The sequence below is a fragment of the Pseudomonas sp. NPDC088444 genome (assembly GCF_044900175.1).
GTDB lineage: Bacteria > Pseudomonadota > Gammaproteobacteria > Pseudomonadales > Pseudomonadaceae > Aquipseudomonas.
The window spans coordinates 111,324-162,933 of record NZ_JBJDNK010000013.1; the positions used below are offsets into that span (position 1 = coordinate 111,324).

Here is a 51,610-nt window from a genome sequence, read left to right on the forward strand (position 1 = left end):
CGCAGTGCCATGGCGTACTGAGACCGCCGGTCGTCTTGTTCGAGGAAATGTTGCCTGAGCTGGCATTGAATATGCTGTGTGAAGAGATGGCGAAAGGCTTTGATGCTGTGCTCAGCATTGGAACCACCGCCAGCTTCCCGTATATTCACGAGCCGATGCTGCGCACGCGGGTCACGGGAGGCTTTACTGCCGAGATCAATCCGTCGCCGACCGATCACTCCAGGCATATGGACGCATTTATGAAATGCCGAGCCTTAGATGTCATGGAGTCACTGGTAAGTCACATTTGTGTCGATTGAATTTGCAAATGATGACGATAGAGGGCATAGTCTCGGCTTCTTTACACATTAGCCACGGTCGTGCCCATGCTAAATCGCTTCGCACCCCTCGTGCCTCTCGCACTCGTTACCCTGCTGTTCGGCTGTGCGGCCCAGATGCCAGCGTCGCAACAACAGGCGCAGAATCCACAGTTCAAGGACTCTGCCACTGCACAATCCGCTAACCGTGCCGGTTATTCGACTTCCGTTCTGGACGACGAAATCGCCACCGAAGACGAACTTTCCCAGTTCGCTGACAACAAGCCTTACCAGTTGCCAGTGCTGGCTGACAGCATTCTGGAACGTGGCAAGTCGTTGATCGGCACTCGCTATCGTTTCGGCGGCACCTCCACCACGTCCGGTTTCGATTGCAGTGGCTTCATCGGCTACCTGTTCCGTGAAGAAGCGGGCATGAGCCTGCCGCGTTCTTCTCGCGAGATGATCAATATCGATGCCCCGCTGGTCAAGCGTAATGATCTCAAGCCGGGCGATCTGCTGTTCTTCAGCACGGCGGGCCGTGGTCGTGTGAGTCACGCCGGCATCTATTTGGGTGATGACCAGTTCATCCATTCCAGCAGCCGTCGCAGTGGTGGCGTGCGCGTCGACAGTCTCGATGACGCTTACTGGGCCCGTACCTTCATCGAAGCCAAGCGCGCGTTGGCCATGGCACCTTCCAAGGTCCCGGAAACGACGACTGCTATGACCTCGACTACACTCAAGCGCCAACATCGTAAGTAACCGTTTTTACCGGGGGTGCAACCGGGGAAACCCCGATTGCACCCAGCCCCGGCTCCCGGCAGAGTAAGCCGCATCCTAAAAAGGTTGTTGTGTTTATGTCGTACACGGTTCGCCTGGCTGTTGCTTCACTGGCTGCATTGCTGGCCGCTTGTTCCAGCAATCCTCCGCCATCCCCGCCCAAGGTCGTTTCCAGGCCTGTCATTTCCGCTCCCCCTCAATTTTCTTCGCCTGTCGCCGATGACGTGCTGTTGCGTGCCATCGGGCTGGTGGGTACGCCTTATCGGTGGGGTGGCAACACGCCGGATTCCGGATTCGATTGCAGTGGCCTGATTGGCTACGTTTACCGCGATGCTGCAGGCATCACGCTGCCGCGCTCGACCCGCGAAATGATCACCTTGCGCGGTCCGGACATCGACCGCAGCCAGTTGCAGACTGGTGATCTGGTGTTCTTCGCCACGGGTGGCGGTTCGAATGTCAGCCATGCCGGGATCTACGTCGGCGAAGGACGTTTCGTTCATGCGCCTGCCACCGGTGGCACGGTCAAGTTGGACAGCCTCGATAAACCGTATTGGCAGAAAGCCTGGTTGAACGCCAAGCGAGTGATTCAGCCTTCCAATCTGGCGCGCAGTAACTGACTTCTTAAGAGCGTTTTGTCTGTTTGCTGTTTCCCGGCCAGCAGCCAATGACCCACGTCTCTTAGATTGACGCTCGCCAGTCAACCCTCTAACCTTCGCCGATTGTTTCAGGTGCCCGCAAAGGGTGAAACAGGGAAGCCGGTGCGAACGCGTTGCGATCCATCCCGGCACTGCCTCCGCAACGGTAAATGAGCCAAGGCCCGCACGATGCCACTGTGTTCGATGAACATGGGAAGGCGCGCGGCTTTTCATGAGTCCGGAGACCGGCCTGATCCATCCAACAGCATCACGGAGGGCGATGCTCTGCGCAGGCTCGACGTGTTTCGATGCCTGCTGTCAGTCCTTGTCTGCGCCCTCCGTTTGCCACACCTGCCCTCAAGCGGAGAGCTGAGATGAGCGAATCCCTCGAACGTGACGAACGCCACCTGGCGCGCATGCAGCGCAAAAAGGCGGTGATGGACGAACGCATTGCCAGCGCCCCCAATGAGTGCGGCCTGGTACTCGTACTGACCGGTAACGGTAAAGGCAAAAGCAGCTCGGCATTTGGCATGCTGGCGCGGGCCATGGGCCATGGCATGCAGTGCGGCGTGGTGCAATTCATCAAAGGCCGCAACGCCACGGGCGAAGAGCTGTTCTTCCGCCGTTTCCCCGAGCAAGTGCGTTACCACGTCATGGGCGAAGGCTTTACCTGGGAAACTCAGGACCGCCAGCGCGACATCGCCGCCGCGCAGGCCGCCTGGGCGGTGACTCAGGAACTGCTGCGTGATTCTTCGATTGGCCTGGTGATCCTCGACGAACTGAACATCGCCCTCAAGCACGGCTACCTTGATCTGGACCAGGTGCTCAGCGACTTGCAAGGCCGTCCACCGATGCAGCATGTGGTCATTACCGGGCGTGGCGCCAAACAGGAATTGATCGACCTGTCCGACACCGTCTCCGAGATCGGTGTGGTCAAGCACGCGTTTCAGGCCGGTATCAAGGCGCAGAAGGGCATCGAGCTGTGAGCTGCACCTATGAATGAAGCCGCTCGCCAATGCCCCGCCGTCCTGATCGCCGCACCTGCGTCGGGTCAGGGCAAGACCACTGTCACCGCCGCCCTCGCACGTTTGCATCGCAATCAGGGGCGTAACGTGCGCGTGTTCAAATGCGGGCCGGATTTTCTCGACCCGATGATTCTCGAACGCGCCAGTGGCAACCCGGTGTACCAACTGGACATGTGGATGGTCGGCGAGGCGGAAAGTCGTCGTTTGCTGTGGGAAGCGGCGGCTGAAGCCGATCTGATTTTGATCGAAGGTGTGATGGGCCTGTTCGATGGCACGCCATCCAGTGCCGATCTGGCCCGGCGTTTCGGTGTGCCGGTGCTGGGGGTGATTGATGGCACGGCCATGGCGCAAACCTTCGGCGCTCTGGCGCTGGGTCTTGCACGTTATCAGCCGGATTTGCCGTTCGCAGGCGTGCTGGCCAACCGAGTGGGCACGGTGCGTCATGCGCAATTACTCGAAGGCAGCCTGACCGAAGGGTTGCGCTGGTACGGGGCGCTCTCGCGGGAGACCGGCATCGAATTGCCGAGCCGTCATCTGGGACTGGTACAAGCCAGTGAGTTGAACGATCTGGACGCGCGTCTCGATGCTGCCGCTGAAGCGTTGGCCAGTACCTGCGATTCTGCGCTGCCTCCCGCTGTGACGTTCGAAGCGCCCGACATCGTGGCAGCCGAACCTTTGTTGGCGGGCGTGCGCATTGCCGTCGCCCGCGACGAGGCCTTTGCGTTCACCTACGGCGCCAGCCTCGATCTGCTGCGTGCAATGGGCGCTGAATTGCTGTTTTTCTCCCCGATCCGCGATAGCGCGTTGCCGCAAGCCGATAGCCTCTACCTGCCCGGTGGCTACCCCGAGTTGCATCATCTGGCTTTGGGGCAGAACCATTCGATGGTCCAGGCCATTCGTACTCACCACGCGGCGGGCAAGCCGCTGCTGGCCGAGTGCGGCGGCATGCTCTATCTGTTGAACGCCTTGACGGATGTAGACGGTCGGCGCGCCGAACTGGTGGGTTTGCTCGACGGTGAGGCCGTCATGCAAAAGCGCCTCGCTGCATTGGCGTTGCAGTCAGTGGCGTTGCCGGAAGGCACGTTGCGCGGGCACACCTATCATCATTCGCTGACCAGCACCGGCCTGACCCCGATCGCCCGTGGCATCAGCCCCAATGGCGGGCGTGGCGCCGAAGCGGTGTATCGCGACGGGCGAATGACTGCTTCGTACGTGCATTTCTACTTCCCGTCAAACCCACAGGCGATGGCGGCGCTGTTTTTGCCATGAATAGCCTTTCACCCGCCGCTCCTGGAATCATGGCTCACTTCCGTTGTTGGAACACATTCCCTTGTGGGAGCGCAAGAAGTGACTCCGCAGGTGCGCTATGACTGACCACGCCTTCAGCGACGAGGAGCGCGCCGCCGTTTACCGGGCCATTGCCGAACGCCGGGACATGCGGCACTTCAGCGGTGGTTCGGTTGCCCCGGAGCTTCTTGCACGCTTGCTGGAAGCGGCCCACCACGCGCCGAGTGTCGGCCTGATGCAGCCTTGGCGGTTCATTCGCATCAGCGATCGCTCGGTGCGCGAGCAGATTCAGGCGCAGGTCGAAGAAGAGCGCATCCGCACCGCCGAAGCGCTGGGCGAGCGCTCCGATGATTTCATGAAGCTGAAGGTCGAAGGCATCAATGACTGTGCTGAGGTGCTGGTCGCGGCGTTGATGGACGATCGCGAAAAACACATTTTTGGCCGTCGCACCTTGCCGGAAATGGACATGGCCTCGCTGTCCTGCGCGATCCAGAACCTGTGGCTCGCCGCCCGCGCCGAAGGGCTGGGCATGGGCTGGGTGTCGCTGTTCGATCCTCAGGCGCTGGCCGATTTGCTGAAGATGCCAAGCGGTTCAAAACCCTTGGCGATCCTGTGCCTGGGACCGGTCAAGGAATTCTACCCAGCGCCGATGCTGGTATTGGAAGGCTGGGCGCAGGCGCGTCCGCTGCAAGAGTTGGTCTTTGATAACACATGGGGAGTGAAGTCATGAGCGTGGCGTTATTGAGCGTCGCCGGGGTTGCGCTGGATGCGCTGCTGGGTGAGCCAAAACAAAACCACCCGCTGGTCGCGTTTGGCCGGTGTGCCGAGCGCATCGAACAGCGCTTCAACTCGGGCGGTCGCGGTTGGCGCAGCCATGGCGTCACCGCTTGGTTCATCGCGGTTATTCCTCTGACGTTGTTGGCCACTTTCCTCAGTTGGTTGCCGTATGTTGGCTGGCTGGTGGAGGTGCTCGCCCTGTATTGCGCCCTGGGTTTGCGCAGTCTGGGCGAGCACGTCGAACCGGTGGCGCAGGCGTTGCGCGGGGATAACATCGAAGAAGCGCGCCGTCGCGTGGGGTATCTCGTCAGCCGTCAGACCTCGGCGCTGGACGCCACTGAAGTCGCCCGCGCGGCCACCGAGTCGGTGCTGGAAAACGGCAGCGATGCGGTGTTTGCCGCGATCTTCTGGTTCGCCGTGCTCGGCGCGCCGGGCGTGGTGCTCTATCGCTTGAGCAATACGCTGGACGCCATGTGGGGCTACCGCAATGAACGTTTCGAGCGCTTCGGCTGGGCCGCAGCGAAAATCGACGACTTGCTCAACTACATTCCTGCGCGTCTAGTGGCACTGACCTACGCGCTGCTGGGCAAGACCCGGCTCGCGCTTCGCTGTTGGCGGACACAGGCGCCGAAATGGGACAGCCCGAATGCCGGGCCTGTCATGGCCTCTGGAGCGGGGGCGCTGGGTGTTGAACTGGGCGGCGCAGCGATTTATCACGGCGAGCTGCATCAGCGGCCGCAACTGGGCGACGGCGCTCCCGCCGACGCGAATTCCATCGATCGGGGTTGGCAACTGGTGCAGCGCGGGGTCTGGCTGTGGTTGCTGATTCTCTGTCTGGGGACTGAAATCTATGCTTGAGCACGGCGGGCGCTTGCGCGGGGCGGTGGCGAAGTACGGCATCGAACAGGCGGACTGGCTCGACCTGTCCAGCGGCATTTCGCCTTGGTCCTGGCCGATCCCGCCGATCCCCGAAGCGGCTTGGGCGCGTTTGCCGGAAACCGACGATGGGCTGGAGAACGCCGCCCGGGTTTATTACGGCGCCCCGGACGTGCTGCCAGTGGCCGGTTCTCAGGCCGCTATTCAAGCGCTGCCGCGTCTGCGGCAAACAGGCAAGGTGGGCGTGCTGTCGCCGTGTTATGCCGAGCACGCCGAGGCATGGCGCAGCAACGGCTTTCTGGTGCGTGAGGTGCTGGAGCATGAAATCGACCGCTTCATCGACGTCCTCGACGTATTGGTGGTGGTCAATCCGAACAACCCCACGGGGCTGAGCCTGACCCCGGCGCGCCTGCTGGAATGGCACGCACGGCTGGCACAGCGTGGCGGCTGGCTGGTTGTGGACGAAGCGTTCATGGACAACACGCCGCCGTTGAGTCTGGCCGCCGAAACCCAACGCCCCGGCCTGATCGTCTTGCGCTCGTTTGGCAAGTTCTTCGGTCTTGCGGGGGTTCGTTTGGGTTTCGTACTGGCCGAGTCGCGTTTTCTCAAAGTGCTCGCCAGACAGATTGGCCCTTGGTCAGTGAGTGGTCCTACGCGGATCCTCGGCCAAGTCTGTCTTGAGGATGTCGAAGGCCATCGATTGCAGCGCGAGCGTACGGAAAAAGCGTCGCGGCGGCTGGTGGACCTCTTGAGTCGTTTCGGTTTTGCCCCGCAAGGGGGCTGCGCGCTGTTTCAGTGGCTGATCACGCCGCTGGCCGCCGAGCTGTACGAATTCTGCGCACAACGGGGAATCCTCCTGCGCATCTTCTTGAACGAAGGATCGCATAACAGCAGCCTGCGCTTTGGTCTGCCCCGTGATAACGCCGACTGGCTGCGTCTGGAACAAGCGTTAAAAGCCTTTTCCGAGGAGCGTGCATGAACCCGCCAGAGCTGGGCAATACCCTGAGGGAGCAAGGCGCGACTCTGATGGTGCAAGGCACTACCTCGGACGCTGGCAAGAGCACGCTGGTGACCGCGCTGTGCCGTTGGTTGACTCGGCAAGGCGTGCGTACGGTGCCCTTCAAACCGCAGAACATGGCGCTCAACAGTGCCGTGACCACTGACGGTGGCGAGATTGGCCGAGCGCAAGCCGTGCAGGCTCAGGCGTGCGGCCTTGAGCCCCACACCGACATGAACCCGGTGCTGCTCAAACCCAACAGCGACACCGGCGCGCAGGTGATCATCCACGGCCGTGCCGTCACCACCATGAACGCCGTCGCCTATCACGATTACAAGGCCATTGCCATGCAGGCGGTGCTCGCCTCCCATCAGCGGTTGAGGGCGGGTTGGTCGGTGGTGATGGTGGAAGGCGCGGGGTCGCCTGCGGAAATCAACTTGCGTGCGGGTGACATCGCCAACATGGGGTTTGCCGAAGCGGTCGATTGCCCGGTGTTGTTGGTGGCGGACATCAATCGCGGCGGTGTCTTCGCGCATTTGGTGGGTACTCTGGAATTGCTGTCACCCAGCGAGCAGGCGCGGGTGAAGGGCTTCATCATCAATCGTTTTCGCGGCGATATCGCCTTGCTGCAACCGGGCCTCGACTGGCTGGAACAGCGCACCCACAAGCCGGTGGTCGGCGTCCTGCCTTACGTGATGGACCTGCATCTGGAGGCTGAAGACGGCCTCGATCAGCGTCAGATCGACAAGACCGAGCAGGTCATCAACGTCGTGGTGCCGGTGCTACCGCGCATCAGCAACCACACCGATTTCGACCCGTTGCGCCTGCATCCGCAGGTCAATCTGCAATTTGTTGGGCCGGGTCAGCCGATTCCCCCCGCCGACCTGATCATCCTGCCAGGCTCCAAGAGCGTGCGCAGCGACCTGACCTACCTGCGTAACAACGGTTGGGACACCGCGATCACCCGCCATCTGCGCTACGGCGGCAAAGTGCTGGGGATTTGTGGAGGGTTGCAGATGCTGGGCGAGGCGTTGCACGACCCGCTGGGCCTGGAGGGGGCTGCTGGATCGAGTTCTGGTCTGGGTTTGCTGGCCATGAGCACAGTGCTGGAGAACGAAAAACAGCTGCGTAACGTCAGTGGGCGTCTGACCCTCGAAGGCGCTGACGTGATCGGCTACGAGATTCACGCGGGCGTGACCAGCGGCCCGGCGCTGGACCGCCCGTTGGTGCAGCTCAGCGATGGCCGTTGCGACGGCGCCATGAGTGAGGACGGCCAAGTGCTCGGCACGTATTTGCATGGGCTGTTCGAGCATCCGGCGTCGAGCAGTGCCTTGCTGCGCTGGGCCGGTTTGCAGGATGTTCAACAAGTCGACTACCACGGGCTGCGCGAGCGCGACATTGAGCGTTTGGCGGATCTGGTGGAGACGCATCTGGACGGCAAGCTGCTGCGCGAACTCTGCGGCCTGGAGGCTGTTTGATGCTGCAATTGATTTTGGGTGGCACCCGTTCCGGCAAAAGCCGACTGGCGGAAAAACTCGCCAGGGACAGCGGGCGCGACGTTGTCTACATTGCCACCAGCCAGCCGCTGGACGGCGAAATGAATGAGCGGGTGATGCTGCACCGTCAGCGTCGTCCGGAGAATTGGGGGCTGGTCGAGGAACCGCTCGAACTGGCCCGTGTAATAAAGGAAAACGCAGGGCAAGGGCGCTGCCTGTTGGTGGACTGCCTGACCCTGTGGCTGACCAACCTGCTGATGCTGGACGATCCGCAGCGACTGGCGCAGGAACGCGAAGCGTTACTCGATGGCCTGGCCGATGTGCCCGGTGACATCATTTTCGTCAGCAACGAAACCGGGCTGGGCGTGGTGCCCCTCGGCGAGCTGACCCGTCGTTATGTCGATGAAGCCGGGTGGCTGCATCAGGCGCTGGCCGAGCGGTGCCAGCGCGTGGTATTCACCGTCGCCGGGCTGCCCATGACCCTGAAAGGATCCGCACTATGAGTAATGCCTGGTGGCATGCCCCCGCCCGTGAAATCAATCAGGACAGCCGTGAGCAAGCGCTGGCCCGACAGCAGCAATTGACCAAGCCTGCCGGGTCATTGGGCCAACTTGAAGTCGTCGCGGTGCAACTCGCCGGTTTGCAGGGCTGGGTCAAACCGGCGCTCGACAAGGTCTGGATCAGCATTTTTGCCGGGGATCACGGCGTTGTGGCCGAAGGCGTTTCGGCGTACCCGCAAGAAGTGACCGGGCAAATGCTGCACAACTTCATCATGGGCGGCGCCGCGATCAGCGTGCTGGCCAAACAGCTGTCGGCGCAGCTGGATGTGGTGGACTTGGGCACTGTGTCCTCGTTGAATCTGCCAGGCGTGCGGCATTTGAACCTCGGTGCGGGTACGGCCAACTTCGCCAAGGGTGAGGCGATGACTCAGGCGCAACTGGAAGGCGCGCTTGAAGGCGGCCGCGAAAGCGTGCTGCGCGCCAAATCGGCGGGCGCCGAGCTGTTTATCGGCGGCGAGATGGGCATTGGCAACACCACGGCAGCGAGTGCGGTGGCGTGCTCGTTGCTGAACTGCCCGGCGTCGTTGCTGGTGGGGCCGGGGACGGGGCTGGACGCCCAGGGCGTCAACCACAAGGCACAGGTCATCGAGCGTGCGTTACAACTGCACGCCGCTGAATCGGGCAATGCGTTGGGCAGCCTGCGTGCGATGGGGGGCTTTGAAGTGGCGGCGCTGGTCGGCGCCTACCTGGCCTGCGCGCAGGAAGGCGTTGCAGTGCTGGTGGACGGCTTTATTTGTACCGTCGCGGCACTGGTGGCCGTGCGTCTGAACCCGTCGTGCCGGGAATGGTTGTTCTTCGGTCATTGTGGCGCTGAGCCAGGCCATCGTCACGTGCTCGAAACCTTGCAAGCCGAACCGCTGCTGGAACTGGGCCTGCGTCTGGGCGAGGGCAGCGGCGCTGCGTTGGCGGTGCCGTTGCTGCGTCTGGCGTGCGAACTGCACAACGGCATGGCGACCTTTGCCGAAGCGGCCGTGGCGGATCGCCCGGCATGACCTTGCGTCTGGACCTGTTGCGCCACGGCGAAACCGAGCACGGTGGTGGTTTGCGCGGGAGTCTGGACGATGCATTGACCCCGCTGGGCTGGCAGCAAATGCGCGATGCAGTGGCCACGCCTCAGGCTTGGGATCGCATCGTCAGTTCACCATTGCAGCGCTGCGCACGTTTCGCGGAAGAATTGGCGATGCGTTTAAGCCTGCCGATGCATCTGGAGCCGGGCGTGCAAGAGCTGCATTTCGGTGACTGGGAGGGCGTCAACACAGCCCTGTTGATGGAGACCGACGCCGAAGGGCTTGGGAGGTTTTGGGAAAACCCTTACACCTTCACGCCACCGAATGGTGAGCCGGTGGTGGCTTTTTCCGAACGCGTTCTAGATGCTGTCCGACGTCTTCAAGCGGCGCATGAGGGCGAACGGGTGTTGCTTGTCTGCCACGGCGGGGTGATGCGTCTGCTGCTGGCACAGGCGCGGGGGCTGCCTCGGGAGCAATTGCTGCAAGTGGTCGTCGGTCATGGTGAACGCTTTTCTATTAACGTTGACGCTCATGGCGTGCTGACGGAGGCCTGAATGCTGCCGTTCTGGATCGCCCTGCAATTCCTCAGCAGCCTGCCGATTCGTTTGCCGGGCATGCCAACGCCGCAACAACTGGGACGCTCACTCCTGTTCTATCCCTTGGTGGGGGTGCTGTTCGGTTCGATCCTGATAGGGCTGAACGCGCTGTTGAGCGGCTCGCCCGTGTTTCTGCATGCCGCGTTGCTGCTGGCGGCATGGGTGCTGCTCAGCGGCGGGCTGCATCTGGATGGTCTGGCCGACAGTGCCGATGCCTGGCTCGGTGGGTTTGGTGATCGCGAGCGCACCCTGACGATCATGAAAGACCCTCGCAGCGGGCCGATTGCGGTGGTCACACTGGTGGTGGTGCTGCTGTTGAAGTTCACGGCGATTCTGGCGTTGGTCGACAGCCGTCATGAATCCGGCTTGTTACTGGCGGCAGTGATTGGCCGCGCCGCAATGCTTGGGCTGTTTCTCAATACACCTTATGTTCGCTCAGGCGGGTTGGGGCAGGCGTTAGCGGATCATTTGCCGCGTACGCTGGGCGTTCAGGTCTTGATCGCCACGGTGATCGGCTGCGTGTTAGTGGCAGGCGGAGCGGCGGTGGTTGCCATTCTCATCACCACCGCCGGGTTCTTCAGTTTGCGACGGCTAATGATACGGCGTTTGGGCGGCACCACCGGGGACACGGCCGGGGCGATGCTGGAGCTGCTGGAAGTGCTGGTGCTGGTCGCATTGGCGCTGGGTTGATTCCTGTGGCATCGATTGACACCCTTCGACCCCCGGCGTAGCTTCGCTGACGCAAATATGTCGGTTTACATCTAACTCTGTCCCCATGGCCACAGGAGAACAATAATGACATCGGTCTGGCGTACCAGCGGCTGGGTTCTATTGGGTAGCGCGCTGATTCTGGCCTTGTCGCTGGGGACGCGACACGGCTTCGGGTTGTTTCTGCCACCGATGAGCGCGCAATTTGGCTGGGGGCGGGAGGTATTTGCCTTCGCCATTGCCTTGCAGAACCTGATCTGGGGGCTTGCGCAACCCTTTACCGGTGCATTGGCAGACCGCTTCGGGGCCGCAAAAGTGGTGTTCGTTGGCGGCATTCTCTACGCTGCGGGTCTGGCTCTGATGAGCACGGCCGATTCGCCCGCCACGCTGTCCTTGAGCGCCGGTCTTTTGATTGGCATTGGGCTTTCCGGCACCACGTTCTCGATCATTCTGGGCGCGGTTGGGCGCGCACTGCCGCCCGAAAAGCGCAGCATGGGCATGGGGCTGGCCAGTGCGGCGGGGTCGTTCGGTCAGTTCGCCATGTTGCCAGGCACGCTGGGGCTGATTGGCTGGCTGGGCTGGTCCATGGCGCTGGTCGCACTCGGCTTTCTGGTGGCGTTCATCCTGCCCCTGGTGGCGATGCTCAAGGACAAGCCGGTCCCAGTGGCTGCCGGGGAGCAGACGTTGCGTGAAGCGCTGCATGAGGCATGCAGCCACTCAGGATTCTGGCTGCTGGCGTTCGGCTTTTTTGTCTGTGGTTTTCAGGTGGTGTTCATCGGCGTTCACCTTCCCGCGTATCTGGTGGACCAGCATCTGCCCGCGACCGTTGGCACGACTGTTCTGGCGCTGATCGGTTTGTTCAACGTGTTTGGCACCTACATCGCCGGCTGGCTCGGTGGACGAATGTCCAAGCCGCGTCTGCTGACGGGCCTCTATTTATTGCGGGCCGCGGTGATTGTGCTGTTCCTCTGGGTGCCGCTGACGCAGACTACGGCTTATCTGTTCGGTATTTCCATGGGCCTGCTCTGGCTGTCGACGGTGCCATTGACCAACGGCACCGTCGCCACGCTGTTTGGCGTGCGCAATTTGTCGATGCTGGGCGGCATCGTCTTCCTTTTTCACCAGTTGGGTGCCTTCCTCGGCGGCTGGCTGGGCGGTGTGGTCTATGACCACACCGGCAGTTACGACATGATCTGGCACGTTTCGATTGCCTTGAGCTTTATGGCGGCAGCGCTGAACTGGCCGGTGCGGGAACGACCGGTGGTGCGCCTGCGAGTGCTACCGGTGGCGCTGTGACACGGTTGATGCCCTGGGTGGCAGGCGTCGTCATCGTGACGGTGCTGCTGGCATTGACCTGGTGGGGCTGGCAGAGCGTCGGCCTGGGTGCCTTGCAGCTCGGCATGACCTGCTGAAGCGTTGTTGACCCTTAACGAAAAACCCCGCATCCATCGCTGGCTGCGGGGTTTTCTGTATGGCGGACCGGTGATGGCCGGTCCCGCCCACTGCATCAGAAGCGGTAGGTCAGGCCCAGGCCGAAACCGTTGGCGCTGTTGTCGTATTTGGACGAGTAGCGCTGGCCCAGAGCGTTGGAGCGGTTCACCTTGACGGTTTCTTCATCCAGATAGGAGTAGGCGACGTCGATGGTGATGTCGTCAGTCGGGCTGTAACCAGCGCCGATGCTGAAGATGGTGCGGTCGCCGGTCGGGATGCGTGGCGAACGATCAGTGTTGTTGGTTGGCGACTGGTCGAACGTCAGACCGGTGCGCAGTACCCACTGCTTGTTCAACTGGTAAGAGGTGCCGATGGCGTAAGCCCAGGTGTCATGCCAGTTCTGCTCTTCGGTGATGGTGCCGACCAGTGCCGGAGACAGCGCGCCGCCTGCTGCTGCGGTGACGCCAGAGTTTTGCACGGTAATGTCTTGCAGGCGGCTCCAGCGCGTCCAGGTGGCACCCGCATAGAGTTTCCAGTCGTCAGTCAGCTTTTGAGTGGCAGAGAAGTCAACGGACTCTGGCAGGTCCAGATCCAGCTTGGCGTCGTAGCGAGCGCTGCGCAGAAGAGTCGGCGGGTTGCCTGCGCCGGCGCGCACCTCGGTGTGCCCGTCGAGTTTGTACGTAACCTTGGAATGGTAAGTCAGACCGAGGCTGGTGGTGTCTGTGGCCTGAACCAGCAAGCCGACGTTGAAGCCATAACCGACGTCATCCCCTTTGACTTGAACGCGACCGTTGCCGGTACCAGGAATTGGTGTGTTCAGCGTCGATTCCAGCGCGCCGGAAATGCGGTTGATGGTTGGACCGAAGCCGATCGAAACCTTGTCATTGAAGGCGTAGCTGACGGTCGGCTGGAAGGTCACGACCTTCACGATACTCTTGCTGCCGAAGTTCTGGCCCTGAAAGCTGCTTTCATAGTCGGTGATCAGACCATAAGGCGCATAAACACCCAGACCGAAGGCCCAGTGGTCATCGACGGGGTTGACGTAGAAGCCCATCGGAACGGCAGTGAATGGAACCATGTCGCCTTTGTTGGTACCGGTGCGGCTACCGCTGGCGTCAGAGATGTCAGTCTTGGCATCGATCGCGGCCACGCCCACAGTCACTTGTTGGCGTTTGAGGCGCGACATGCCAGCCGGGTTGCCATAAACGGTACTTGCATCATCGGCAGAGGAGGAACGGCCCGCAAAACCGGTTCCCATCCCGCTGATGCTTTGTTCGTTCAGAGCAAAGCCGGATGCAAAAAGTTGGGTGGAGGCAAGTGTAACGGCGAGACTGAGGCTGGATCTGATCATTGTTTTTTTCATTGTTAGAACTCCTTGTTGATCACCGCGCGGAAATTACCAACATTTTTCATAACGCGCTATAGGCTGGATCACCCGATTTAGAGCAGTTTTTGTAGGACAATCTTGCGAAAATTGTTGTGATCTTCATCGAAACCGATGAGTCACGAAATGGCTGGTTCGGCCTGAAACAGGGGGCGAACCGAGGTTTGCCAGGCTGTCTCGAAATCCTGCAGGCGGCCATGAGGTTGAAATATCCTGCGCCAAATGCGCGCCATGCCCATGACGTCCTCTTCGGCGGGCAGGGCGAATCGGCTGGCTTCGACCATCATCCAGGCAATGGCCGTGGCATAGCGCAGGTTCACGGTCAGTTCCAGATCCGGCCCCGTGAGAAACGCATGTTGGCTGGCCAGCCCTCTGACCAGACTGGCAAGGTCAGGGTCCTTTGCCAGATAGCCATCCCAGAGTTTGTAGTGCAACGTGTCGGAAATCCCGTAAAGCCCGTGCCCGCGCTGGCTGTCGAGTTCGAAGCCCAGCGCCGACTGGCTGGCGGCGACCGCGAGGAGAAACGACTCCGCGCAGGGTTGGTGGCGACCGAGGTAGATCAGCGTGGGGCGGATCACGTATCGGCGCAGTTCACTGGCAGCGATTCCCATAACACCCTCGGGAAGTGAATGAGCCGGTGGACCCCGACGCTTGGCAGCGGAATGGAATCCGGGTCCACCGGAAGCGGCTCAGACCGCTTGAGTTGAAGCGTAGTCTCATATTTGCTGCGTAAAGGGCTGTTTTTAAAATATTTCCCGCTTTGCAGGCGCGCGCATATTGCGTCTGGCGATTAGCGTGAAGAATTTTTCATATGAAAAACAGGCACAAAAAAGCCCCACCGTTTGAGGGTGGGGCTGGGCAAACGAATATTTTTACCGACGAACGGTATCAGGCTGCCAGTGCCAGACGGGTGCGATTGATGACAGCTTGCAGCGGCTCAGGGCTGGAATACTGGTCGGGGTACAGACGTTCGCTGTGTCGGGCAATGCCGTGTTCGTTGACGAGGGTGAAGCTGAAGCAGCCTTTGCGGGCAGCCATGATCAGGCAGTCCATGGGTGCGAAGGCATGGGTGAGGGTACGGATGGCTTCCTGAGCCTGGATATGAGTAGTCATGTTAAAGGTGTTTCCTGAATCGACACGCTATCAGAAGCGTGCAAACTAAAAACGTTCCAGTAAACGCGAGCCGATGCTCGAAAGCGAGTCAGGGCAGGGCGCAGAACCTGTCTGGAACAGGGCAGCCAGATGAAGCGCGGTTATCGTTTGGCGCCGGGCTGACTGGTAGGTACTTCGGAGGGCAGGCGACACAACAGGAGCAAAGGTTCGATGCTCGGGGTGAAGATCCTGATCAATTTGCAGGTTGGTTCGGTCAGGTCATGAAGGCTTCATCGCGTCTGCAAACAGTCGGCAGATCGGACATTCATGACGGATAAACCATCGAGGCGATCGGTCCCTTACTCAGCTTCTGACGCGTTTGGCAAATCAGAATCAAGGGCTAAAGCCGATCGGAATTGATTTTCAGCTTGGTACTAACGGCGCGAAGAATACCTGACGTTCGGCCCACATGCAAGCGCTCGATAGAATTGCGGGAGAAATACGCGGTTCAGCCTGCGCAGCGCACATTAACAGCGCGGGTGACCGCTTTGAGATAGGAGATGGCCGTTTTTTCCTGCATTAAGTACGTTGTGACGCTTTACAAACGGCGGCTTATAGCGATTGGAAATTGACTTGTGCACATTAAAACGGTTAGCTGCCATCTCACTGTCACATTCCCTCCTAACAGTTTGATTTCAGTTGGCGAATTATTAAGTCAATGAAAATCTTCGCTTTTTTTCGTTGGTGAAAAAATCGTCAGTTTGAACGCAGGCCCCATTCTGCCTGCGTTTGCGGGGGATGGAGGGGTGTTGTCCACTGAGTTATCCACAGGATCTGTGGATTGTCCCGCGCGCTTGCTCTAGCGCGCACCTTTGCCAGATTGCACTACGCTTTCCATCTTCCTGTTTTCAGTGCTCATCGGAATCTGACGTCGGCGCAGCTTCTGCGCATAATGCCGCCAGCACGATTGTGGAGTTGGGAAATGTTTATGGCTTTTGACCTCACCAGCCTGTTGCTGGGATTGGGGGCGGCGGCATTGCCGTTGCTGGCGCTGGCGTGGCAGTTGCAGCGCAAGGTGGCGCAACGTGAGGCGGATTCACTGCTGGCGGATGAGCGTTTGATCAATGCCCAGATGGCGCAGGATGGCTTGAGCGCGCAGCTCGATGCCAGCCGCGATGAGATCAGCGATCTAAGCCAGGCCAATGCTATCAAACAGGCCGATCTGGCTGCGCTGCGCCGAGAAGTCGAACTGCTGCGTCAGCAACACGATACGGCGCGCCAGGCGCAGGAGGACTGGGCGCAAGAGCGTAATGACAAGGAAAGTGAACTGCGTCGTCTGAGCGCGCAATGCGCATCGCTCAGTGCAGAACTCAAGGAGCAGCAGGACAGCCATCAGCAGCGTTTGAATGACCTGCAAGGTTCACGGGACGAATTGCGCGCGCAGTTTGCCGAGCTGGCCGGGAAGATTTTCGATGAGCGCGAGCAGCGCTTTGCCGAGACCAGCCAGCAACAACTGGGGCAACTGCTCAATCCGTTGAAGGAGCGCATTCAGTCGTTCGAAAAGCGCGTCGAAGAAAGCTATCAGCAGGAGGCGCGTGAACGGTTCTCGCTGGGCAAGGAACTGGAGCGGCTGCAACAGCTCAACCAGCGACTGAGTGACGAGGCCACCAACCTGACCCGTGCGTTGAAGGGGCAGAAGACGCAAGGCAATTGGGGCGAGTTGATCCTGGAGCGGGTGCTGGAACATGCCGGGCTGGAGAAGGGGCGTGAGTATCAGACTCAGGTGAGCCTCAAAGGCCCGGACGGCGAGCGTTTTCAGCCTGACGTCTTGATCATGCTGCCCGGTGACAAGCAGGTCGTGGTCGACGCCAAGGTCAGTCTCACGGCCTATCAGCAATTCGTTTCGGCCGAGGATCAGGTGATCGCACAGGTGGCGTTGAAGCAGCATGTGCAGTCGTTGCGCAACCACGTTAAGGGGCTGTCAGGTAAGGATTACAAGCGCCTCGAAGGTCTTCATAGCCTGGATTTCGTGTTGCTTTTCGTGCCGATCGAGGCGGCTTTTTCGGCGGCGTTGCAAGCCGAACCCACCCTGTTCCAGGACGCGTTCGATCGCAATATCGTGATCGTCAGCCCGACAACGTTGTTGGCCACGTTGCGCGTCATCGACAGCCTATGGAAGCAGGAGCGTCAAAGCCAGAACGCCCGGGAAATCGCCGAGCGGGCGGGGTGGCTGTACGACAAATTCGTGTTGTTCATTCAGGATCTGGACGAAGTGGGCAACCGCCTGCAACAACTCGACAAGGCCTATGGCGCGGCGCGCAACAAGCTGGTGGAAGGGCGGGGCAATCTGGTCAGCCGCAGTGAGCAGCTCAAATTGCTGGGCGCCAGAGCGAGCAAGAATCTGCCTGCCGACCTGCTGGAACGTGCGCTGACCGATGAAGACGGGCTGGTGCAATTGCCGGAGTAATGCCGTTGACGTTCTAGCAGCACGGCTTGCCGACGTTGGCGTATGCGGTATCGCTGCAGTCGGCAAGCCGGACTGCTACCGGGTCTTCTAACAATTTCATGTAAATGTGTATACATAAAATCTTCTTGATCCCGAGCTTGCCGGAAATGCACCTCGATCATGCATCGCTGCACCGTCAGTGGGCGTATAGGCTGATAAGGCGACTCACCCGCTGCAGCTTCCGCCTCGCCATGAACCTCTTGTAACACCGCTGTTCAGCGCACATTTGTCGACTTGAAAATAACGATGGCACGCATTCTGCCTGTCACTTCGTATACAACAAACGCTCGCTCCCGTACGCAGTGTGTTCAGCCGGTATGCTTCGGGAGCCTGTTCGTCCTTTCAGGGAGACATGCGATGACCGAGCCAATGCCCAAGGGCTATAGCCCACGCCTCTATAACCAGGACCTGGGGCCACTGCCGCAGAAGTGGACCTGGTACAACATTTTTGCGTTCTGGATGAGTGATGTGCACAGCGTTGGTGGCTATGTGTTCGCGGCCAGCCTGTTCGCACTGGGCCTGGCGAGCTGGCAGGTGCTGATCGCGCTGCTGGTGGGGATTTGCATCATCCAGGTGATCGCCAACTTGCTGGCCAAACCCAGTCAGCAAGCGGCTGTGCCCTATCCTGTGATCTGCCGCCTTGCTTTCGGTGTGTTCGGTGCGAATATTCCGGCGGTCATTCGTGGGTTGATCGCGGTCGCGTGGTACGGCGTGCAGACCTATCTGGCGTCCAGTGCGCTGATCATCGTGGTGCTGCGCTTCTTCCCACAGATGTCGGTCTATGCGGAGCCTCATTTTGCAGGTTTGTCCTACCTGGGCTGGTTTGGCTTCCTGGTGCTCTGGTTGGTGCAGGCCGCTGTGTTCTGGACCGGCATGGATTCGATTCGTCGCTTTATCGACTGGGCTGGACCGGTCGTGTATGCGGTGATGTTTTTGCTGGCGGGCTGGATCGTCTGGAAAGCCGGTTGGGCGAATATCAGCTTTACCCTGTCGGAAAAGTCTCTGAGCGGTTGGGAAGCGGTGTCTCAAGTGATCATGGCGACAGCGCTGGTGGTGTCGTACTTCTCCGGTCCTACGCTCAACTTCGGTGACTTCAGCCGCTATTGCCGGAGCATGTCCGAAGTACGCCGTGGCAATTTCTGGGGCTTGCCGGTCAACTTTCTGGCCTTTTCGCTGGTGACCGTGGTCATCGTCTCGGGAACCCTGCCCGTGTTTGGCGAAATGCTCCACGACCCGATCGCCACCGTGGCGCGCATCGACAATGATGTGGCGGTGCTGCTGGGGGCGTTCGCATTCGTGACCGCCACCATCGGCATCAACATCGTCGCCAACTTCGTGTCTCCGGCGTTCGATTTCGCCAACGTCGCACCGAGCAAAATCAGCTGGCGAGTGGGCGGGATGATCGCCGCTGTGGCGTCGATCTTCATCACGCCGTGGAACCTGTTCAACAACCCGCAGGTGATCCACTACACCCTGGATGTGCTGGCGGCGTTCATCGGGCCGCTGTTCGGTATCCTGCTGGTGGACTACTACGTGATCAAGAAGCAGCAAATCGATGTCGATGCGCTGTTCAATGACGGTCCGACAGGCCGTTACTGGTACAGCGGCGGGGTGAACTACACGGCGGTCAAGGCGCTGATTCTGGCGACCCTGGCGGGCATCGCGATCACCTTCGTCCCTGCGTTGCAGCCGATGGCCAACTTCGCATGGTTTACAGGATGTTTCCTTGGCGGCGCGCTGTTTTTCCTCTTCGCGCGCCGTAGCCAAGCCCATGAAAGCGCAACGTTGGCCCCAGCTACTGCGGGTTAGAGCCAAGCGATCAGTGGCGTTGCCGCTGGTCGTCTGAAATTCAGGGTTTGTCGGATGACGACGTTAAAACGTAAAGGTAGGGAAAATTTCCTGCCGCGACACTCCGTAGCAGGCGTAAAGTGTGACAAGGCACTATGATCTGCCTTATGCGGACCAGGGTTTTACGAAAAGTTAGCTGCCGGCATTCCCTAAGGGGGGCGTAATATGAACAGCAAATTGCAAGAGTGGCTTCACGATGTGGGTGTTGCATTGGGCCTGATCGAGCGCCCGAAACTGCAACCCATTCCCGTTCGGACTGACGATGACGAGCGCCGTCGCCCACGCCGTTAAGTCCTGTTCAATCATCTCGGTGACCATGACAGCGGCGCTATCGCCTGATAGCCCGCTTCGTGCGTTAAATACCGTTTGACGCGCCTGGCGCCCGCCAGATGACGCGCGTACTTCCTTCCCTCAGCTAGCGTGTGACTGGAAATCGAACGCATCTGCGTTCAATCAATGGGATTTTCTGCCCTTCATCTGCACCAGGATCAAATCCACCAGTCCTTGCAGCGTCAGTTGGCGGTAAGGGGAGTGTTCCGGCAGATGAGAGATTTGCGATTTGACCTTGCCCGGCATCACGATGCCGAATTCGGCCTGGAGATGGCTGAAGAACTCGGCGAAGTCTTCTTCGTCCAGTTCCAGATCGGCGAGCAGGGCGTCGTCCTGGATCGGGTCTTTGTCGACCAGAATGATCCCGAGTGTATCGAAAACATGCTGCTGGATTTCGCGACGGTCCATGGAGAGCCTCTGCGTTGACGTGCTCGAAAATCACCCCGACTTCACAACAGAGGGTTGTCGCCGGACAGCCGAATATCGCTTCGCTCCTTGAAATCACACCGTTCCGACGCGCTGTCACGATTAAGGCTAGTCCAAGTTTTGTGTGTCGGATCGTCCTGCTCTTGATGAATTTTTGTAACCGCGCATAAAAAAGGACGCCCGAAGGCGCCCTTGATCTGTTTCAGCGCTGTTACGCCTGTATCAGGCTGCGCTCGTCATCGCGACGCGGCGTGGCGACACCAGGCTGACCACCACGAAACTCACCAGCCCCACGGCCAGGCTGTAGTAAATCGGGGTGTTGGCGTCCAGGCCGTCCTTGAACATGAACGCCAGAGCGGTGATGAAGCCCAGGCTCATGCTGGTGATGGCCGCTGCGGTGGTCGCGCGTTTCCAGTAGATCGCACCGATCAGCGGAATCAGCATGCCACCTACCAGAAGGTTGTACGCCAGCGTCAGTGCGCTGATTACGTCGTTCACCACCAATGCAATCCCCAGCACCACCAGCCCGGTCAGGGCGGTGAACAGGCGGTTGATGCCCAGGCTCGATTGCTTGCCGCCGCGCAGTTTTGGCAGAAGGTCTTCAGTCACGGTGGTGGAGGCGGCCAGCAGGCCCGCACTGGCCGTGGACATCATGGCTGCCAACGCGGCGGCGATCACCAGCCCGCGAATGCCGTCCGGCAGCGAGGCTTTGACGATGGCAGCGAAGGCGGTGTTGACGTTGGCCAGATCCGGCAGCAACACGTGAGCGGCCATGCCGATCAGGGCACATGCCAGGCCATAAAGGATGCAGTAAACGCCTGCGATCGAACCTGCGTACTGGGCCACTTTTTCGGTGCGCGCGGTGAACACGCGTTGCCAGATGTCCTGGCCGATCAGGATGCCGAAGAAGTAGATCAGGAAGTAGGTGATGATGGTGTCCCAGCCAATGGTGGTCCAGCTAAAGCTCGATGCAGGCAGCTTGGCTACCAGATCGTCCCAGCCGCCGACGCGGTACAGGCAGATTGGCAACAGGATGAACATCAGGCCGACGGTCTTGATGATGAACTGCACGATGTCGGTCAGGGTCAGCGACCACATGCCGCCGATGGTCGAGTACACCACGACCACGCCACCGCCCAAGACCACCGAAACCCAGAACGGCAGGTCGAACAGCACTTGCATGACGGTGCCGATGGCCAGGATCGAGGTCACGCCGATCATCAGCGCGTAGGCGAGCATGATCACCGCGCTGGCCTGACGGGCCATGGGGTTGTAGCGTTTTTCGAGGATCTGGGTAACGGTGAAGATGCGCAGCTTGAGCAACGGTTTGGCGAGGAACAGGTTCAGCGCAATGATGCCCACGCCCAGCGCGGCGCAGAGCCAGAAACCGGAAATGCCGTGCACGTAGCCCAGCCGCACGGTGCCGACGGTCGATGCGCCACCCAGCACGGTGGCCGCCATCGTGCCCATGTACAGGCTCGGCCCGAGGTTGCGTCCGGCGACGAGGTAGTCTTCGTGGGTCTTGGCCTTGCGCATGCCGTACCAGCCCAGCACCAGCATCCCGGCTGCGTAGATCAGCACGACGAAAATATCTAAAGCCATGGAGTGTCTCCAATCATTGTTTTTATAGTGAAACGCAGTCATCCGGCTGACGTCACGCAGGCAGTCAGCGGTGAAATCACCGTGTTGTAAACGCGCTCCTACAGGTTCAGTGTCGATTAGCGGTGTGTCACACCCGGCAGCACGCACAGCATTTCATACAGCAGGTTGGCGCCCAGCAGCGAGGTGTTGCCAGTGGTGTCGTACGGTGGCGAGACCTCCACCAGGTCGCAGCCGATCAGGTCCAGACCCTGGCAACCACGAATGATTTCGATGGCTTGAATCGTGGTCAGGCCACCGATTTCAGGGGTGCCGGTACCCGGCGCCCAGGCCGGGTCGATGCCGTCGATGTCGAAGCTCAGGTAAACCGGGCCGCCACCGACTTTTTCGCGCACTTCTGCCATCAGCGGCACCAGCGATTTGTGCCAGCACTCTTCAGCCTGTACGACGCGGAAGCCCTGTTTGCGGCTCCAGTTGAAGTCTTCGGCGGTGTAGCCCTGAGCGCGCAGACCAATCTGCACCACACGGTCGCAATCGAGCAGGCCTTCTTCCACGGCGCGGCGGAAGGTGGTGCCGTGGGCGATCTTCTCGCCGAACATGTGATCGTTGACGTCTGCGTGGGCGTCGATGTGCACCAGGCCGACCTTGCCGTGCTTTTTGTGAATGGCGCGCAGGATCGGCAGGGTAATGGTGTGATCACCGCCCAGGGTCAGCGGGATGATGCCGTGTTCGAGGTAGCCGTCGTAGGCTTCTTCGATGATGCGCACGGCTTCGTGCATGTTGAATGTGTTGATGGCAACGTCGCCGATGTCAGCGACCGACAATGAGTCGAAGGGCGCAGCGCCCGTGGCCATGTTGTAGGGGCGAATCATCACCGATTCGGCGCGGATTTCGCGAGGCCCGAAACGGGTGCCAGACCGCAGCGAGGTGCCGATGTCCAGTGGCACGCCAATGAAGGCGGCATCCAGGCCAGCGGCGGTTTGCAGGTGTGGCAGACGCATCATGGTTGCGATGCCGGCGAAGCGCGGCATTTCGTTGCCGCCCAGTGGTTGGTGAAAAATCTTGTCCACGGGATTGCCTCATCGGTGGGTTATTAATAGTTGTAAGGGCTGGGCGGATTCTGCGAACCCGACGGGCTGCGAACAATCGCTCAGGCAAAATACTTAGTTCAGAGATTTCTGAACTATCGGGTAAGCTGATCATTCTTCGACACCTGGAAGCATCATGGCCAGCGCATTACCCGATCTGAAACTGCTGCGTATCTTCACCTGCGTCGTCCGCCATCAGGGCTTCGCGAGTGCCCAGCAAGAATTGAACCTGTCGACCTCAGCAATCAGCACCTACATGAGCCAGCTCGAATCCACGCTGGGCATTGTGCTGTGCCATCGCGGGCGGGGCGGGTTCAGCTTGACCAGCAAGGGCGAGCTGTTTCACCAGGAAACGCTGCGTTTGTTGGGCGAGCTGGAAGGTTTCGAATTGTACGCAGCGGCGCTCAAGGGCGAACTGCGTGGCACTCTGAATCTGGGTGTTCTGGACTCTACGGTCAGCGATCGGGCACTGCCGTTTGCCGAAGTCATCGGTGCCTACAGCGAGGAACACCCGGCGGTGCACTTGCACCTGTCGGTCATGAGTCCTTACGAATTGCAGTTGGGCGTGCTGGACAACCGGCTCGATCTGGCCATCGGCTCGTTCTCCACCCGGATGAACGGCCTGCTCTATCAACCGCTGTACCGTGAGCAGCACTGGCTGTATTGCAGTAATCGCCACCCGCTGTTCAACGAGCGGCGCATTCCCGAGCCGGTCATCACCCAGCAACGTATGGTGGGGCGCGGCTACTGGAGTCAGGCGGAGCTGGCGCGGCATGGCTTCAAACACAGCGCGGCCACCGTGGAAAGTATGGAGGCGCAGCTGATTCTGGTGTTGTCGGGTGCCTACATTGGTTATCTGCCGGAGCACTATGCGCAATCGTGGGTCGATTCCGGGCATTTGCGGGTGTTGCTGCCTGCGACGTTCGGCTATCAGGCGCCATTCTCGATGATCCTGCGGCGTGGGCGCAGTCGAGAGCCGCTGATCCAGACCTTCCGCGACCTGCTCAAAGCGCAGCTCAACCCGCTTTAAGGAGGGTGCGACCATGCCCCGTGTTCGTTGCGAGCGTTGCCATCGCCCTGAAAACCATTGCCTTTGTGCGCTGATTCCGCAACTGGACAGTCGCACTCGGGTGTTGATTCTGCAGCACCCGAGCGAGGTCAATCATGCGCTGAATACGGCGCGTCTGGCGGCCTTGGGTCTGACCAATGCGCAGTGGGTGGTCGGGGAGGTGTTCGATAATCTCGCTGAGTTGCTGAACGTGCCCGGGTATCAGGCGCGGTTGCTGTTTCCGGGGGGCGGGGCGACAGCACTTGAAGCTGAATCGTCAACCGATACGCCACTGCTGTTGGTGGTTCCGGACGGCACCTGGCGCAAGGCGCGCAAGTTGTTACACCTCAACCCGCTGCTGGCCGCATTGCCGAGGGTGACCTTGAGCAACGCTCCGGCGACGCGGTACCGATTGCGCAAGGCGCCCGGTCCTGACGCGTTGTCGACGCTGGAAGCCATCGTTCAAGCGTTGCACACGCTTGAGCCGCAGCGTTCGTTCGAGCCGTTGCTGCGTCCTTTCGAGGCGTTGATCGAGGGGCAGATTGCAGCGATGGGTGAGGAGACCTTTCGCCGCAATCATTCCTGAGCGCTAGCCATTGAGTGGCAAAGGAGGCTCAGGCGACGCCACCTTGCCCGCCAGCATGCGACGAATGTAGGCGTCGGTTTCCCGTTCGGCGTCTTCCTTGGTGAAGAAAGGCCCTTCGAGGGTGTTTTCACGGGTGCTGAAAAAATACATGCCGTTGACGCGGGAGACGCGGTCACTGCGAAAGTGCACGGCGGTCTCGGGGTCTTTCTCACGCTTGCTCAACATGGCCTGCTCCGGGTGAGGGGCGTTGGGTCTGTCAATCAGGACGGCTAAACCTGAAAGGAGTTCAGCGCAATGAGCGTTCCACAGCGTGATACGGAACGCCTGGCTGGTTGAGTGTCACTCTACTCCAAACGCTGCGGGCTGAGGTAGCCACTGGCTGAAGTTGCATCAGGTCCGCTGCTTTCTCCAGCAAGCCGGCTCCCACACTGTTTTGCGTCGAGCCATGAATTCAAGACTGGCCTGGATTTTGTGGGAGCCGCCGTGGTGGCGAAGGCGGCCGTTCAGTCAACGTTAAACCACTTCAGCGCTTACCCAACTCCTCAGCTTGATGAATCCACTGCTGACGTTGCTCTTCGGTCGAGGTGCGCACCGGGGAGAATTCTGTCAAGCGCGTGGTCTTGATCCCGCAAAACTCAAGAATCGCGTTTTTGATCTGCCGGTGGGCAGGTGCCTTGAACACCCAACGGAAATAGCGTGAAGGGGTGTCCAGCGTGACCAGCATTTCGGCTGTGCGGCCTTTGAGCAGTTCATTGGCGGGGTGATGACGACCATGGGCCTTGAACGCGAAGCCGGGCATCAGGACGCGCTCGAAGAACCCGCTGAGCAAGCTCGGCAGCCCGCCCCACCAAACCGGATAGACAAACACCAGATGTTGCGCCCAGTGAATCTCGCGCTGGGCTTGCAGCAGGTCGTGTTCCAGCGTCTGGCTCGATTCATAGCCGTTGTGCAGCGTCGGCTCGAATTCCAGCGCTTCCAGTTTCAGCACCCGCACCACATGCCCCTGACTGCGCGCCCCGTGGGCGTATGCGTCGCCCAGAGCGTGGCAGAGGCTGATGGTCTTCGGCGAACCGATGACCATCAGAATGCGTTTGCCGTACCCCTCAAGCGGGGTGGCGCCGCTGATCGGCTCAGCCATTGCTGCCCGCCTCAAGCATTTTCTCCGGTCGTACCCATGCGTCGAACTCGGCATCGGTCAAAAAGCCCAGTTGCAGCGCTGCTTCGCGCAGGGTCAGGCCTTCGTTGTAGGCCTTCTTGGCGATTTGCGCCGACTTGTCATAGCCGATGTGCGGGTTCAGCGCGGTCACCAGCATCAGCCCGCGCTCCAGGTGTTCGGCCATTTTCCCGGCGTCCGGCTCCATGCCCGCGATGCAGTGTTCGTTGAAGTTGCGGCAGCCGTCCCCCAGCAGGCGGATCGATTGCAGCAGGTTGTGGATGATCACCGGCTTGAACACGTTCAATTGCAGATGGCCCTGACTGGCGGCGAACGAGATCGTGGTGTCGTTGCCCATGACCTGACAGGCGAGCATCGACAGCGCTTCACACTGGGTCGGGTTGACCTTGCCCGGCATGATCGAACTGCCCGGCTCGTTGGCAGGCAGTTTGACTTCCGCCAGACCGGCACGGGGGCCTGAACCCAGCAGACGCAGGTCGTTGGCGATCTTCATCAGCGTCACGGCCAGGGTTTTCAAGGCCCCGGACAGCGCCGTCAGCGGCTCATGGCCTGCCAGCGCCGCGAATTTGTTCGGTGCCGTCACGAAGGGCAGACCCGACAGCGCGGCCAGTTCGGCAGCGACTGCTTCGGCAAAACCGTGGGGTGAATTCAAGCCCGTACCCACGGCGGTGCCACCCTGAGCCAGTTCACAGACCGCAGGTAGCGCCGCGCGAATGCTCTTTTCGGCGTAATCCAGTTGAGCGACGAACGCGGACAGCTCCTGACCGAAGGTGATCGGCGTGGCATCCATCATGTGGGTGCGGCCGGTTTTCACCAGCTTCATGTGGCGCGACGACTGCTCGGCGATCCCGGCGGACAGTTCGGCGATGGCAGGTAGCAGCTGTTCTTTGACCGCCTGCGCAGCGGCGATGTGCATCGCGGTCGGGAAGCAGTCGTTGGAGCTTTGCGAGCGGTTGACGTGATCATTGGGGTGAACCGGCGACTTGCCGCCCCGGCCTTTGCCCGACAGTTCGTTGGCGCGTCCGGCGATGACCTCGTTGACGTTCATGTTGCTCTGGGTGCCGCTGCCGGTCTGCCACACCACCAGCGGAAACTGGTCGTTAAGCTTGCCGCTGAGGACTTCGTCGGCGGACTGCTCGATCAGGCGCGCGATGTCGGCGGGCAAGTCGCCGTTGCGATTGTTGACCCGCGCGGCGGCTTTTTTGATCAGCGCCAGTGCATGCAGCACCGGCAGGGGCATGTGCTCCTGACCGATGGCGAAGTTGATCAGGGAACGTTGGGTCTGAGCCCCCCAGTAAGCGTCTTCGGGGACTTCGATTGGACCTATGCTATCGGTTTCGGTACGGCTCACTGGACTCACTCCTTAAGATCGAATAGCGCAGTTTAGTACCCCGCAGACCACTTCGGTTCCCGTTGGCGGCTGCGCAGTAGTACGAGTGTGCGCAAATTTTCGAATCAGGTGGTGTGAAACCTTGAAGATCAAGCACTGTCATGACCGCTCGTAGCGGCGGGGGTTGAGCGCGAGACGAAAAGGGGCGCAAAATGTCGGCCCTTGGGGTTCAGCCTCGCTTGCTAGATAAGGAAACTCGATGACCCGTCTTCGCGCTCTCTGTGCTGCGGTCGCTCTGGTATGTGCCAGCGGCCAGGCGCTTGCTGCCACCGCCAGCCATGAGGCCAGTGCCGTAGCGTTCCTCAAACTGGCTCACGCCGACCAGTTGGGTGCGCCGATCTACATGCAAGCGCAGCAAATGTTCGCTCAGCGCTTCGCCGAAACCAAAGCTCCGGACTCCAAGAAAGCCGTTCTGGAGAAGTACCAGGCTCAAGCCAATGCCGCGCTGGACAAGGCCATTGGCTGGGACAAGCTGCAACCTGACATGGTCAAGCTGTACACCGACAACTTCACCGAGCAGGAGCTGAAAGACCTGGTGGCGTTCTACGAGTCGCCGCTGGGCAAGAAAGTCCAGGCCAAGATGCCGCAGATCAGCCAGCAATCGTTCCAGATGACTCAGGAAAAGCTGCAACCGGCGGTGCCTGTGGTCACCGGTCTGCTGGAGTCCATGACCAAGGAACTGACCCCGGCTGCGACCAAAGCTGCACCTGCCAAGAAGCCATAAGCGAAGCCTGACATGAGCATGCAACAGCGTATCGAATCTGCGTTGGCGGTCTTTCAGCCCGAGTACCTTCAGGTGCTCAATGAAAGCCATATGCATAGCCGTGGCACCGACACTCACTACAAGGCCGTGGTGGTCAGCGAGCAGTTCGCTGGCCTCAACGCCGTCAAGCGCCACCAGAAGGTCTACGGCCTGCTCGGTGGCCTGATGGGTGAGTTTCATGCGCTGGCGCTGCACACCTACACCCCGGAAGAATGGGCGAAACTGGGCGCCGCGCCTGCGTCGCCGACCTGTGCCGGGGGGCATGACTGAATTTCCTTTTCGGGAATTGACGCTGCGTTGATCGCGAGCAAGCTCACTCCTACAGGTATGCGCACGTCCCTGTAGGAGTGAGCTTGCTCGCGATGGCGATTTATCAAACACATCCGTGTTGACTGATCCGGCGCACTCGTCGGAATGCCGCCCAGGGCAAGCGCGCTCCTACAGTGCGGTGTTCTCCCGTTTCTTGACCCACATCAATCTCCCACCTATCAACCACCCTGTCTGCTCGCCGCCGATTTTTGCTAGAATCCGCGCCGCGTTGCCTGGTCGGCACGCGTTTACTTGAAATTTTCATCCGGTAGGCCCTTTGCGAGGGTCGCCACCTGGAGATGCAACATGACCCAAACCGCACCCATCGTCGTCGCGGCGTTGTACAAATTCGTCACCCTGTCGGACTATGTCGAGATGCGCGAGCCGCTGCTCAAAGCCATGAACGACAACGGCGTCAAAGGCACCCTGCTGATCGCCGAAGAAGGCATCAACGGCACTGTTTCCGCCACCCGCGAAGGCATTGACGGCCTGCTGGCCTGGCTGCGCAAAGACCCGCGCCTGGTCGACGTCGACCACAAAGAGTCGTACTGCGACGAGCAGCCGTTCTACCGTACCAAGGTCAAGCTGAAAAAAGAGATCGTCACCCTGGGCGTTCCCGGTGTCGACCCGAACAAGGCCGTGGGCACCTATGTCGAACCACAGGACTGGAACGCACTGATTGCCGATCCTGAAGTGCTGTTGATCGACACCCGCAATGACTACGAAGTGTCCATCGGCACGTTCGAAGGTGCCATCGATCCGAAGACCACGACCTTTCGCGAGTTCCCGGACTACATCAAGGCCAACTTCGATCCCGCGATACACAAGAAGGTCGCGATGTTCTGCACGGGCGGTATCCGCTGCGAGAAGGCCTCCAGCTATATGCTCGGCGAGGGCTTTGAAGAGGTTTATCACCTCAAGGGCGGCATCCTCAAATACCTTGAAGAAGTCCCGCAGGAAGAAAGCGCCTGGCGCGGTGACTGCTTCGTGTTCGACAATCGCGTCACCGTGCGCCACGATTTGAGCGAAGGCGACTACGATCAATGTCATGCATGCCGCACACCGATCAGTGCCGAAGACCGTGCCAGCGAGCACTATTCGCCAGGCGTCAGTTGCCCGCATTGCTGGGACACGCTGAGCGAGAAGACCCGCCGCAGCGCCATCGACCGGCAGAAGCAGATCGAACTGGCCAAGTCGCGTAACCAGCCGCACCCGATCGGGCGCAACTATCGGCTGCTGGAGGGTGTGGCGAACGCTCAGCCTGAAGACACCCAAACCCACGAGGCCTGAACCATGCACGCCCGCCTGCTTTATGTAATGGACCCGATGTGTTCGTGGTGCTGGGGCTTTGCGCCCGTCGCTGACGCATTGGTCGAGCAGGCGAGCGCGGCGGGTGTGCCGTTGCATCTGGTGGTGGGCGGGCTGCGTACCGGCAGTGGGGCGGCGCTGGAGCCTGCGACCCGACGTTACATCCTCGAACACTGGCACGCGGTGCAGAACACCACGGGTCAGTCGTTCAAGTTCGACGACGCATTGCCTGACGGTTTTGTCTACGACACTGAGCCGGCCTGCCGCGCCATCGTGGCTGCGCGCAGTCTGGCACCGGACATCGCCTGGAAGCTGGTGGGCGAAATCCAACGGGCGTTCTACCTTGAGGGCCGCGACACGACCCAGGCTTCGGTGCTGGCGGAACTGGCTGAAAGGGCCGGGCTGCCACGCATCGAGTTCGCCGCGGCGTTCGACAGTGCGGAGCAGCACGCCGCCACGGCATCCGACTTTTCCTGGGTTCAGGACCTGGGTATCGCCGGTTTCCCGACCCTGCTGGCCGAGCGCAAGGGGCAACTGGCGCTGTTGACCAACGGCTATCAACCTTTGGACGAACTGGCGCCGTTGCTCAGCCGTTGGCTGGAGCGCGCCGCCTGTGCGTGACTCCCTCGATATCGAATCCTCGAACGAACCCGCTGCACAAGACCCGCTCGCGCGGGTGGATCGCCTCGAATGGGCGCAAATCCGGCGTCTGGCCCTGACCCATAAAAAAGCCTTGTGGATGGCCAATGGCGTTGCCGTACTGGCCGTGCTGTGCTCGGTGCCAATTCCCTTGCTGTTGCCGTTGCTTGTCGACGAAGTGCTGCTGGGCAAGGGCGATGCCGCACTGCTGTTCATGAATCACTTTCTCCCGCCAAGCCTGCACAAGCCGGTGGGTTACATCGTCTTGATGCTGCTGGCCACGCTGTGCCTGCGGCTGGGGGCGCTGTTGTTCAACGTGATCCAGGCGCGCCTGTTCGCCGGGCTGTCCAAGGACATCGTCTATCGGATTCGCATTCGGTTGATCGAGCGTCTCAAGCGCATTTCTCTGGGCGAGTACGAAAGCCTGGGCAGTGGCACGGTGACGGCGCATCTGGTCACCGATCTGGACACGCTGGACAAGTTCGTCGGCGAGACCTTGAGCAAGTTCCTGGTGGCCATGCTCACGTTGACCGGCACCGCCGCGATTCTGGTGTGGATGCACTGGCAACTGGCGCTGCTGATTCTGCTGTTCAACCCGCTGGTGATCTACGCCACGGTCAAGCTGGGCAAGCGCGTCAAACACCTCAAGAAGTTGGAGAACGACAGCACCTCGCGCTTCACTCAGGCGCTGACCGAGACCCTCGACGCGATTCAGGAAATCCGCGCCGGTAACCGGCAAGGTTATTTCCTGGGTCTGTTGGGTGGGCGGGCAAAAGAGGTGCGGGATTATGCCGTGTCCTCGCAGTGGAAAAGCGACGCCTCAGGGCGGGCCAGTGGCTTGCTGTTCCAGTTCGGCATCGACATTTTTCGCGCGGCGGCGATGCTCACCGTGCTGTTTTCCGACCTGTCCATCGGCCACATGCTGGCGGTCTTCAGCTACCTGTGGTTCATGATTGGCCCGGTGGAGCAATTACTGAACCTGCAATATGCCTTCTACGCCGCTGGCGGTGCGTTGACCCGTATCAACGAATTGCTGGCCCGTGCCGACGAGCCGCAATACCCGGCGCAGGTCAATCCGTTCATCGGGCGTGAGACGGTCAGCATCGACGTGCGCGGGCTGTGCTTCGGTTACAACGAAGATCCGGTGCTTGATCACCTTGACCTGACCATTCCACCGGGCGAAAAAGTCGCCATCGTGGGGGCCAGTGGCGGCGGCAAAAGCACGTTGGTGCAACTGCTGCTCGGGTTGTACAGCGCCCGTGCCGGAAGCATTCGCTTTGGGGGCGCGAGTCTGGAAGACATTGGCCTGGAGACTGTCCGCGAACATGTTGCGGTGGTGCTGCAACATCCGGCGCTGTTCAACGACACGGTGCGGGCAAACCTGTCGATGGGCCGCGAGCGCAGCGACGAAGCCTGCTGGCAGGCGCTGGAGATTGCCCAACTGGACGCGACGATTCGTGCGCTGCCGCAAGGGCTGGACAGCGTGGTGGGGCGTTCCGGTGTGCGTTTGTCGGGCGGTCAGCGCCAGCGGCTGGCCATCGCGCGCATGGTGCTCGCGGATCCCAAAGTGGTGATTCTCGACGAAGCCACCTCGGCGCTGGATGCCGCCACCGAATACAACTTGCATCAAGCGCTGAACCGCTTTCTCAGTGGCCGCACGACGTTGATCATCGCCCACCGCCTTTCTGCGGTGAAACAGGCCGACCGCGTGCTGGTGTTCGACGGCGGTCGGATTGCCGAGGACGGCGATCATCAGCAACTCATCGCCGAAGGGGGCCTTTACGCCCGCCTTTATGGTCATCTGCAACAGGTCTGATACAGCCTGTCGGTTTTTTCCATTCCTTCTCTCAAATGGCGTTTCGCCAGTGGAACACGTCAATTCTTGGGCTATGCTTGAGCCGTGTGTTCAATAAAAGTGTGAAAAGCGTCATATTTACGTCTCCACTTCATTGAGTTAACCCATTCGGTCGTTTGGATGGGTGTGAGACGCAACCCGCTGCATCGTGGAAATTAGCCGAGTCCTCTGAATTACAGGCACGTACGTCAGGAAGGTTGCCTGAACCGGGGAAGTGAGTATCTGGCAGTGCTGATGAAAGGGACACCATGAAGCAAAAGCGGATTCTCGAGAAGCCCCGTCTTCTGGGCATCGTTTGGCCATTTATCGCGGTCGTGCTATTACAGGCACTGCTCGGTTGCGTCAGCCTGTACATGATGTCGGCTGTGCGCAGTTACGTCGGTGGTGAGAGCCTTTGGTCCAAAGGGCAGAAGGACGCTATTTATTACCTGAATCTCTATGCCAACAGCCGCAGTGAAATCGACTATCTGAAGTACCAGCAAGCCATTGCCATTCCCAAAGGTGATCACGATCTGCGGGAGGCTATGGATCAACCGGTTCCCGACATCGCGCGCGCCAATGCAGGCATTCTGCAGGGTGGTAACCATCCCGATGATGCCCCCGGCATTATCTGGCTGTACCTCAATTTCCGCCATTTCAGCTATCTGGAGAAGGCCATCGATCTGTGGAAGATCGGCGACAACTACCTGGTGCAACTGGATGAAGTCGCCCGCGAGATGCATGGGCGAATCGTGGATGGCAGTGCCACCAATGCTGACGTGCTGACGTGGCGACACCGGATCAACGCGATCAACGAAGGCGTTACCCCGGCGGCCATGGCCTTCAGTGATGCGCTGGGCGAAGGGTCGCGGGTCATTCTGCGGATTCTGGTGGTGGTCAACCTGACCACGGCCGTGTTCCTGATCATTCTGGCGCTGCTGCGTACCCACAAATTGCTGGAGCAGCGCCATGCATTCGCCACCGCGTTGCAGATAGAGAAGGAGCGGGCGCAGGTCACCCTGGAATCCATCGGCGACGGTGTCATTACCACGGACGTCAGCGGTGCGATCACCTACATGAACCCGGCCGCCGAACAGATGGCCCACTGGAAAAGCGAGCAGGCGACCGGTTTACCTCTGGCGGCGCTGTTCAACCTGCTCGACGAGAATGACCAGAAAGACAGCTCGGCGCTGATCGAGCACATTCTGAGCGGCAAACTGGCGGGGGGCAGCGAGAATTCCAAGCTGATTCAGCGGCTGGATGGCAGCACCGTTTCCGTCGCATTGGTCGGGTCGCCGATCCGCACCGATGGCAAGGTCAGCGGCGCAGTGCTGGTGCTGCACGACATGACCCAAGAGCGGCAGTACATCGCCAACCTGTCCTGGCAGGCGACCCACGATGCCTTGACCGGCCTGACCAACCGTCGCGAGTTCGAATACCGGCTCGAACTGGCGCTGAGCAGCCTGACGCACCAAACAGGGCGTCATGCAGTGATGTTCCTTGATCTGGACCAGTTCAAACTGGTCAACGACACCAGCGGCCATGCGGCAGGGGACGAGTTGTTGCGGCACATCTGCGCGGTGTTGCAACAAGGCATTCGCGAGGGCGATACCCTGGCTCGGCTGGGTGGCGACGAGTTCGGCATTCTGCTGGAGCACTGCGCGCCAGACGCAGCCGAGAAGATCGCCGAAGGCCTGCGTCAGACCGTGGAAAGCCTGCACTTCGTCTGGAAAGGCCGCCCGTTCATGACCACTGTCAGTATCGGCCTGGTGCATGTGTCCAATTCACCGACCACCCTTGAAGCCTCGCTGCGCGCCGCCGACATGGCCTGCTACATGGCCAAGGAAAAGGGGCGAAACCGGGTGCAGGTGTATCACGACGACGATTCGGAGCTGTCCACCCGCTTTGGCGAAATGGCCTGGATTCAGCGCTTGCACATGGCGCTGGAAGACAACCGTTTCTGCCTGTACTCACAGGAGATCGCCTATCTGGGCGATGGCCGCGACGGACACAAGGACAGCGGCCATGTAGAGATTCTCCTGCGGCTGCGCGACGAGTCCGGTCGCATCATCCTGCCCGACAGTTTCATTCCCGCCGCCGAGCGCTACGGCATGATGACCACGCTGGACCGTTGGGTGGTGCAGAACGTGTTCAAGATCATCGCCGATTGCCTGAATGACAATCACCGTGATGGCCCGTTGGCGGTGTGTGCCATCAATTTGTCCGGCACCAGCATTGGCGACGACGCTTTTCTTGAATATTTGCGACAGCAGTTCCAAATCTACGCAATTCCTCCTGAACTTATCTGTTTCGAGATCACCGAAACCAGTGCAATCGCCAATTTGGGCAGCGCCATTCGGTTCATTAACGAGCTTAAAAGTCTGGGATGCCGTTTTTCTCTGGATGACTTCTGTGCAGGCATGTCGTCATTCGCTTACTTGAAACATTTGCCTGTGGATTTCCTGAAGATTGATGGCAGTTTCGTAAAAGACATGCTCGACGATCCGGTCAACCGGGCGATGGTGGAAGTGATCAACCATATCGGGCACGTGATGGGCAAACAGACGATCGCCGAGTTCGTCGAGAGCCCCCAGATAGAGCAGGCGTTATTGGAAATCGGGGTGGACTACGCTCAGGGGTATGTGATTGAGCGGCCGCAATTATTCACCTGTGAATGTCTGCACGCACGGCCCGCGAGGCAGACCCCAATGTTGTTCAGCGCACCCGGGACTTTTCGCTGAACGACCCCATGCAACATCAAACAAGGAGCTACACAGTGATCGATATGTTCATTAGAACCGGTCCGCTGATGGATGCCAGCAGTTACCCCGCTTGGGCACAGCAATTGATTCAGGATTGCAGTGAAGCCAAGGCACGCGTGGTAGGGCATGAACTTTATCAACGTATGCGAGATGGTCAGCTCAGTTCAAGGACCATGCGCCAGTACCTGATTGGTGGATGGCCTGTTGTTGAACAGTTCGCGGTCTACATGGCCCACAACCTGACCAAAACCCGTTTCGCCCGGCATCCGGGTGAAGACATGGCGCGTCGCTGGTTGATGCGCAACATTCGGGTTGAACTCAATCATGCCGATTACTGGGTAAACTGGAGCGCGGCCCATGGGGTCACGCTGCAAGACCTGCAAGCGCAACGGGTTCCGTCCGAGCTGCACGCACTCAATCACTGGTGCTGGCACAGTTGTTCGTCGGAGCCGCTGGTCGTTGCCATCGCAGCCACCAACTACGCCATCGAAGGCGCCACCGGTGAGTGGTCTGCTGTCGTGTGTTCACAAGAGACATACGCAGATTTGTTCCCGCCGGACATTCGCAAGCGCGCCATGAAATGGCTGAAAATGCATGCGCAGTATGACGATTCCCACCCTTGGGAGGCCCTGGAGATCATTTGCACGCTGGCGGGCAATAACCCCAGCGAGCAATTGCAGGCAGACCTGAGAATGGCGATCTGCAAAAGTTACGAGTACATGCACTTGTTTCTGGAGCGCTGCATGGTGCTCGAACGACCTCAGGAAGCGAACGTGCGGCGGCTCGCTCGTGCCTGAACGTGCTTAGCCCGCCATTTCCAGGCGGTTACGCCCTTGGCGCTTGGCCGTGTACAGGGCAGTGTCGGCGCGACGCAACAGGCTGTCGGGAGATTCTCCCGGCAGCAGCGTCGAGCAGCCCAAGCTGACGGTCAGTTCCACCAGGCTTCCTTCCACGGGATACGTGAGTTGCAGTGCCGCGTGCCGCAGGCGTTCGCCTACCAGCGCGGCTGACTCACGACCGGTGTTGGTCAGCACGATCAAGAACTCTTCCCCACCAAATCTGAATACCTGATCGATGTTGCGCAGGCGATCCTTGATCGTGTCCGTGACGGCCCTCAACACCGCATCGCCCGTAGCATGGCCATGGGTGTCGTTGATGTTCTTGAAGTGGTCGATGTCCAGCATCAGCACCGACAGCGGTTGCTGCTGGCGGCGAGCGATTTCGATTTCCCGGGCCAGCGACTGTTCCATGGCGATTCGGTTACCCGCGCCGGTCAAGGGGTCACGCAACGCGCTCAGGCTGGCATTTCGGTAAAGCAAAGCGTTGCGAAGTGGATACAACAGGCTGCCCAGCAGGGATTCTAGCTGAGCAAGCTCGGCCTCGTTGAAGCGGCGTTCGCGCTGAAACCCCAGTTCACCCAACTGCTCGCCCTGATAGCTCATGCGATAGCTGGCGCTGTGGCGTGCCCGTTCGCCGAACTCCAGACGCAGGTCTGTTCCCAAGTGCTTGTAACTGAGGGATTTGAGCGGAATCAACTGCTGCACGTTGTCGAAAAACATCGACAGGATCTTGTCCGCTTCCAGGCTGCTCTGCAGTTGCAGCGCGAGTTTGCGTTGCAGTTGTTCCTCATCGAGCGGCGGCTGGGTAGGGCTGTTGGCCGCTGCAAGGCCCAGGCGCTGCAATCGAGCGCTGTCAAAATCAATGGCGTTGGTTCGTGTGGGAAAACTCATGTTTTCGCTCCTGCGCCTCTGTAGGGCTTGATGTCGACAGAGCGAAAGTCGTGCCAGTTTTTCTGATTTCGAATTTCGTCATATGAATCAAAGGGTTAGCGTCGATGCGTACTGACGGATTATCCCTCAGCGCCTTGGAGTTGACTAACGTAACGGTTTGCAGGCGAAGGGACTACAAACAGGCGACGGAAAACCGCCGAACGGATAGAAGGTGGTGGTGCTTTACTCGCAGTTGTAGGAGCGCGGGGTGTTATTTCTTCTTCTGCGCATCAAACGCCTGACCATTGATGCCCCTGCTCTCAGGCCCCATCAGGTACAGGTACACCGGCATGATCTCTTCTGGCGTCGGGTTGTTCAGCGGGTTTTCCGCCGGGTACGCCTGGGCGCGCATGTCGGTGCGGGTGCCTCCGGGGTTGATGCTGTTGGCGCGCACCGAGGCGACGTCTTCCAGCTCATCGGCCAGGGTTTGCATCAGGCCCTCGGTGGCGAATTTGGACACCCCGTAAGCGCCCCAATAGGCACGGCCCTTACGCCCGACGCTGCTGGACGTGAACACCACCGAGGCGTCCTGTGACAGTTTGAGCAGTGGCAGCAGGGTCGAGGTCAGCATGAACATCGCGTTGACGTTGACCTGCATCACCCGCATGAAGTGCTCACCCGACAATTGTTCGATCGGGGTGCGCGGACCGATGATCGACGCGTTGTGCAGCAACCCGTCCAACCGCCCGAACTCGGTCTCGATCATCGCCGCCAGTTCATCGTATTGATGGGGCAGGGCGGTTTCCAGATTGAACGGGATGACCACTGGCTGCGGATGGCCGGCAGCTTCGATCTCGTCGTACACGGCGGTCAGGTTGGCTTCGGTCTTGCCCAGCAACAACACGGTCGCGCCATGGGCCGCATAGGTACGAGCCGCTGTGGCGCCAATGCCACGGCCAGCGCCGGTGACCAGAATGATGCGGTCTTTGAGCAAGTCGGGGCGGGCGGAGTAGTTGAACATGAGTGCTCTCTTTGTATGTGTCGCTCAGTAGGCGGGCGCCGTAAACCGCTTCTGCCCGAAGGGCGCGGGAGCCGGCTTGCTGGCGAAGGCGGTGTGTCAGTTGACGAGGCTGCGACTGACACGACGCATTCGCCAGCAAGCCGGCTCCCACAGGACCGAGACCGGTCACCAGCTCTTCAGTGTACTTATGGCAGGTATCAACACCCACACAACGCGTTATCCAGCACCCGGCGCAGTTCCAGCGGATGATCGACCACCACATCCGCGCCCCAGTGATTCGGGTTGTCATGGGGATGAATATAGCCGTAGCGCACGGCAGCGGTTTTGGTGCCCGCGTCGCGACCCGATTCGATATCACGCAGATCATCACCCACGAACAATACGCTGGCCGGGTCGATGTCGAGCATCTTGCAGGCCAGCAGCAGCGGTTCGGGGTCCGGCTTGCTCCTGGTCACATGGTCCGGGCAGATCAATACCGCCGAACGTTGATCGAGGCCCAGTTGCTCCATGATCGGCTGGGCATAACGTACCGGCTTGTTGGTCACCACGCCCCAGATCAGGTTCGATTTCTCGATGTCCTCGAGCAATTCCCCCATGCCGTCGAACAGTTTGCTGTGCACGGCGCAGTTCTGCTGATAGCGCTCCAGAAACTCCAGGCGCAGCGCTTCGAATTCCGGTTCATTGGGCGACATCGCAAACGCCGCAGACACCATGGCCTTGGCACCGCCGGAGATTTCGTCGCGAATCAACTTGTCGTCAATCGCCGGAAAACCCCGCTCGGCGAGCATGGCCTGGCAGATTGCAATGAAGTCTGGCGCGGTGTCGAGCAGCGTGCCGTCCATGTCGAAAAGAACTGCTCTCAAGCGCATGGGTCAGTCCTCTTTCAACGTCTGGATCATGTAATTGACGTCGACGTCGGAGGCTAGCTTGTAGTGCTTGGTCAGCGGGTTGTAGGTCAGGCCGATGATGTCCTTGACCTCAAGACCTGCCTGGCGGCTCCAGGCGCCCAGCTCGGACGGGCGGATGAATTTCTTGAAGTCGTGCGTGCCGCGTGGCAGCAGGTTCATGATGTATTCGGCGCCGATGATTGCGAACAGATACGCCTTCGGGTTGCGGTTGATCGTGGAAAAAAACACCTGGCCGCCCGGTTTGACCATCTTGTAGCAGGCGCGAATGACCGACGACGGGTCCGGTACGTGCTCCAGCATCTCCAGGCAGGTCACCACGTCGAACTGCTCCGGCATCTCTTCGGCCAGGGCTTCGGCGGTGATCTGGCGGTATTCGACGTTCACGCCAGACTCCAGCTGATGCAACTGCGCCACGGCCAGCGGCGCTTCGCCCATGTCGATACCGGTCACGGTGGCGCCGCGCAAGGCCATGGCCTCGCTGAGAATGCCGCCGCCGCAACCGACGTCGAGCACCTTTTTACCGGCCAGACTGACGCGCTCGTCGATCCAGTTCACCCGCAGCGGGTTGATGTCGTGCAATGGCTTGAACTCGCTGTTGCGATCCCACCAGCGATGGGCCAATGCCTCGAATTTGGCGATTTCGGCGTGGTCGACGTTGCTCATGTGTGATCCCTCTAAAACATTGAATTCGGTGTCAGGTCACGGCAGGGCCATGACGTTGAAAATCGGTTCAGCCTTTGTCGGCAATGCGATTGCCCCAGGCTTTGGCGGTACGGGTCAGGGCTTCTTCGTCCATTCGGGTCAACCGTTTGCCTTGAAGCAGCGCCTTGCCAGCGACCCAGACGTGAGTCACGCAGTCGCGACCGCTGGCGTAGATAAGCTGTGAAACCGGATCGTAGATCGGCTGTTGGGCCAGGCCTGACAGGTCAAAGGCGACCATGTCCGCAGCCTTGCCGATTTCCAGCGAGCCGGTGTGGTCTTCGATGCCCAGCGCCCGAGCGCCGTTGAGCGTCGCCATGCGCAGCGCACGGTGAGCATCCAGCGCCGTGGCTGAACCCGAAACGGCCTTCGCCAACAGGGCGGCCGTGCGGGTTTCTCCCAGCAGGTCCAGGTCGTTGTTGCTGGCGGCGCCATCGGTGCCAATGGCGACATTGACCCCGGCCTGCCACAGCCGTTCGACCGGGCAGAAGCCACTGGCCAGTTTCATGTTTGACTCGGGGCAGTGAATCACGCTGGTGTTGCTTTCTACCAGCATCGCCAGATCGTCATCGCTGATCTGGGTCATGTGCACAGCCTGAAAGCGCGGCCCCAGCAGGCCCAGACGCTTGAGGCGCGCAAGAGGTCTTTCCTGCCGCTGCTTCACAGCTTCGTTCACTTCGAAGGCCGTTTCGTGGACGTGCATGTGAATCGCGGCGTCCAGCTCATCGGCGATGGTCCGGATCTTCTCCAGGTTCTCGTCGCTCACGGTGTACGGTGCGTGGGGCCCCATGGCGATCTTGATGCGGTCGTGATGGGTCAGATCATTGAACAGTTCGATGCCAATGTGCAGCGATTCGTCGGCGTTACGCGCACCGGGTATCGGGAAATCCAGCACCGGCACGGTGATTTGTGCGCGAATGCCGCTGCTGTGCACCCGTTCGCAGGCGACCTTTGGAAAGAAATACATGTCAGAGAAGCAGGTGATGCCGCCCTTGAGCTGTTCGGCAATGGCGATGTCGGTGCCATCGCGAACGAAATCTTCATCCACCCATTTGCCTTCGGCGGGCCAGATATGGTCTTGCAGCCAAGTCATCAATGGCAGATCGTCGGCCAGGCCGCGAAACAGTGTCATCGCTGCGTGACCGTGGGCATTGATCAAACCGGGACTGAGCAACATGCCTGGCAATTCGCGAACTTCGCGGGCGTTTTGTCGCAAGGCTTCGGCCCTGGGGCCGATATAGGCGACAAGGCCATCGCGAATGCCGATCCCGTGCTGTTGCAAGACAACGCCCGCGGGTTCGACCGGAACCAGCCAGTCCGGCAGGAGCAGTAGGTCGAGCGAGGCGGCGGAGTGGGGCATGGGGTGGGCATCCAGTGACGCAATACGAGGAACGGCGAAGTATACCCGAGCACCTCGACGGGCGGCTCGCTATAATCGGCGGCTTTTTCAGGTGCTGGCCAATTGAAACTGGCTGGCGCAAAACCTGTTTCATCAAGTGGGGTGTGCAATGCGCGATCGACTCTTGGCTGCCGAGAAAGTGAAAGCCATCGATTGGCGGGACGGCGCGTTGTATCTGCTGGATCAGCGGGTTCTGCCCTTCGAGGAAACCTGGCAACGCTACGACAGTGCCGCTGGTGTGGCCAACGCCATTCAAACGATGGTCGTGCGCGGGGCGCCTGCCATCGGTATCAGTGCTGCCTACGGCCTGGTACTGGCGGTCATTGACCGTTTGGCCGAAGGCGGCGATTGGCAAATGGCGCTGGAAGAGGATTTCGATCTGTTGGTCAATGCGCGGCCCACCGGGATCAACCTGTTTTGGGCGTTAAACCGCATGCGTGAGCGTTTATACCGCATCAAGGACAATGAGGACCCGGTTGCGGTCATGGAAGCGGAGGCTATGGCCATCCACGAAAGCGACCGTGAGGCCAACCTGACCATGGCGCAACTGGGCGCCGAGCTGATTCGCAAGCAGCAGGGCAATTTGCAGACCGTGCTCACCCACTGCAATACCGGGGCGCTGGCCACGGGCGGGTTCGGTACGGCGCTGGGGGTGATCCGCGCTGCTTATATAGAAGGCATGATCGAGCGGGTCTACGTGGGGGAAACCCGCCCGTGGCTGCAAGGTTCGCGGTTGACCGCCTGGGAACTGGCCAATGAAGGCATTCCGGTGACCGTCAATGCGGATTCTGCTGCGGCGCACTTGATGAAAACCAAAGGCATCACCTGGGTTGTCGTCGGCGCCGATCGGATCACGGCCAATGGTGACGTGGCCAACAAGATCGGCACCTATCAACTGGCGGTCGCGGCGATGCATCACGGTGTGCGTTTCATGGTCGTGGCGCCCAGTTCGACCATCGACATGAACCTGGCCAGTGGCGAAGACATTCCCCTTGAAGAGCGTGACCGCGAGGAGTTGCTGTCGTTGGGTGGGCAACGTCTGGGGGCTGATGGGGACGTCATCAACCCGGTATTCGATGTGACGCCCGCCGACCTGATCGATGTCATCGTGACTGAGAAGGGTGTCGTCGAACGCCCTGACACGGCAAAAATGGCGCAGCTGATGTGCCGTAAACGCCTCCATTGATCATTTTGTTGCAGGCGCTACGGTGTGCCGGGAAAGTGCTGGCAGGCCCTGTAAGCGCCTCACAGGCCCCTGCTGGCGAAATGGCTCACTTTCAGCACGCTCAAAGTCTTCGTGCCTGACCGCGATTGTGGTAACATCCGGCGGTTTCCAAGGGGGCGCGTTGCGGCTCCCTTCACTGCGCAAATCCATGGCTTAACTCGCTGATTTGTCGTAAGTCGCTGCCAGGCACTCGTCGGCAGCGGCGAGCTTCGTTCATCCCGGATGGGTGTGCGGGGTTTCACCAGAAAAAGGAATCAGGCTTCTCATGGGCGAACTGGCCAAAGAAATCCTCCCGGTCAATATCGAAGACGAGCTGAAGCAGTCCTACCTCGACTACGCGATGAGCGTCATCGTCGGACGTGCTCTGCCCGATGCGCGCGACGGCTTGAAGCCCGTGCACCGGCGTGTCCTGTACGCAATGAGCGAACTGGGCAACGACTGGAACAAGCCTTACAAGAAATCCGCCCGTGTGGTCGGTGACGTCATCGGTAAGTACCACCCTCACGGCGACACCGCGGTCTACGACACCATCGTACGTATGGCCCAGCCTTTCTCCCTGCGCTACCTGCTGGTAGACGGCCAGGGCAACTTCGGTTCGGTGGACGGCGACAACGCTGCGGCCATGCGATACACCGAAGTGCGCATGACCAAACTGGCCCACGAACTGCTGGCGGACCTGCACAAGGAAACCGTCGACTGGGTACCGAACTACGATGGCACCGAGCAGATCCCGGCGGTCATGCCGACCCGTATTCCCAACCTGCTGGTCAACGGTTCCAGCGGTATCGCCGTGGGCATGGCGACCAACATCCCGCCGCACAACCTCGGTGAAGTCATCGACGGCTGTCTGGCCCTCATCGACAACAACGACCTGACCGTCGACGAGTTGATGCAGTACATCCCCGGCCCTGATTTCCCGACAGCGGGCATCATCAACGGCCGCGCGGGCATCGTCGAAGCCTACAAGACCGGTCGTGGCCGCATTTACATGCGCGCCCGCTCCATCGTCGAGGACATCGACAAGGTCGGCGGTCGCCAGCAGATCGTCGTGACCGAGCTGCCATACCAGTTGAACAAGGCGCGTCTGATCGAGAAGATCGCCGAACTGGTCAAAGAGAAAAAGCTCGAAGGCATCACCGAGCTGCGCGACGAGTCCGACAAAGACGGCATGCGCGTGGTCATCGAGCTGCGTCGCGGCGAAGTGCCAGAGGTCATCCTCAACAACCTCTACGCCCAGACCCAACTGCAAAGTGTTTTCGGCATCAACATCGTTGCGCTGATCGATGGCCGTCCACGGATCCTCAATCTCAAGGATCTGCTGGAGGCCTTCATCCGTCACCGCCGCGAAGTCGTGACCCGCCGTACCGTGTTCGAGCTGCGCAAGGCCCGTGAACGTGCGCACATCCTTGAAGGTCAGGCCGTTGCCCTGTCCAACATCGACCCGGTCATCGAGCTGATCAAAGCCTCGCCGACCCCCGCCGAAGCGAAGGAAGGGCTGGTCAACACGCCATGGGAATCGAGCGCTGTGGTCGAGATGATCGAGCGCGCGGGCGCCGAGTCGTCCCGTCCGGAAAACCTCGATCCACAATACGGCCTTCGTGACGGCAAGTACTTCCTGTCGCCAGAGCAGGCTCAAGCGATTCTGGAGCTGCGTCTGCACCGCCTGACCGGTCTGGAACACGAAAAACTGCTGACCGAGTATCAGGAAATCCTGACCCAGATCGGCGAGCTGATCCGCATCCTCAACAGCTCCGTGCGGCTGATGGAAGTCATTCGTGAAGAGCTGGAACTGATCCGTGCCGAATACGGCGATGCCCGCCGCACCGAAATCCTCGATGCACGCCTGGACCTGACCCTGGGCGACATGATTCCGGAAGAAGAACGTGTCGTGACCATCTCCCACGGTGGTTATGCCAAGACTCAGCCGCTGGCGGTCTATCAGGCCCAGCGTCGCGGCGGTAAAGGCAAATCGGCGACGGGCGTCAAGGATGAGGACTACATCGCTCACCTGCTGGTCGCCAATAGCCACACCACGCTCCTCATGTTCTCCAGCAAGGGCAAGGTTTACTGGCTCAAGACCTACGAGATTCCGGAGGCATCGCGTGCGGCCCGTGGCCGTCCGCTGGTCAACCTGCTGCCGCTGACCGAAGGCGAGTACATCACCACCATGCTGCCGGTCGACCTCGAAGCCATGAGCAAGCGGGCTGACGAGGAAGAAGCCGAAGGCGTGGAAGTCGATGTCGAAGACATCGAGAACGCCAACGAAACCGAAGAAGAGCGCAAGGCGCGTCTGAAGGCTGCTGACAAGAAGAAGGCACCGTTCATCTTCATGTCCACTGCCAATGGCACCGTCAAGAAGACCCCGCTGGTGGCCTTCAGCCGTCAGCGCAGCTCGGGTCTGATTGCGTTGGAACTGGACGAAGGCGACATCCTGATTTCCGCTGCCATCACTGACGGCGAGCAGGAAATCATGCTGTTCTCGGACGGCGGCAAAGTGACGCGCTTCAAGGAATCCGAAGTGCGTGCCATGGGCCGTACCGCTCGCGGTGTGCGTGGCATGCGTCTGCAGGAGGGTCAGAAACTGATCTCCATGCTGATCCCGGAAGAAGGCAGCCAGATTCTTACAGCGTCTGAGCGTGGCTACGGCAAGCGCACTTCGATCACCGAATTCCCTGAATACAAACGTGGCGGTCAGGGCGTTATCGCCATGGTCAGCAACGAGCGTAACGGCCGTCTGGTCGGTGCGGTTCAGGTGCAGGACGGTGAGGAAATCATGCTGATTTCCGATCAGGGCACTCTGGTTCGGACCCGTGTCGACGAAGTGTCGAGCCTGGGCCGTAACACTCAGGGTGTGACCCTGATCAAACTGGCCAAGGACGAGACGCTGGTCGGTCTGGAGCGTGTTCAGGAGCCTTCCGAAGTCGAAGGTGACGAGCTGGATGGCGAAGGGGTCGACGACGACGCGCTGGAAGGCGAAGGGGTCAACCTGTCCAATGCCGATGAGGCGGGCGGGGATCTGCAAGCCGATGGCGCCGTCGACGAAGACGAAGCGCAGGACTGATAGACGTTGTATTTGAGGGCCCATTCGTGGGCCCTCTTGGCTTTGGCCAGAACTGCAACCGCGTCTTTGGACGCCCGGTTGCGGCTGTTTCGAATTCAACGATTTGACGAGAGTGGATATGAGCAAGCGAGCCTTTAACTTCTGCGCCGGTCCTGCCGCGCTTCCCGACGCTGTTCTGCAACGCGCCCAGGCCGAGATCATGGACTGGCACGGCAAAGGCTTGTCGGTGATGGAGATGAGTCATCGCAGCGACGATTACACGGCCATCGCAGAGAAGGCCGAGCAGGATCTGCGCGAGCTGCTGTCCGTTCCGTCCAACTACAAGATTCTGTTTCTGCAAGGCGGCGCCAGTCAGCAGTTCGCTGAAATCCCGCTGAACCTGTTACCGGAAAACGGCACGGCGGATTACATCGAGACCGGTATCTGGTCCAAGAAGGCCATCGAGGAAGGTCGCCGCTTCGGCAACATCAATGTCGCGGCTAGCGCCAAGCCTTACGACTACCTGGCGATTCCGGGTCAGAACGAATGGAAACTGACCAAGAACGCTGCGTATGTTCATTACGCGTCCAACGAAACCATCGGCGGCCTGCAGTTTGACTGGGTCCCTGAAACGGGCGACGTCCCTCTGGTGGTCGACATGTCGTCGGACATTCTGTCGCGCCCGATCGACGTTTCGCAGTACGGCCTGATCTACGCCGGTGCGCAAAAAAACATCGGCCCAAGCGGCCTGGTGGTGGTCATTGTTCGTGAAGACCTGTTGGGCCGTGCGCGCAGCAGTTGCCCGACCATGCTGGACTACAAGGTTTCGGCAGACAACGGCTCGATGTACAACACCCCGGCGACCTATTCCTGGTACCTCTCGGGTCTGGTGTTCGAGTGGCTCAAGGAGCAGGGCGGTGTCGACGCCATGGAAAAGCGTAACCGCGCGAAGAAAGACCGTCTGTACGGCTTCATCGACAGCAGCGAGTTCTACACCAACCCGATCAGCCACAATGCCCGTTCGTGGATGAACGTGCCGTTCCGTCTGGCGGACGAGCGTCTGGACAAGGCCTTCCTGGCCGGTGCCGAGGCCCGCGATTTGCTCAACCTCAAAGGCCACCGCTCGGTGGGCGGCATGCGCGCCTCGATCTACAACGCGCTGGGTCTGGATGCCGTTGAGGCGCTGGTGGCTTACATGGCCGAATTCGAGAAGGAGCACGGTTGATGTCCGAGCAAGAACTCAAGGCGCTGCGCGTACGCATCGACAGCCTAGACGAAAAGGTTCTGGAGCTGATCAGCGAACGTGCACGCTGTGCGCAGGAAGTGGCGCGGGTCAAGATGGCCGGTCTTGCTGAAGGCGAGGAGCCAGTGTTCTACCGCCCTGAGCGCGAAGCTGCGGTGCTCAAGCGTGTCATGGAGCGTAACCGCGGTCCGCTGAGCAACGAGGAAATGGCGCGTCTGTTCCGCGAAATCATGTCTTCGTGCCTGGCGCTGGAGCAGCCGCTCAAGGTTGCCTATCTCGGCCCTGAAGGCACCTTCACCCAGGCCGCCGCGCTGAAACACTTCGGTCATGCAGTGATCAGCAAGCCGATGGCGGCCATCGACGAAGTGTTCCGCGAAGTGGCTGCGGGCGCGGTCAATTTCGGCGTGGTGCCGGTGGAAAACTCCACCGAAGGTGCGGTCAACCACACGCTGGACAGCTTCCTCGAACACGACATGGTCATTTGTGGCGAGGTCGAGCTGCGTATTCACCACCATCTGCTGGTGGGCGAAAACACCAAGACTGACAGCATCACGCGCATCTACTCCCATGCTCAGTCGCTGGCTCAGTGCCGCAAATGGCTGGACGCGCACTACCCGAACGTCGAGCGCGTGGCGGTGGCCAGCAATGCCGAGGCGGCCAAGCGGGTCAAGGGCGAGTGGAACTCTGCGGCGATCGCGGGCGACATGTCGGCCAGCCTTTACGGCCTGACCCGCATTGCCGAGAAGATCGAAGACCGTCCGGACAACTCGACGCGCTTCCTGATGATTGGCAACCAGGAAGTCCCTCCGACCGGTGACGACAAGACATCGATCATCGTATCGATGAGCAACAAGCCGGGTGCTCTGCACGAACTGCTGGTGCCGTTCCATGAAAATGGCATCGATCTGACCCGCATCGAGACGCGTCCTTCGCGCAGCGGTAAATGGACCTACGTATTCTTCATCGATTTCGTAGGCCATCACCGTGACCCGCTGATCAAGGCGGTGCTGGAGCGGATTAGCCAGGAAGCCGTGGCCCTCAAGGTGTTGGGTTCCTATCCGAAGGCCGTGTTGTAGCAGCAAGTATGGACCCTGTGGGAGCGAATTTATTCGTGAAGGCGTTCTTTTAGTCGACAGAGATTTGCCGCCTGATCCGACGCTTTCGCGAATAAATTCGCTCCCACAGGGTTTGCGGCGGCAATTAGATGAGTGGCCTACTTCATGTTTGATAAGAGGTAAAGCGGTAAATGAGCGGCGACTTCCTCGCACTGGCGCAGCCTGGCGTGCAAAAACTTTCGCCTTACGTTCCCGGCAAACCCGTGGACGAATTGGCGCGTGAGCTGAATATCGACCCAGCGAACATCATCAAACTGGCTAGCAACGAAAACCCGATGGGCGCAAGCCCCAAGGCCTTGCAAGCCATTCGCGATGCCTTGGCTGAGCTGACGCGCTACCCCGACGGCAATGGCTTCGACCTCAAGCAGGCGCTGGCCGAGCGGTGTGGCGTGCAAGCCAGTCAGGTGACGCTGGGCAACGGCTCCAACGATATTTTGGAGATCGTCGCTCGGGCCTACCTGGCGCCGGGGCTGAATGCCGTTTTTAGCGAGCACGCGTTCGCCATTTACCCGATCGTCACTCAAGCCGTTGGCGCCAATGCGCGAGTGGCCAAAGCGAAGGATTGGGGGCATGACCTGCCCGCGATGCTGGCGGCCATCGACAGCAATACCCGTGTGGTATTCATCGCCAACCCGAACAACCCGACCGGTACCTGGTTCGGCCCACAGGCACTGGCTGATTTCCTCGCCGATGTGCCGAAAGACGTGCTGGTCGTGCTGGACGAGGCTTACATCGAGTACGCCGAAGGCGTCGAGCTGCCAGATGGTCTGAATTTCCTCGCCGATTACCCGAACCTGCTGGTCTCGCGCACGTTCTCCAAGGCCTACGGCCTGGCGTCGTTGCGTGTGGGGTATGCGCTGTCGTCGCCTGTGGTGGCCGATGTCCTGAACCGCGTGCGCCAGCCATTCAACGTCAACAGCCTCGCACTGGCAGCCGCGTGCGCCGCGCTGAGCGATACCGATTACGTGGCTGAAAGCCGCCGTCTGAATGAAGCGGGCATGCAGCAACTGGAAGAGGGTTTGCGTGCGTTCGGGCTGAGCTGGATTCCGTCGAAGGCCAACTTCATCGCGATCGATGTCGGGCGTGACGCCGCACCGGTTTACGAGGCCTTGTTGCGCGAAGGTGTGATCGTGCGCCCGGTCGGTGGTTACGGCATGCCTCGTCACCTGCGTGTCAGCATTGGCTTGCCTGCGGAAAACACTCGCTTCCTCGAAGCCTTGAGCAAGGTTCTGGCGCGTGGTTGATGTCACAGCAGTGCAACCCGTTGCGCCTATGATCGGCCGCCTGGTGGTGGTCGGTCTCGGTTTGATCGGAGGCTCGTTCGCCAAAGGTTTGAAAGAAAGCGGCCTGTGTCGTGAAGTGATCGGTGTCGATCTCGACCCGCAATCGCGCAAGCTGGCCGTCGAACTGGGTGTCGTCGACCGTTGTGAAGAAGACCTTGCTGCAGCCTGCATCGGTGCTGACGTCATTCAGTTGGCCGTGCCGATTCTGGCCATGGAAAAACTGCTGGGCGTGCTTGCGAAGCTCGACCTCGGTGATGCCGTGCTGACCGACGTGGGCAGCGCCAAAGGCAACGTTGTGCGCGCCGCGCGGGACGTCTTCGGTGCGATGCCTGCGCGCTTCGTGCCCGGGCATCCCATTGCCGGGTCCGAGCAAAGCGGCGTCGAGGCGTCCAACGCTCAGTTGTTCCGTCGCCATAAGGTCATCCTCACGCCGTTGCCGGAGACTGATCCGAATGCGCTGGTAGTGGTTGATCGCATGTGGTCGGCGTTGGGGGCTGACGTTGAACACATGGAGGTCGAACGTCATGACGAGGTGCTGGCGGCGACCAGCCATTTACCGCACTTGCTGGCATTCGGTCTTGTGGATTCGCTGGCCAAGCGCAACGAAAACCTGGACATCTTCCGCTATGCAGCGGGTGGTTTCCGGGATTTCACTCGTATCGCAGGCAGTGACCCGGTGATGTGGCACGACATCTTCCTCGCCAACCGCGAAGCGGTGTTGCGCACCCTTGATACGTTCCGCAGTGATCTTGATGCGTTGCGTGACGCTGTCGATGCGGGGGATGGTCACCAATTGCTGGGCGTCTTCACTCGTGCACGGGTGGCTCGTGAGCATTTCGGCAAAATCCTTGCCCGCCGCGCTTACGTCGAAAAGGCCGCGACGGACGATTTGACGTTTGTTGCCCAGCCGGGTGGCCGAGTTGGCGGGCAGATTCGCGTGCCCGGCGACAAGTCCATTTCGCACCGGGCAATCATGCTGGGCTCACTGGCAGAAGGCACGACCGAAGTCGAAGGCTTTTTGGAAGGCGAAGACGCGCTGGCGACCTTGCAGGCGTTTCGTGACATAGGCGTGGTCATTGAAGGCCCGCATCATGGCCGTCTGACCATTCACGGTGTGGGCATTAACGGGTTGAAGCCTGCGCCTGGCCCGATTTACCTCGGCAACTCCGGGACCTCCATGCGTTTGCTGGCCGGTTTGCTGGCGGCGCAGCGCTTCGACAGTGTCCTGACGGGGGATGCGTCGCTGTCAAAACGCCCGATGGGGCGAGTCGCCGAACCGCTTCGGGAAATGGGCGCGGTCATCGAAACGGCCGCTGACGGTCGACCGCCGCTCACCATTCGCGGCGGCAAGCCGCTACATGGCATCAGTTATGTCATGCCGGTGGCCAGCGCTCAGGTGAAATCCTGTCTGCTGCTGGCGGGAATGTATGCTCACGGTGCGACGACGGTGACCGAGCTTGCGCCGACTCGCGATCACACCGAGCGTATGCTGCGGGGGTTTGGTTATCCGGTGTCCGGCAACGGTGCGACAGCGTCGGTTGAGTCGGGAGGTGTATTGAAGGCCACTCGCATCGAAGTCCCGGCGGACATCTCGTCGGCGGCGTTCTTTCTGGTTGCCGCGTCCATTGCCGAAGGTTCGGACCTGTTGCTGGAGCACGTGGGTGTCAATCCGACGCGCACAGGGGTGATCGACATCCTGCGCTTGATGGGCGCGGACATTTCGGTGCAGAACCTGCGCGAAGTGGGAGGCGAGCCGGTGGCAGACTTGCGTGTTCGTCACGCGAAGCTTAAAGGCATCGTCATCCCGGAGGCGCTGGTGCCGTTGGCCATAGACGAGTTCCCGGTGTTGTTCGTGGCTGCGGCGTGCGCCGAAGGGCGGACAGTGCTGCGTGGGGCGCAAGAGCTGCGGGTCAAGGAGTCCGACCGTATCCAGGTCATGGCCGATGGTCTGACAACCCTGGGTATCAAGGTTGAACCGACCGCTGATGGCCTCATTATTGAGGGCGGAAATCTCGGCGGTGGTGAAGTCAACGGTCACGGCGATCATCGCATTGCCATGGCTTTCAGTATCGCGTCGCTGCGTGCGGCGGCCCCGATTCGCATTCGGGACTGCGCCAACGTGGCGACTTCTTTCCCCAATTTCCTGGCGCTGTGCAGCCAGGTGGGTATTCGTGTAGCGCAAGAGGGGCAATCGTGAAAGTTCAAGCTCCGGTCATTACGATCGACGGACCAAGCGGTTCCGGGAAGGGGACGGTAGCCGGTTTGCTGGCCAAGCGTCTGGGGTGGTGCCTGCTGGATTCCGGCGCGCTGTACCGTCTGCTGGCATTCGCGGCGGGTAATCATGGGGTCGACCTGACCAACGAAGAATCGTTGAAGCTGTTGGCCGCGCATCTGGATGTGCAATTCGAAGCCGCAACCGATGATCACGGCCAGCGCATCATTCTCGAAGGCGAGGAAGTGACCATGGCCATCCGCAATGAGCGGATCGGCAGCGGCGCATCGCAAGTCGCCTCGTTGCCTGCCGTTCGCGAAGCGCTGTTGCAGCGTCAGCGGGCGTTTCAGGAGTTTCCCGGCTTGATCGCCGACGGCCGTGACATGGGAACGGTGGTGTTTCCATCCGCGCCGTTGAAGATCTTTCTGACCGCCAGCGCCGAAGAGCGTGCGCGTCGCCGATATTTGCAGTTGAAGGCCAAGGGTGACGATGTTAGTCTGTCGAGTCTGCTAGATGAGATACGTGTCCGTGATGAACGCGACACCCAGCGAGCGGTAGCCCCGCTCAAACCGGCGCAAGACGCCATCCAGCTGGATTCCACCGAATTGTCCATCGAGCAGGTGCTGGAACGCATCCTGAGTGAAGTCGCACTGCGCGATCTCGCTGGGTGATCTGAAAGCCATGTGGGAGACCCAGTCCAAGTCCCGCAGGCTTTCTTTCACATGAACGAAACCCACGTTGTCTGGAGCGTGGCCGATAGGCGGATTCTTCGCCTTTATCAACAGGAATTAAAATGAGCGAAAGCTTTGCAGAACTCTTTGAAGAAAGCCTGAAAACCCTCAATCTTCAGCCGGGTGCCATCATCACCGGTATCGTTGTCGACATCGACGGCGACTGGGTTACCGTACACGCTGGCCTGAAGTCCGAGGGCGTCATCCCGCTCGAGCAGTTCTACAACGACGCTGGCGAGCTGACCATCAAGGTCGGTGACGAAGTTCACGTTGCGCTGGACGCGGTCGAAGACGGCTTTGGCGAAACCAAACTGTCCCGCGAAAAAGCCAAGCGCGCCGAGTGCTGGATCGTTCTGGAAGCAGCCTTCGCAGCCGAAGAAGTGGTTAAGGGCGTTATTAACGGTAAGGTTAAAGGCGGCTTCACTGTCGACGTTAACGGCATCCGTGCGTTCCTGCCAGGTTCTCTGGTTG

47 protein-coding genes, 1 pseudogene and 1 riboswitch (1 of these 49 running past the window's edge) are annotated in these 51,610 nt (G+C 60.1%); of the genes and pseudogenes, 34 read left to right on the top strand and 14 right to left on the bottom strand.

Annotated elements, in window-relative coordinates; all coding sequences use genetic code 11:
* The 14 genes from ACI2KB_RS23860 to ACI2KB_RS23925 form a co-directional block, all read left to right on the top strand.
* Positions 1 to 299: the end of an NAD-dependent deacylase gene (locus tag ACI2KB_RS23860; RefSeq protein WP_404638697.1), read on the top strand. The gene continues 481 nt to the left of window position 1, outside the view; 299 of the gene's 780 nt are visible here — the last part of the coding sequence; the start codon falls outside the window, past its left edge; its stop codon occupies positions 297 to 299.
* Positions 300 to 365: 66 nt separating this feature from the next.
* A complete protein-coding gene (locus tag ACI2KB_RS23865) occupies positions 366 to 1,055 on the top strand; it encodes a C40 family peptidase (RefSeq protein WP_404638603.1) in 690 nt (229 codons plus the stop codon).
* Between the two features lie 95 nt (positions 1,056 to 1,150).
* Positions 1,151 to 1,690: a C40 family peptidase gene (locus tag ACI2KB_RS23870; protein ID WP_404638605.1), complete on the top strand. Its 540-nt coding sequence runs from the start codon at positions 1,151 to 1,153 to the stop codon at positions 1,688 to 1,690.
* A 92-nt stretch (positions 1,691 to 1,782) separates the two neighbouring features.
* Positions 1,783 to 1,977: riboswitch (cobalamin riboswitch) on the top strand.
* A gap of 105 nt (positions 1,978 to 2,082) precedes the next feature.
* Positions 2,083 to 2,694, top strand: coding sequence for a cob(I)yrinic acid a,c-diamide adenosyltransferase (gene cobO, locus ACI2KB_RS23875; RefSeq protein WP_404638607.1), 612 nt, complete (start codon positions 2,083 to 2,085; stop codon positions 2,692 to 2,694).
* A gap of 9 nt (positions 2,695 to 2,703) precedes the next feature.
* Complete coding sequence (locus ACI2KB_RS23880; RefSeq protein WP_404638609.1) at positions 2,704 to 4,002, top strand: cobyrinate a,c-diamide synthase; 1,299 nt, start codon at positions 2,704 to 2,706, stop codon at positions 4,000 to 4,002.
* A gap of 97 nt (positions 4,003 to 4,099) precedes the next feature.
* On the top strand, positions 4,100 to 4,750 hold the full coding sequence (gene bluB / locus ACI2KB_RS23885; protein ID WP_404638611.1) for a 5,6-dimethylbenzimidazole synthase: 651 nt from the start codon (positions 4,100 to 4,102) through the stop codon (positions 4,748 to 4,750).
* Positions 4,747 to 5,655: an adenosylcobinamide-phosphate synthase CbiB gene (gene cbiB, locus ACI2KB_RS23890; RefSeq protein WP_404638613.1), complete on the top strand. Its 909-nt coding sequence runs from the start codon at positions 4,747 to 4,749 to the stop codon at positions 5,653 to 5,655. The genes bluB and cbiB overlap by 4 nt, the downstream gene beginning before the upstream one ends.
* On the top strand, positions 5,648 to 6,652 hold the full coding sequence (gene cobD, locus ACI2KB_RS23895) for a threonine-phosphate decarboxylase CobD (protein WP_404638615.1): 1,005 nt from the start codon (positions 5,648 to 5,650) through the stop codon (positions 6,650 to 6,652). Before cbiB ends, cobD begins: the two co-directional genes overlap by 8 nt.
* 23 nt (positions 6,653 to 6,675) lie before the next feature.
* Complete coding sequence (locus tag ACI2KB_RS23900; RefSeq protein ID WP_404638699.1) at positions 6,676 to 8,148, top strand: cobyric acid synthase; 1,473 nt, start codon at positions 6,676 to 6,678, stop codon at positions 8,146 to 8,148.
* Entirely contained in the window at positions 8,148 to 8,669 is a 522-nt protein-coding gene (cobU, locus tag ACI2KB_RS23905; protein WP_404638617.1) for a bifunctional adenosylcobinamide kinase/adenosylcobinamide-phosphate guanylyltransferase, read from the top strand. Before ACI2KB_RS23900 ends, cobU begins: the two co-directional genes overlap by 1 nt.
* Positions 8,666 to 9,718 (top strand): nicotinate-nucleotide--dimethylbenzimidazole phosphoribosyltransferase, encoded by a 1,053-nt coding sequence (cobT, locus tag ACI2KB_RS23910; RefSeq protein ID WP_404638619.1) that lies wholly within the window; start codon positions 8,666 to 8,668, stop codon positions 9,716 to 9,718. Before cobU ends, cobT begins: the two co-directional genes overlap by 4 nt.
* The gene (cobC, locus tag ACI2KB_RS23915; RefSeq protein ID WP_404638621.1) at positions 9,715 to 10,287 is read left to right on the top strand and encodes an alpha-ribazole phosphatase family protein; all 573 of its coding nucleotides are present in this window, start codon (positions 9,715 to 9,717) and stop codon (positions 10,285 to 10,287) included. Before cobT ends, cobC begins: the two co-directional genes overlap by 4 nt.
* Positions 10,288 to 11,019 carry an adenosylcobinamide-GDP ribazoletransferase gene (locus ACI2KB_RS23920; RefSeq protein ID WP_404638623.1) on the top strand — a complete coding sequence of 244 codons (732 nt, stop codon included), beginning with the start codon at positions 10,288 to 10,290 and terminating at the stop codon, positions 11,017 to 11,019.
* Positions 11,020 to 11,124: 105 nt separating this feature from the next.
* Entirely contained in the window at positions 11,125 to 12,333 is a 1,209-nt protein-coding gene (locus ACI2KB_RS23925; RefSeq protein ID WP_404638625.1) for an MFS transporter, read from the top strand.
* Between the two features lie 211 nt (positions 12,334 to 12,544).
* Here the strand turns inward: ACI2KB_RS23925 and ACI2KB_RS23930 are convergent, their stop codons facing one another.
* From ACI2KB_RS23930 to ACI2KB_RS23940, 3 genes are all read right to left on the bottom strand, one after another.
* Positions 12,545 to 13,831, bottom strand: a complete 1,287-nt coding sequence (locus ACI2KB_RS23930; RefSeq protein ID WP_404638627.1) for an OmpP1/FadL family transporter — start codon at positions 13,829 to 13,831, stop codon at positions 12,545 to 12,547.
* Positions 13,832 to 13,971: 140 nt separating this feature from the next.
* On the bottom strand, positions 13,972 to 14,463 hold the full coding sequence (locus ACI2KB_RS23935) for a hypothetical protein (protein ID WP_404638629.1): 492 nt from the start codon (positions 14,461 to 14,463) through the stop codon (positions 13,972 to 13,974).
* 277 nt (positions 14,464 to 14,740) lie between these two features.
* Positions 14,741 to 14,965, bottom strand: coding sequence for a hypothetical protein (locus ACI2KB_RS23940; RefSeq protein ID WP_404638631.1), 225 nt, complete (start codon positions 14,963 to 14,965; stop codon positions 14,741 to 14,743).
* Between the two features lie 1,081 nt (positions 14,966 to 16,046).
* Here ACI2KB_RS23940 and rmuC point away from each other — a divergent pair.
* The 3 genes from rmuC (at position 16,047) to ACI2KB_RS23955 (ending at position 19,589) form a co-directional block, all read left to right on the top strand.
* Positions 16,047 to 17,411, top strand: a complete 1,365-nt coding sequence (gene rmuC, locus ACI2KB_RS23945; protein WP_404638701.1) for a DNA recombination protein RmuC — start codon at positions 16,047 to 16,049, stop codon at positions 17,409 to 17,411.
* 396 nt (positions 17,412 to 17,807) lie between these two features.
* Positions 17,808 to 19,259, top strand: a complete 1,452-nt coding sequence (locus ACI2KB_RS23950) for an NCS1 family nucleobase:cation symporter-1 (protein WP_404638633.1) — start codon at positions 17,808 to 17,810, stop codon at positions 19,257 to 19,259.
* A gap of 204 nt (positions 19,260 to 19,463) precedes the next feature.
* On the top strand, positions 19,464 to 19,589 hold the full coding sequence (locus ACI2KB_RS23955; RefSeq protein ID WP_256601618.1) for a PA1414 family protein: 126 nt from the start codon (positions 19,464 to 19,466) through the stop codon (positions 19,587 to 19,589).
* A gap of 162 nt (positions 19,590 to 19,751) precedes the next feature.
* Here the strand turns inward: ACI2KB_RS23955 and ACI2KB_RS23960 are convergent, their stop codons facing one another.
* The 3 genes from ACI2KB_RS23960 to speB all read right to left on the bottom strand — a co-directional run bounded on the left by ACI2KB_RS23960 (position 19,752) and on the right by speB (position 22,723).
* Entirely contained in the window at positions 19,752 to 20,036 is a 285-nt protein-coding gene (locus ACI2KB_RS23960; protein ID WP_404638635.1) for a hypothetical protein, read from the bottom strand.
* 240 nt (positions 20,037 to 20,276) lie between these two features.
* Positions 20,277 to 21,656: a sodium:solute symporter gene (locus ACI2KB_RS23965; protein WP_404638637.1), complete on the bottom strand. Its 1,380-nt coding sequence runs from the start codon at positions 21,654 to 21,656 to the stop codon at positions 20,277 to 20,279.
* A 116-nt stretch (positions 21,657 to 21,772) separates the two neighbouring features.
* Entirely contained in the window at positions 21,773 to 22,723 is a 951-nt protein-coding gene (speB, locus tag ACI2KB_RS23970) for an agmatinase (RefSeq protein ID WP_404638639.1), read from the bottom strand.
* Between the two features lie 154 nt (positions 22,724 to 22,877).
* Between speB and ACI2KB_RS23975 the strand changes: the two genes are divergently transcribed.
* Entirely contained in the window at positions 22,878 to 23,771 is an 894-nt protein-coding gene (locus ACI2KB_RS23975) for a LysR family transcriptional regulator (protein ID WP_404638641.1), read from the top strand.
* Positions 23,772 to 23,784: 13 nt separating this feature from the next.
* On the top strand, positions 23,785 to 24,375 hold the full coding sequence (locus tag ACI2KB_RS23980) for a tRNA-uridine aminocarboxypropyltransferase (protein ID WP_404638643.1): 591 nt from the start codon (positions 23,785 to 23,787) through the stop codon (positions 24,373 to 24,375).
* A gap of 3 nt (positions 24,376 to 24,378) precedes the next feature.
* On the opposite strand, the gene ACI2KB_RS23985 is transcribed toward ACI2KB_RS23980, so the two are convergent.
* The 3 genes from ACI2KB_RS23985 to ACI2KB_RS23995 form a co-directional block, all read right to left on the bottom strand.
* Positions 24,379 to 24,600: a DUF6316 family protein gene (locus tag ACI2KB_RS23985; RefSeq protein WP_404638645.1), complete on the bottom strand. Its 222-nt coding sequence runs from the start codon at positions 24,598 to 24,600 to the stop codon at positions 24,379 to 24,381.
* Positions 24,601 to 24,898: 298 nt separating this feature from the next.
* A complete protein-coding gene (locus ACI2KB_RS23990) occupies positions 24,899 to 25,513 on the bottom strand; it encodes an NAD(P)H-dependent oxidoreductase (RefSeq protein WP_404638647.1) in 615 nt (204 codons plus the stop codon).
* Complete coding sequence (locus ACI2KB_RS23995) at positions 25,506 to 26,900, bottom strand: class II fumarate hydratase (RefSeq protein ID WP_404638649.1); 1,395 nt, start codon at positions 26,898 to 26,900, stop codon at positions 25,506 to 25,508. Before ACI2KB_RS23995 ends, ACI2KB_RS23990 begins: the two co-directional genes overlap by 8 nt.
* Before the next feature lie 238 nt (positions 26,901 to 27,138).
* Here ACI2KB_RS23995 and ACI2KB_RS24000 point away from each other — a divergent pair, with 238 nt between their 5' ends.
* From ACI2KB_RS24000 to ACI2KB_RS24030, 7 genes are all read left to right on the top strand, one after another.
* The gene (locus ACI2KB_RS24000) at positions 27,139 to 27,663 is read left to right on the top strand and encodes a DUF2059 domain-containing protein (protein WP_404638651.1); all 525 of its coding nucleotides are present in this window, start codon (positions 27,139 to 27,141) and stop codon (positions 27,661 to 27,663) included.
* A gap of 12 nt (positions 27,664 to 27,675) precedes the next feature.
* Positions 27,676 to 27,972 carry a BolA family protein gene (locus ACI2KB_RS24005; protein WP_404638653.1) on the top strand — a complete coding sequence of 99 codons (297 nt, stop codon included), beginning with the start codon at positions 27,676 to 27,678 and terminating at the stop codon, positions 27,970 to 27,972.
* Between the two features lie 345 nt (positions 27,973 to 28,317).
* The gene (locus tag ACI2KB_RS24010; protein WP_404638655.1) at positions 28,318 to 29,301 is read left to right on the top strand and encodes a rhodanese-related sulfurtransferase; all 984 of its coding nucleotides are present in this window, start codon (positions 28,318 to 28,320) and stop codon (positions 29,299 to 29,301) included.
* Positions 29,302 to 29,337: 36 nt separating this feature from the next.
* Positions 29,338 to 29,940: a DsbA family protein gene (locus ACI2KB_RS24015; RefSeq protein WP_404638703.1), complete on the top strand. Its 603-nt coding sequence runs from the start codon at positions 29,338 to 29,340 to the stop codon at positions 29,938 to 29,940.
* A gap of 10 nt (positions 29,941 to 29,950) precedes the next feature.
* A complete protein-coding gene (locus ACI2KB_RS24020; protein WP_404638705.1) occupies positions 29,951 to 31,774 on the top strand; it encodes an ABC transporter ATP-binding protein in 1,824 nt (607 codons plus the stop codon).
* A 287-nt stretch (positions 31,775 to 32,061) separates the two neighbouring features.
* Positions 32,062 to 34,533 carry an EAL domain-containing protein gene (locus ACI2KB_RS24025; protein WP_404638657.1) on the top strand — a complete coding sequence of 824 codons (2,472 nt, stop codon included), beginning with the start codon at positions 32,062 to 32,064 and terminating at the stop codon, positions 34,531 to 34,533.
* A gap of 35 nt (positions 34,534 to 34,568) precedes the next feature.
* Positions 34,569 to 35,351, top strand: coding sequence for a TenA family transcriptional regulator (locus ACI2KB_RS24030; protein ID WP_404638659.1), 783 nt, complete (start codon positions 34,569 to 34,571; stop codon positions 35,349 to 35,351).
* Positions 35,352 to 35,357: 6 nt separating this feature from the next.
* On the opposite strand, the gene ACI2KB_RS24035 is transcribed toward ACI2KB_RS24030, so the two are convergent.
* The 5 genes from ACI2KB_RS24035 to ACI2KB_RS24055 form a co-directional block, all read right to left on the bottom strand.
* The gene (locus ACI2KB_RS24035) at positions 35,358 to 36,284 is read right to left on the bottom strand and encodes a GGDEF domain-containing protein (RefSeq protein ID WP_404638661.1); all 927 of its coding nucleotides are present in this window, start codon (positions 36,282 to 36,284) and stop codon (positions 35,358 to 35,360) included.
* Between the two features lie 250 nt (positions 36,285 to 36,534).
* Complete coding sequence (locus ACI2KB_RS24040; protein WP_404638663.1) at positions 36,535 to 37,284, bottom strand: YciK family oxidoreductase; 750 nt, start codon at positions 37,282 to 37,284, stop codon at positions 36,535 to 36,537.
* A gap of 197 nt (positions 37,285 to 37,481) precedes the next feature.
* A complete protein-coding gene (gene mupP, locus ACI2KB_RS24045; protein WP_404638665.1) occupies positions 37,482 to 38,153 on the bottom strand; it encodes an N-acetylmuramic acid 6-phosphate phosphatase MupP in 672 nt (223 codons plus the stop codon).
* A 3-nt stretch (positions 38,154 to 38,156) separates the two neighbouring features.
* The gene (gene ubiG / locus ACI2KB_RS24050; RefSeq protein WP_404638667.1) at positions 38,157 to 38,855 is read right to left on the bottom strand and encodes a bifunctional 2-polyprenyl-6-hydroxyphenol methylase/3-demethylubiquinol 3-O-methyltransferase UbiG; all 699 of its coding nucleotides are present in this window, start codon (positions 38,853 to 38,855) and stop codon (positions 38,157 to 38,159) included.
* Positions 38,856 to 38,922: 67 nt separating this feature from the next.
* Positions 38,923 to 40,251 (bottom strand): TRZ/ATZ family hydrolase, encoded by a 1,329-nt coding sequence (locus tag ACI2KB_RS24055; protein WP_404638669.1) that lies wholly within the window; start codon positions 40,249 to 40,251, stop codon positions 38,923 to 38,925.
* 148 nt (positions 40,252 to 40,399) lie between these two features.
* On the opposite strand from ACI2KB_RS24055, the gene mtnA reads away from it, so the two are divergent.
* The 8 genes and pseudogenes from mtnA to ACI2KB_RS24095 all read left to right on the top strand — a co-directional run.
* Positions 40,400 to 41,476: an S-methyl-5-thioribose-1-phosphate isomerase gene (gene mtnA / locus ACI2KB_RS24060; protein WP_404638671.1), complete on the top strand. Its 1,077-nt coding sequence runs from the start codon at positions 40,400 to 40,402 to the stop codon at positions 41,474 to 41,476.
* 304 nt (positions 41,477 to 41,780) lie between these two features.
* A complete protein-coding gene (gyrA, locus tag ACI2KB_RS24065; RefSeq protein ID WP_404638673.1) occupies positions 41,781 to 44,576 on the top strand; it encodes a DNA gyrase subunit A in 2,796 nt (931 codons plus the stop codon).
* A 118-nt stretch (positions 44,577 to 44,694) separates the two neighbouring features.
* On the top strand, positions 44,695 to 45,780 hold the full coding sequence (serC, locus tag ACI2KB_RS24070) for a 3-phosphoserine/phosphohydroxythreonine transaminase (protein WP_404638675.1): 1,086 nt from the start codon (positions 44,695 to 44,697) through the stop codon (positions 45,778 to 45,780).
* A complete protein-coding gene (pheA, locus tag ACI2KB_RS24075; protein ID WP_404638677.1) occupies positions 45,780 to 46,874 on the top strand; it encodes a prephenate dehydratase in 1,095 nt (364 codons plus the stop codon). The genes serC and pheA overlap by 1 nt, the downstream gene beginning before the upstream one ends.
* A 170-nt stretch (positions 46,875 to 47,044) precedes the next feature.
* Positions 47,045 to 48,157, top strand: a complete 1,113-nt coding sequence (gene hisC, locus ACI2KB_RS24080) for a histidinol-phosphate transaminase (protein ID WP_404638679.1) — start codon at positions 47,045 to 47,047, stop codon at positions 48,155 to 48,157.
* Positions 48,158 to 48,185: 28 nt separating this feature from the next.
* Positions 48,186 to 50,393 carry a bifunctional prephenate dehydrogenase/3-phosphoshikimate 1-carboxyvinyltransferase gene (locus ACI2KB_RS24085; protein WP_404638707.1) on the top strand — a complete coding sequence of 736 codons (2,208 nt, stop codon included), beginning with the start codon at positions 48,186 to 48,188 and terminating at the stop codon, positions 50,391 to 50,393.
* Entirely contained in the window at positions 50,390 to 51,079 is a 690-nt protein-coding gene (cmk, locus tag ACI2KB_RS24090; protein ID WP_404638681.1) for a (d)CMP kinase, read from the top strand. The genes ACI2KB_RS24085 and cmk overlap by 4 nt, the downstream gene beginning before the upstream one ends.
* Before the next feature lie 158 nt (positions 51,080 to 51,237).
* Positions 51,238 to 51,610: pseudogene (locus ACI2KB_RS24095) on the top strand (S1 RNA-binding domain-containing protein); the annotation flags it as partial.

Coding starts and splice junctions, on each gene's coding strand:
- cobU (WP_404638617.1), top strand. CDS start 8,148: ATGCTGCAATTGATTTTGGGTGGCACCCGTTCCGGCAAAAGCCGACTG.
- serC (WP_404638675.1), top strand. CDS start 44,695: ATGAGCAAGCGAGCCTTTAACTTCTGCGCCGGTCCTGCCGCGCTTCCC.
- ACI2KB_RS23935 (WP_404638629.1), bottom strand. CDS start 14,463: ATGGGAATCGCTGCCAGTGAACTGCGCCGATACGTGATCCGCCCCACG.
- ACI2KB_RS23965 (WP_404638637.1), bottom strand. CDS start 21,656: ATGGCTTTAGATATTTTCGTCGTGCTGATCTACGCAGCCGGGATGCTG.
- mtnA (WP_404638671.1), top strand. CDS start 40,400: ATGCGCGATCGACTCTTGGCTGCCGAGAAAGTGAAAGCCATCGATTGG.
- gyrA (WP_404638673.1), top strand. CDS start 41,781: ATGGGCGAACTGGCCAAAGAAATCCTCCCGGTCAATATCGAAGACGAG.
- ACI2KB_RS24010 (WP_404638655.1), top strand. CDS start 28,318: ATGACCCAAACCGCACCCATCGTCGTCGCGGCGTTGTACAAATTCGTC.
- ACI2KB_RS24005 (WP_404638653.1), top strand. CDS start 27,676: ATGAGCATGCAACAGCGTATCGAATCTGCGTTGGCGGTCTTTCAGCCC.
- ACI2KB_RS24055 (WP_404638669.1), bottom strand. CDS start 40,251: ATGCCCCACTCCGCCGCCTCGCTCGACCTACTGCTCCTGCCGGACTGG.
- ACI2KB_RS23925 (WP_404638625.1), top strand. CDS start 11,125: ATGACATCGGTCTGGCGTACCAGCGGCTGGGTTCTATTGGGTAGCGCG.
- ACI2KB_RS23865 (WP_404638603.1), top strand. CDS start 366: ATGCTAAATCGCTTCGCACCCCTCGTGCCTCTCGCACTCGTTACCCTG.
- ACI2KB_RS24040 (WP_404638663.1), bottom strand. CDS start 37,284: ATGTTCAACTACTCCGCCCGCCCCGACTTGCTCAAAGACCGCATCATT.
- ACI2KB_RS23990 (WP_404638647.1), bottom strand. CDS start 25,513: ATGGCTGAGCCGATCAGCGGCGCCACCCCGCTTGAGGGGTACGGCAAA.
- ACI2KB_RS23920 (WP_404638623.1), top strand. CDS start 10,288: ATGCTGCCGTTCTGGATCGCCCTGCAATTCCTCAGCAGCCTGCCGATT.
- cobD (WP_404638615.1), top strand. CDS start 5,648: ATGCTTGAGCACGGCGGGCGCTTGCGCGGGGCGGTGGCGAAGTACGGC.
- cobT (WP_404638619.1), top strand. CDS start 8,666: ATGAGTAATGCCTGGTGGCATGCCCCCGCCCGTGAAATCAATCAGGAC.
- cobO (WP_404638607.1), top strand. CDS start 2,083: ATGAGCGAATCCCTCGAACGTGACGAACGCCACCTGGCGCGCATGCAG.
- cobC (WP_404638621.1), top strand. CDS start 9,715: ATGACCTTGCGTCTGGACCTGTTGCGCCACGGCGAAACCGAGCACGGT.
- ubiG (WP_404638667.1), bottom strand. CDS start 38,855: ATGAGCAACGTCGACCACGCCGAAATCGCCAAATTCGAGGCATTGGCC.
- ACI2KB_RS23975 (WP_404638641.1), top strand. CDS start 22,878: ATGGCCAGCGCATTACCCGATCTGAAACTGCTGCGTATCTTCACCTGC.
- ACI2KB_RS23955 (WP_256601618.1), top strand. CDS start 19,464: ATGAACAGCAAATTGCAAGAGTGGCTTCACGATGTGGGTGTTGCATTG.
- ACI2KB_RS24025 (WP_404638657.1), top strand. CDS start 32,062: ATGAAGCAAAAGCGGATTCTCGAGAAGCCCCGTCTTCTGGGCATCGTT.
- ACI2KB_RS24085 (WP_404638707.1), top strand. CDS start 48,186: ATGATCGGCCGCCTGGTGGTGGTCGGTCTCGGTTTGATCGGAGGCTCG.
- ACI2KB_RS24035 (WP_404638661.1), bottom strand. CDS start 36,284: ATGAGTTTTCCCACACGAACCAACGCCATTGATTTTGACAGCGCTCGA.
- cbiB (WP_404638613.1), top strand. CDS start 4,747: ATGAGCGTGGCGTTATTGAGCGTCGCCGGGGTTGCGCTGGATGCGCTG.
- mupP (WP_404638665.1), bottom strand. CDS start 38,153: ATGCGCTTGAGAGCAGTTCTTTTCGACATGGACGGCACGCTGCTCGAC.
- ACI2KB_RS23880 (WP_404638609.1), top strand. CDS start 2,704: ATGAATGAAGCCGCTCGCCAATGCCCCGCCGTCCTGATCGCCGCACCT.
- ACI2KB_RS23985 (WP_404638645.1), bottom strand. CDS start 24,600: ATGTTGAGCAAGCGTGAGAAAGACCCCGAGACCGCCGTGCACTTTCGC.
- ACI2KB_RS23870 (WP_404638605.1), top strand. CDS start 1,151: ATGTCGTACACGGTTCGCCTGGCTGTTGCTTCACTGGCTGCATTGCTG.
- hisC (WP_404638679.1), top strand. CDS start 47,045: ATGAGCGGCGACTTCCTCGCACTGGCGCAGCCTGGCGTGCAAAAACTT.
- ACI2KB_RS24000 (WP_404638651.1), top strand. CDS start 27,139: ATGACCCGTCTTCGCGCTCTCTGTGCTGCGGTCGCTCTGGTATGTGCC.
- ACI2KB_RS24015 (WP_404638703.1), top strand. CDS start 29,338: ATGTGTTCGTGGTGCTGGGGCTTTGCGCCCGTCGCTGACGCATTGGTC.
- ACI2KB_RS23980 (WP_404638643.1), top strand. CDS start 23,785: ATGCCCCGTGTTCGTTGCGAGCGTTGCCATCGCCCTGAAAACCATTGC.
- ACI2KB_RS23940 (WP_404638631.1), bottom strand. CDS start 14,965: ATGACTACTCATATCCAGGCTCAGGAAGCCATCCGTACCCTCACCCAT.
- pheA (WP_404638677.1), top strand. CDS start 45,780: ATGTCCGAGCAAGAACTCAAGGCGCTGCGCGTACGCATCGACAGCCTA.
- ACI2KB_RS23930 (WP_404638627.1), bottom strand. CDS start 13,831: ATGAAAAAAACAATGATCAGATCCAGCCTCAGTCTCGCCGTTACACTT.
- ACI2KB_RS23960 (WP_404638635.1), bottom strand. CDS start 20,036: ATGGACCGTCGCGAAATCCAGCAGCATGTTTTCGATACACTCGGGATC.
- ACI2KB_RS23950 (WP_404638633.1), top strand. CDS start 17,808: ATGACCGAGCCAATGCCCAAGGGCTATAGCCCACGCCTCTATAACCAG.
- bluB (WP_404638611.1), top strand. CDS start 4,100: ATGACTGACCACGCCTTCAGCGACGAGGAGCGCGCCGCCGTTTACCGG.